This is a genomic window from Sphingopyxis sp. YF1, from assembly GCF_022701295.1.
Taxonomy (GTDB): Bacteria; Pseudomonadota; Alphaproteobacteria; order Sphingomonadales; family Sphingomonadaceae; genus Sphingopyxis.
Genome location: NZ_CP033204.1, coordinates 1,577,762 through 1,632,804, shown reverse-complemented (window position 1 = coordinate 1,632,804; position 55,043 = coordinate 1,577,762). Strand labels below are relative to the sequence as shown.

Annotated in this window: 55 protein-coding genes and 3 tRNA genes (2 of these 58 running past the window's edge); 18 read left to right on the top strand and 40 right to left on the bottom strand. The window is 66.4% G+C overall.

What is annotated here, in order from left to right:
* The 10 genes in view from nuoG to EAO27_RS07915 are tightly spaced (at most 49 nt apart) and all read right to left on the bottom strand, a layout consistent with a single transcriptional unit that may run on beyond the window.
* Positions 1-1,288: the 5' portion of an NADH-quinone oxidoreductase subunit NuoG gene (nuoG, locus tag EAO27_RS07960; RefSeq protein WP_242779300.1), read on the bottom strand. Its footprint begins 725 nt before the window's first position; only the first 1,288 of its 2,013 coding nucleotides appear in the window; it begins with the start codon at positions 1,286-1,288; the stop codon falls past the left edge of the window.
* 1 nt (position 1,289) lies between these two features.
* The gene (locus EAO27_RS07955; RefSeq protein ID WP_242779298.1) at positions 1,290-1,943 is read right to left on the bottom strand and encodes a hypothetical protein; all 654 of its coding nucleotides are present in this window, start codon (positions 1,941-1,943) and stop codon (positions 1,290-1,292) included.
* A gap of 49 nt (positions 1,944-1,992) precedes the next feature.
* A complete protein-coding gene (locus EAO27_RS07950) occupies positions 1,993-2,175 on the bottom strand; it encodes a hypothetical protein (protein WP_242779295.1) in 183 nt (60 codons plus the stop codon).
* Complete coding sequence (gene nuoF, locus EAO27_RS07945; RefSeq protein WP_242779292.1) at positions 2,172-3,461, bottom strand: NADH-quinone oxidoreductase subunit NuoF; 1,290 nt, start codon at positions 3,459-3,461, stop codon at positions 2,172-2,174. The genes EAO27_RS07950 and nuoF overlap by 4 nt, the downstream gene beginning before the upstream one ends.
* The gene (locus EAO27_RS07940; RefSeq protein ID WP_242779289.1) at positions 3,461-3,622 is read right to left on the bottom strand and encodes a hypothetical protein; all 162 of its coding nucleotides are present in this window, start codon (positions 3,620-3,622) and stop codon (positions 3,461-3,463) included. Before EAO27_RS07940 ends, nuoF begins: the two co-directional genes overlap by 1 nt.
* A complete protein-coding gene (locus EAO27_RS07935) occupies positions 3,622-4,290 on the bottom strand; it encodes an NAD(P)H-dependent oxidoreductase subunit E (protein ID WP_242779286.1) in 669 nt (222 codons plus the stop codon). The genes EAO27_RS07940 and EAO27_RS07935 overlap by 1 nt, the downstream gene beginning before the upstream one ends.
* A complete protein-coding gene (locus EAO27_RS07930; RefSeq protein ID WP_242780505.1) occupies positions 4,290-5,507 on the bottom strand; it encodes an NADH-quinone oxidoreductase subunit D in 1,218 nt (405 codons plus the stop codon). The genes EAO27_RS07935 and EAO27_RS07930 overlap by 1 nt, the downstream gene beginning before the upstream one ends.
* A gap of 35 nt (positions 5,508-5,542) precedes the next feature.
* Positions 5,543-6,448 carry an NADH-quinone oxidoreductase subunit C gene (locus EAO27_RS07925; RefSeq protein ID WP_242779283.1) on the bottom strand — a complete coding sequence of 302 codons (906 nt, stop codon included), beginning with the start codon at positions 6,446-6,448 and terminating at the stop codon, positions 5,543-5,545.
* A complete protein-coding gene (locus EAO27_RS07920; RefSeq protein WP_278190139.1) occupies positions 6,448-7,002 on the bottom strand; it encodes an NADH-quinone oxidoreductase subunit B in 555 nt (184 codons plus the stop codon). Before EAO27_RS07920 ends, EAO27_RS07925 begins: the two co-directional genes overlap by 1 nt.
* Positions 6,999-7,373 (bottom strand): NADH-quinone oxidoreductase subunit A, encoded by a 375-nt coding sequence (locus EAO27_RS07915; protein WP_242779279.1) that lies wholly within the window; start codon positions 7,371-7,373, stop codon positions 6,999-7,001. Before EAO27_RS07915 ends, EAO27_RS07920 begins: the two co-directional genes overlap by 4 nt.
* A 220-nt stretch (positions 7,374-7,593) precedes the next feature.
* Between EAO27_RS07915 and EAO27_RS07910 the strand changes: the two genes are divergently transcribed.
* Positions 7,594-8,091, top strand: coding sequence for a YbjN domain-containing protein (locus EAO27_RS07910; RefSeq protein WP_242779276.1), 498 nt, complete (start codon positions 7,594-7,596; stop codon positions 8,089-8,091).
* A 1-nt stretch (position 8,092) separates the two neighbouring features.
* Here EAO27_RS07910 and EAO27_RS07905 read toward each other — a convergent pair whose 3' ends face one another.
* From EAO27_RS07905 to EAO27_RS07895, 3 genes are all read right to left on the bottom strand, one after another.
* On the bottom strand, positions 8,093-8,911 hold the full coding sequence (locus EAO27_RS07905) for an inositol monophosphatase family protein (protein ID WP_242779273.1): 819 nt from the start codon (positions 8,909-8,911) through the stop codon (positions 8,093-8,095).
* A gap of 96 nt (positions 8,912-9,007) precedes the next feature.
* Entirely contained in the window at positions 9,008-9,571 is a 564-nt protein-coding gene (efp, locus tag EAO27_RS07900) for an elongation factor P (protein ID WP_037553878.1), read from the bottom strand.
* A gap of 102 nt (positions 9,572-9,673) precedes the next feature.
* The gene (locus EAO27_RS07895; protein ID WP_242779270.1) at positions 9,674-11,638 is read right to left on the bottom strand and encodes an oligopeptide transporter, OPT family; all 1,965 of its coding nucleotides are present in this window, start codon (positions 11,636-11,638) and stop codon (positions 9,674-9,676) included.
* Between the two features lie 144 nt (positions 11,639-11,782).
* On the opposite strand from EAO27_RS07895, the gene EAO27_RS07890 reads away from it, so the two are divergent.
* Complete coding sequence (locus tag EAO27_RS07890) at positions 11,783-11,950, top strand: hypothetical protein (RefSeq protein ID WP_242779267.1); 168 nt, start codon at positions 11,783-11,785, stop codon at positions 11,948-11,950.
* 117 nt (positions 11,951-12,067) lie between these two features.
* Here EAO27_RS07890 and EAO27_RS07885 read toward each other — a convergent pair whose 3' ends face one another.
* From EAO27_RS07885 to thiE, 3 genes are read right to left on the bottom strand one after another with little or no spacing between them, the layout of a single operon-like run.
* Positions 12,068-12,679, bottom strand: a complete 612-nt coding sequence (locus EAO27_RS07885; protein WP_242779264.1) for a M23 family metallopeptidase — start codon at positions 12,677-12,679, stop codon at positions 12,068-12,070.
* On the bottom strand, positions 12,679-13,794 hold the full coding sequence (locus EAO27_RS07880) for a L,D-transpeptidase family protein (RefSeq protein ID WP_242779261.1): 1,116 nt from the start codon (positions 13,792-13,794) through the stop codon (positions 12,679-12,681). Before EAO27_RS07880 ends, EAO27_RS07885 begins: the two co-directional genes overlap by 1 nt.
* A 53-nt stretch (positions 13,795-13,847) precedes the next feature.
* Positions 13,848-14,483 (bottom strand): thiamine phosphate synthase, encoded by a 636-nt coding sequence (thiE, locus tag EAO27_RS07875; protein ID WP_242779259.1) that lies wholly within the window; start codon positions 14,481-14,483, stop codon positions 13,848-13,850.
* 35 nt (positions 14,484-14,518) lie between these two features.
* On the opposite strand from thiE, the gene EAO27_RS07870 reads away from it, so the two are divergent.
* Positions 14,519-14,920: a hypothetical protein gene (locus EAO27_RS07870; RefSeq protein ID WP_242779256.1), complete on the top strand. Its 402-nt coding sequence runs from the start codon at positions 14,519-14,521 to the stop codon at positions 14,918-14,920.
* A gap of 22 nt (positions 14,921-14,942) precedes the next feature.
* On the opposite strand, the gene EAO27_RS07865 is transcribed toward EAO27_RS07870, so the two are convergent.
* The 6 genes from EAO27_RS07865 to tkt form a co-directional block, all read right to left on the bottom strand.
* Positions 14,943-15,596, bottom strand: a complete 654-nt coding sequence (locus EAO27_RS07865; RefSeq protein ID WP_242779253.1) for an O-methyltransferase — start codon at positions 15,594-15,596, stop codon at positions 14,943-14,945.
* 4 nt (positions 15,597-15,600) lie between these two features.
* Complete coding sequence (locus EAO27_RS07860; protein WP_242780501.1) at positions 15,601-16,470, bottom strand: fructose bisphosphate aldolase; 870 nt, start codon at positions 16,468-16,470, stop codon at positions 15,601-15,603.
* Between the two features lie 147 nt (positions 16,471-16,617).
* Positions 16,618-17,259, bottom strand: coding sequence for a TIGR02466 family protein (locus EAO27_RS07855; protein WP_242779250.1), 642 nt, complete (start codon positions 17,257-17,259; stop codon positions 16,618-16,620).
* 170 nt (positions 17,260-17,429) lie between these two features.
* Positions 17,430-18,626 carry a phosphoglycerate kinase gene (locus tag EAO27_RS07850; RefSeq protein ID WP_242779247.1) on the bottom strand — a complete coding sequence of 399 codons (1,197 nt, stop codon included), beginning with the start codon at positions 18,624-18,626 and terminating at the stop codon, positions 17,430-17,432.
* Positions 18,627-18,751: 125 nt separating this feature from the next.
* A complete protein-coding gene (gene gap, locus EAO27_RS07845) occupies positions 18,752-19,759 on the bottom strand; it encodes a type I glyceraldehyde-3-phosphate dehydrogenase (protein ID WP_242779244.1) in 1,008 nt (335 codons plus the stop codon).
* A gap of 36 nt (positions 19,760-19,795) precedes the next feature.
* Positions 19,796-21,763 (bottom strand): transketolase, encoded by a 1,968-nt coding sequence (gene tkt / locus EAO27_RS07840; RefSeq protein WP_242779241.1) that lies wholly within the window; start codon positions 21,761-21,763, stop codon positions 19,796-19,798.
* A 137-nt stretch (positions 21,764-21,900) separates the two neighbouring features.
* On the opposite strand from tkt, the gene EAO27_RS07835 reads away from it, so the two are divergent.
* From EAO27_RS07835 to EAO27_RS07820, 4 genes are all read left to right on the top strand, one after another.
* Entirely contained in the window at positions 21,901-22,104 is a 204-nt protein-coding gene (locus EAO27_RS07835) for a hypothetical protein (RefSeq protein WP_242779238.1), read from the top strand.
* Positions 22,097-22,558: a cell division protein ZapA gene (locus EAO27_RS07830; RefSeq protein WP_242779235.1), complete on the top strand. Its 462-nt coding sequence runs from the start codon at positions 22,097-22,099 to the stop codon at positions 22,556-22,558. Before EAO27_RS07835 ends, EAO27_RS07830 begins: the two co-directional genes overlap by 8 nt.
* A gap of 221 nt (positions 22,559-22,779) precedes the next feature.
* A complete protein-coding gene (locus EAO27_RS07825; RefSeq protein WP_242779233.1) occupies positions 22,780-23,352 on the top strand; it encodes a 5-formyltetrahydrofolate cyclo-ligase in 573 nt (190 codons plus the stop codon).
* On the top strand, positions 23,349-23,564 hold the full coding sequence (locus EAO27_RS07820) for a DUF2842 domain-containing protein (protein WP_278190137.1): 216 nt from the start codon (positions 23,349-23,351) through the stop codon (positions 23,562-23,564). Before EAO27_RS07825 ends, EAO27_RS07820 begins: the two co-directional genes overlap by 4 nt.
* 114 nt (positions 23,565-23,678) lie before the next feature.
* Here the strand turns inward: EAO27_RS07820 and EAO27_RS07815 are convergent.
* Both EAO27_RS07815 and EAO27_RS07810 read right to left on the bottom strand, forming a co-directional pair.
* Positions 23,679-23,755: transfer RNA gene (locus EAO27_RS07815), tRNA-Asp, on the bottom strand.
* Positions 23,756-23,798: 43 nt separating this feature from the next.
* Positions 23,799-25,007: an AI-2E family transporter gene (locus EAO27_RS07810; protein ID WP_242779230.1), complete on the bottom strand. Its 1,209-nt coding sequence runs from the start codon at positions 25,005-25,007 to the stop codon at positions 23,799-23,801.
* Between the two features lie 168 nt (positions 25,008-25,175).
* Here EAO27_RS07810 and EAO27_RS07805 point away from each other — a divergent pair, with 168 nt between their 5' ends.
* The 4 genes from EAO27_RS07805 (at position 25,176) to EAO27_RS07790 (ending at position 32,962) form a co-directional block, all read left to right on the top strand.
* Entirely contained in the window at positions 25,176-26,180 is a 1,005-nt protein-coding gene (locus EAO27_RS07805; RefSeq protein WP_242779227.1) for a hypothetical protein, read from the top strand.
* Positions 26,181-26,191: 11 nt separating this feature from the next.
* The gene (locus EAO27_RS07800) at positions 26,192-26,656 is read left to right on the top strand and encodes a hypothetical protein (protein ID WP_242779225.1); all 465 of its coding nucleotides are present in this window, start codon (positions 26,192-26,194) and stop codon (positions 26,654-26,656) included.
* Positions 26,657-26,729: 73 nt separating this feature from the next.
* Positions 26,730-27,812 (top strand): hypothetical protein, encoded by a 1,083-nt coding sequence (locus tag EAO27_RS07795; RefSeq protein ID WP_242779222.1) that lies wholly within the window; start codon positions 26,730-26,732, stop codon positions 27,810-27,812.
* A gap of 68 nt (positions 27,813-27,880) precedes the next feature.
* Positions 27,881-32,962, top strand: coding sequence for a hypothetical protein (locus tag EAO27_RS07790; RefSeq protein WP_242779219.1), 5,082 nt, complete (start codon positions 27,881-27,883; stop codon positions 32,960-32,962).
* A 146-nt stretch (positions 32,963-33,108) separates the two neighbouring features.
* On the opposite strand, the gene EAO27_RS07785 is transcribed toward EAO27_RS07790, so the two are convergent.
* The 4 genes from EAO27_RS07785 to thyA form a co-directional block, all read right to left on the bottom strand.
* On the bottom strand, positions 33,109-34,422 hold the full coding sequence (locus EAO27_RS07785) for a dihydrolipoamide acetyltransferase family protein (protein ID WP_242779217.1): 1,314 nt from the start codon (positions 34,420-34,422) through the stop codon (positions 33,109-33,111).
* 5 nt (positions 34,423-34,427) lie between these two features.
* Positions 34,428-35,432 (bottom strand): alpha-ketoacid dehydrogenase subunit beta, encoded by a 1,005-nt coding sequence (locus tag EAO27_RS07780; protein ID WP_242779214.1) that lies wholly within the window; start codon positions 35,430-35,432, stop codon positions 34,428-34,430.
* Between the two features lie 32 nt (positions 35,433-35,464).
* Positions 35,465-36,775, bottom strand: coding sequence for a 3-methyl-2-oxobutanoate dehydrogenase (2-methylpropanoyl-transferring) subunit alpha (locus EAO27_RS07775; protein WP_242779210.1), 1,311 nt, complete (start codon positions 36,773-36,775; stop codon positions 35,465-35,467).
* Between the two features lie 97 nt (positions 36,776-36,872).
* Positions 36,873-37,811, bottom strand: coding sequence for a thymidylate synthase (gene thyA / locus EAO27_RS07770; RefSeq protein WP_278190159.1), 939 nt, complete (start codon positions 37,809-37,811; stop codon positions 36,873-36,875).
* A 264-nt stretch (positions 37,812-38,075) separates the two neighbouring features.
* On the opposite strand from thyA, the gene EAO27_RS07765 reads away from it, so the two are divergent.
* A tRNA-Pro gene (locus tag EAO27_RS07765) sits at positions 38,076-38,152 on the top strand.
* A gap of 168 nt (positions 38,153-38,320) precedes the next feature.
* Here EAO27_RS07765 and EAO27_RS07760 read toward each other — a convergent pair.
* Complete coding sequence (locus tag EAO27_RS07760; protein WP_242779207.1) at positions 38,321-39,196, bottom strand: N-formylglutamate amidohydrolase; 876 nt, start codon at positions 39,194-39,196, stop codon at positions 38,321-38,323.
* 139 nt (positions 39,197-39,335) lie between these two features.
* On the opposite strand from EAO27_RS07760, the gene EAO27_RS07755 reads away from it, so the two are divergent.
* Together EAO27_RS07755 and EAO27_RS07750 are read left to right on the top strand one after the other, a co-directional pair.
* Positions 39,336-39,713, top strand: coding sequence for a response regulator (locus EAO27_RS07755; protein WP_242779204.1), 378 nt, complete (start codon positions 39,336-39,338; stop codon positions 39,711-39,713).
* Positions 39,714-39,784: 71 nt separating this feature from the next.
* Positions 39,785-39,859 (top strand) — tRNA-Val (locus EAO27_RS07750).
* Between the two features lie 69 nt (positions 39,860-39,928).
* On the opposite strand, the gene EAO27_RS07745 is transcribed toward EAO27_RS07750, so the two are convergent.
* The 4 genes from EAO27_RS07745 to EAO27_RS07730 are packed head-to-tail and all read right to left on the bottom strand — an operon-like array spanning position 39,929 to position 43,275.
* Positions 39,929-40,648: an anti-sigma factor gene (locus EAO27_RS07745; protein ID WP_242780495.1), complete on the bottom strand. Its 720-nt coding sequence runs from the start codon at positions 40,646-40,648 to the stop codon at positions 39,929-39,931.
* Positions 40,632-41,192, bottom strand: a complete 561-nt coding sequence (locus tag EAO27_RS07740; protein WP_242779201.1) for a sigma-70 family RNA polymerase sigma factor — start codon at positions 41,190-41,192, stop codon at positions 40,632-40,634. The genes EAO27_RS07745 and EAO27_RS07740 overlap by 17 nt, the downstream gene beginning before the upstream one ends.
* Positions 41,192-42,430, bottom strand: a complete 1,239-nt coding sequence (locus EAO27_RS07735) for a glycosyltransferase family 1 protein (protein ID WP_242780493.1) — start codon at positions 42,428-42,430, stop codon at positions 41,192-41,194. Before EAO27_RS07735 ends, EAO27_RS07740 begins: the two co-directional genes overlap by 1 nt.
* Before the next feature lie 50 nt (positions 42,431-42,480).
* A complete protein-coding gene (locus EAO27_RS07730) occupies positions 42,481-43,275 on the bottom strand; it encodes an SDR family oxidoreductase (protein WP_242779198.1) in 795 nt (264 codons plus the stop codon).
* A gap of 103 nt (positions 43,276-43,378) precedes the next feature.
* Here EAO27_RS07730 and EAO27_RS07725 point away from each other — a divergent pair, with 103 nt between their 5' ends.
* The 4 genes from EAO27_RS07725 (at position 43,379) to EAO27_RS07710 (ending at position 48,337) form a co-directional block, all read left to right on the top strand.
* On the top strand, positions 43,379-44,245 hold the full coding sequence (locus EAO27_RS07725; RefSeq protein WP_242779195.1) for an alpha/beta hydrolase: 867 nt from the start codon (positions 43,379-43,381) through the stop codon (positions 44,243-44,245).
* A gap of 83 nt (positions 44,246-44,328) precedes the next feature.
* Positions 44,329-45,012 carry an energy transducer TonB gene (locus tag EAO27_RS07720; protein ID WP_242779192.1) on the top strand — a complete coding sequence of 228 codons (684 nt, stop codon included), beginning with the start codon at positions 44,329-44,331 and terminating at the stop codon, positions 45,010-45,012.
* A 127-nt stretch (positions 45,013-45,139) separates the two neighbouring features.
* Entirely contained in the window at positions 45,140-47,593 is a 2,454-nt protein-coding gene (locus EAO27_RS07715; RefSeq protein WP_242779189.1) for a TonB-dependent receptor, read from the top strand.
* Between the two features lie 60 nt (positions 47,594-47,653).
* Positions 47,654-48,337 carry a Fe2+-dependent dioxygenase gene (locus EAO27_RS07710; protein WP_242779186.1) on the top strand — a complete coding sequence of 228 codons (684 nt, stop codon included), beginning with the start codon at positions 47,654-47,656 and terminating at the stop codon, positions 48,335-48,337.
* A gap of 30 nt (positions 48,338-48,367) precedes the next feature.
* Here the strand turns inward: EAO27_RS07710 and EAO27_RS07705 are convergent, their stop codons facing one another.
* From EAO27_RS07705 to hutH, 7 genes are all read right to left on the bottom strand, one after another.
* Positions 48,368-49,237: an FAD:protein FMN transferase gene (locus tag EAO27_RS07705; RefSeq protein WP_242779182.1), complete on the bottom strand. Its 870-nt coding sequence runs from the start codon at positions 49,235-49,237 to the stop codon at positions 48,368-48,370.
* 92 nt (positions 49,238-49,329) lie between these two features.
* Entirely contained in the window at positions 49,330-50,169 is an 840-nt protein-coding gene (locus tag EAO27_RS07700; protein WP_242779177.1) for a DUF4198 domain-containing protein, read from the bottom strand.
* A gap of 20 nt (positions 50,170-50,189) precedes the next feature.
* The gene (locus EAO27_RS07695; protein ID WP_242779174.1) at positions 50,190-50,714 is read right to left on the bottom strand and encodes a DUF2271 domain-containing protein; all 525 of its coding nucleotides are present in this window, start codon (positions 50,712-50,714) and stop codon (positions 50,190-50,192) included.
* Positions 50,715-50,723: 9 nt separating this feature from the next.
* Positions 50,724-51,374, bottom strand: a complete 651-nt coding sequence (locus EAO27_RS07690) for a PepSY-associated TM helix domain-containing protein (protein ID WP_242779171.1) — start codon at positions 51,372-51,374, stop codon at positions 50,724-50,726.
* 111 nt (positions 51,375-51,485) lie between these two features.
* Positions 51,486-53,150: a urocanate hydratase gene (hutU, locus tag EAO27_RS07685; RefSeq protein ID WP_242779168.1), complete on the bottom strand. Its 1,665-nt coding sequence runs from the start codon at positions 53,148-53,150 to the stop codon at positions 51,486-51,488.
* On the bottom strand, positions 53,147-53,950 hold the full coding sequence (gene hutG / locus EAO27_RS07680; RefSeq protein ID WP_242779165.1) for an N-formylglutamate deformylase: 804 nt from the start codon (positions 53,948-53,950) through the stop codon (positions 53,147-53,149). Before hutG ends, hutU begins: the two co-directional genes overlap by 4 nt.
* Positions 53,947-55,043 carry the 3' portion of a histidine ammonia-lyase gene (hutH, locus tag EAO27_RS07675; protein ID WP_242779162.1) on the bottom strand. It continues 424 nt past the right edge of the window, so 1,097 of the gene's 1,521 nt are visible here — the last part of the coding sequence; its start codon lies off the right edge, out of view; the stop codon is at positions 53,947-53,949. Before hutH ends, hutG begins: the two co-directional genes overlap by 4 nt.

The window sequence follows — 55,043 nt, the reverse complement described above, 5'->3', positions numbered from 1 at the left end:
CCTTCAGCGCGTCCGTCACATGCTTCGGCAGCTTCGTCACCAGCGAGGCATCGTCGCCGAGCCATTCGACCTTGTAGGTCAGGTCGGTTTCGGGGCCGATCGCGAAGACCTTCGCGCCCTTCTTCCACACCGCCTTGCGGACGCGCGTGTTGATCAGCGGCGCTTCCCAGCGCAGGTTGGTGCCGACGAGCAGGATCACATCGGCATTTTCGGCCTCGGCGATCGTGGTGTTGAAATTGACCGCCGACAGGCTGGTGACGTCATAGTCGAGCCCGGTCTGGCGCCCTTCGAGCAGCGTGCCGCCGAGCGCATTGACCAGCGCCTTTGCGGCAAACATCGTCTCGCAGTCGGCCATGTCGCCCGCGATCGCGGCGACCGACGATCCGGCATTGACCGCGTTGATCGCCGCGAAAGCCTCGGCCCAGCTCGCCTCGACGAGCTGGCCGTCCTTGCGCACGAAGGGCCGGTCGAGGCGGCGGCGGGTCAGGCCATCGACATGGTGGCGCGTCTTGTCGCTGGCCCATTCCTCGTTCACGTCATCGTTGACGCGCGGCAGCACGCGCAGCACCTGGCGCCCGCGCGCGTCGATGCGCACATTGGTGCCGACAGCGTCCATCATGTCGATGCCGAGCGTCTTGGTCAGTTCCCATGGTCGCGCTTCGAACGCATACGGCTTACTGGTTAGCGCGCCGACGGGGCAGAGGTCGACGACATTGCCCGACAGCTCGCTCGCGACAGCGCGCTCAAGATAAGAGGTGATCTGCATATTCTCGCCGCGATAGATCGCGCCGATGTCCTCGACACCGGCGACTTCCTCCGCAAAGCGGACGCAACGCGTGCACTGGATGCAGCGGGTCATCACCGTCTTGACGATCGGACCCATATATTTCTCGGTGACGGCGCGCTTGTTCTCATCGTAGCGCGTCGCGCCGCGGCCATAGGCGACCGACTGGTCCTGCAGATCGCATTCGCCGCCCTGGTCGCAAATTGGGCAGTCGAGCGGGTGGTTGATGAGGAGGAACTCCATCACCCCTTCACGCGCCTTCCTGACCATCGGACTGTCGGTCTTGATCACCTGCCCTTCGGCGGTCGGCAGCGCGCACGACGCCTGCGGCTTCGGCGGCCCCGGCGACACTTCGACAAGGCACATGCGGCAATTTCCGGCGATCGACAGGCGTTCATGGTAGCAGAAGCGCGGGATTTCCTTCCCCGCCATCTCGCACGCCTGCAGGACGGTCGCGCCCTGCGGAACGTCGAGTTCTACACCATCTACGATAACTTTAGGCATATCAGCTTTCCTGTGCCGCCAGCAGGCGGAAGCTTGCGGTGGCAATGATCGAGCGCAGGCCGGCGACGCTGGTTTCGACCTTGGCGCCCTGCCCGCACAGATTGACGACAGGCAGCAATTTGTCCGCCACCTGCTTTTCGCTGTCGGATCCAACCTCGGTAGCGAACAGTCCCGCGACCTCATCGGGGGTGGACCGTGCGACGCACATTGCCACCTTGTCCGACGGAGCGAAGGTTGCCGCTTCCTTGCCGCTCGCGGCCTTCGCCAACCGCACCTTGAGCGGCGTGGCTTCGCGGGCCATCATCGCTTCGGCAAGGGCTGCTGCAAAAGGCAGATTCTGCCCGCGCAGCCGCTCGCCGCGTGTCCCCACCTGTCGCGCGCAGCCTTCGTTGGCGCGCACAAGGTTGCGCAGGCCGTTACCATAAGAAGTCTCGCGAAAATCCTGGGTCAACAGGTCGGTGACCTTGTCGGGGCTCCTCGCGGCGATGCACGCCGCGTAGCGCGCGAGCGTCTGACGCGCTTCGGGATCGGCCTTGCTGATCGCACCGCCCTGCTCGCGCTCCGGATCGGGCCAAGGTGTCGGCGTATTGTCCATGCGGGGGGCCTGTTCGGGCGCCTGCGCGGCGGCAAGAAGAGCCAATGCAAGCGTGATCATTGCGCGCGCCCCGCTTCGACAATCAGTTGAAACTGTTCAAGGAAGCGCATCAGTCGCCCTCCCCCCAATGCTGGTCGTCGAACCCGCCACCCGAGGTCTTCGGCGGCGCCTTGCGCCATCCGTTCTTCGCCGACGGCTTCGGCTCTGACGAGCCCCAAAGGGCGCGCACGCTGAACGCCAGCATCGCCGCGACGACGATCAGCAACAGTCCAAGGCGCTCAGCCTCGCTCACTCAGCCGCCTCCAGCGCGCCGCCGTTTTCGCGGATACGGCGCTCGAGTTCGGGGCGGAAATGCTTGATCAGGCCCTGAATCGGCCACGCCGCGGCGTCGCCGAGTGCGCAGATGGTGTGGCCCTCGACCTGCTTCGTAACATCGAACAGCGTGTCGATTTCCTCGATCGCGGCGTCGCCGGTGCGCAACCGCTCCATCACGCGCCACATCCAGCCGGTGCCCTCGCGGCAGGGGGTGCACTGGCCGCAGCTTTCATGCTTGTAGAAATAACTGATGCGGCTGATCGCCTGGACGACATCAGTCGACTTGTCCATCACGATCGCGGCAGCGGTACCGAGGCCCGAGCCGACGGCCTTCAGCCCGTCGAAGTCCATCGGCGCATCCATGATCTCGGCCGCGGGAACCAGCGGAACTGACGAACCGCCGGGGATGACCGCGAGCAGATTGTCCCAGCCGCCGCGGATGCCGCCGCAGTGCTTGTCGATCAGCTCGCGGAAGGTGATGCCCATCTCTTCCTCGACGACGCACGGCGTGTTGACGTGGCCGCTGATCTGGAAAAGCTTCGTGCCCTTGTTGTTCTCGCGCCCGAAGGAAGCGAACCACGGCGCGCCGCGGCGCAGGATCGTCGGGACGACCGCGATGCTCTCGACATTGTTGACCGTCGTCGGACAGCCGTAAAGGCCCGCGCCCGCCGGGAACGGCGGTTTGAGGCGCGGCTGGCCCTTCTTGCCCTCGAGACTTTCGATCATCGCGGTTTCTTCGCCGCAGATATAGGCGCCGGCGCCGCGGTGGACGAAAACGTCGAAGTCATAGCCCGACTTGGCGGCATTCTTGCCGAGCAGGCCGGCGTCATACGCCTCCTGCACCGCCGCGAACAATGTCTCGGCCTCGCGGATGAACTCGCCGCGGATATAGATGTACGCTGCGCGCGCGCGCATCGCAAAACCCGCGATCAGCGCGCCTTCGATCAGCTTGTGCGGATCGTGGCGGATGATTTCGCGGTCCTTGCACGACCCCGGCTCCGATTCGTCGGCGTTGATGACGAGGAAGCTCGGGCGGTCGGCGCGCGGCTCCTTCGGCATGAACGACCATTTGAGCCCCGTCGGGAAACCCGCGCCGCCGCGGCCGCGCAGGCCCGACGCCTTGATCTCCTCGATGATCGCGTCCTGGCCGCGCTTCATCAAATCCTTGGTCTTGTCCCAATCGCCGCGCATCTGCGCGGATTTGAGGTTCCACGGCTGAAAACCGTAGAGATTGGTGAAGATACGATCCTTGTCGGCGAGCATCAGCGGCTCCCACCCTTGTTCTGCAACGCACGATAGATGAAATAGCCGACGGCGATCAGCAGGATCGGGCCAAGCAGCGCAAAGGTCACGCGCAGCACCAAACCGAGCACGACCAGCGCGCCGATGACGGCCAGGATCAGGATGATATCCTTCTGGGTCATCACCAGTCCTTCCGGTAATCGTGATTGGTCTCGACCATGTCCTTCAGCGTCGTCGGACCGCCTTCGGGGTCGCTCGTGTGGCGCTTCGCATTCTGCGTTCCCGCCTTGGGCGCCTTGCCCGCGGCAAGCTCGTCGAGGATGCGCGACATGCTGTCGAAATCCAGATCCTCGAAATTATCGTCGTTGATCTGGACCATCGGCGCATTGGTGCAGGTGCCCATGCACTCGACCTCGGTCAGCGTGAACAGCCCGTCGGGCGTCGTCTTGCCCTTGACCATCCCGCGGTTCTTGCACGCCGCCATGACGTCGTCCGACCCGCGCAGCAGGCACGGCGTCGTCCCGCACACCTGCACATGATAGCGGCCGACGGGGACGAGGTTGTACATGGTGTAGAAGGTCGCGACCTCATAGGCGCGGATGAAGGGCATATCGAGCTGCGCCGCGACATATTCGATCACCGGCACGGGCAGCCAGCCCTGCGTCTGCGTTTCGGCGCCGACCTGACGCTGCGCGAGGTCGAGCAACGGCATCACCGCCGACCGCTGGCGCCCCGCGGGATAGCGCGCGATCACGGTCTTCGCCTTATCGGCGTTCTCGGCAGTCCAGACAAACGCGCCCCAGCGCGCACGGACTTCGGCCTCATTGGGAATTTGCGGTGCGTCGGCCATTAGCGGTCACACTCTCCGAAAACGACGTCAATGGCGCCGATGATTGCAGTGGTGTCGGCGAGCATGTGCCCCTTGCACATCATGTCCATCGCCTGAAGATGGCTGAATGCCGTCGGGCGGATCTTGCAGCGGTACGGCTTGTTGGTGCCGTCGCTGACCAAGTAAACGCCGAACTCCCCCTTGGGGCTTTCGGTCGCGACATAAACTTCGCCTGCCGGGACGTGGAAGCCCTCGGTATAGAGCTTGAAGTGATGGATCAGCGATTCCATCGACTGCTTCATCTCGCCGCGCTTTGGCGGCACGACCTTGCGGTCGAGGCTCGCCACCGGACCCGACGGCATGTCGCGCAGGCACTGTAGGATGATGCGCGCCGACTGATAGACCTCCTGGACGCGGACCATGAAGCGGTCGTAGCAATCGCCGCGCGTGCCGACCGGAATATCGAAGTCCATCTGCGCATAAGCATCATAGGGCTGCGACTTGCGCAGATCCCATGCGATGCCGCTGCCACGGATCAACGGCCCCGAGAAGCCCCACGCCAGCGCATCTTCTTTGCTTACCGTGGCGATATCGACGTTGCGCTGCTTGAAGATCCGATTGTCGATGACAAGACTCATCGCGTCGCCGAACAGCTTCGGCAGACGTTTTTCGCACCATTCGCCGATGTCGTAGAGCAGCCGCTCGGGCACGTCCTGATGAACGCCGCCGGGACGGAAATAGGCGCTGTGCATCCGTGCGCCCGACGCGCGCTCGAAGAAGTTCAGGCAATCCTCGCGTAGCTCGAACACCCACAGGTTCGGGGTCATCGCGCCAACGTCCATGACGTGCGACCCGATGTTGAGCATGTGATTGCAGATGCGCGTCAGCTCGGCGAACAGCGTGCGCAGATATTGCGCGCGCGCAGGCACCTCAAGATCGAGCAATTTCTCGATCGCGAGCACATAGCTGTGCTCCATGCCGAGCGGCGAGCAATAATCGAGCCGGTCGAAATAGGGTAAAGCCTGCAGATAGGTCTTGTACTCGATCAGCTTTTCGGTGCCGCGATGGAGCAGCCCGACGTGCGGATCGACGCGCTCGATGATCTCGCCGTCGAGTTCGAGCACCATGCGCAGCACGCCGTGCGCCGCCGGATGCTGCGGGCCGAAGTTGATCGTGTAGTTGGTAACAGCCTGATCGCCCGCAGTGTTCGCGGTGTCGACCGGATAGCCTTCGAACATGTCGCTGCCATGATGCCGGACCTGAGGAGCGTCGGTCATGCGTCACCTCCTGCTTTGGGCTTGCGCGGTGCGCGCGGCTTGGCCGGCGCCTTTTCGGCCTTACCGGTGGCAGGCGTTTTCGCCGGCTTGGTTGCGGGCTTCGCCTTGGCACCGTCACGGCTCGTCTTCGAGGCCGCCGTATTGACCTTTGCCCCCGCTCCGGTCTGCGCTGGCTTGTCGGTCGTCTTGGGGGTCGGCGGAGGTGGCGTCTTTGCCGCCGTGTCGCCGGCCTTTTTGACCTCTTCGGCCTTCAGCGGCGTCGGCGCGCCCTTGCCCGGCGCTTCGTGCGTACCGCCGGCTTTTTCGTCGCCCGGCAGGACATAGTCGGCGCCCTCCCATGGCGACAGGAAGTCGAAATTGCGGAAATCCTGCGCGAGCCGCACCGGCTCGTACACGACGCGCTTGTCCTCTTCGCTGTAACGCAGTTCGGTATAGCCGGTGAGCGGGAAATCCTTGCGCTGCGGATGCCCTTCGAAACCATAGTCGGTCAGGATACGGCGCAGGTCGGGGTTGCCGCTGAACAACACCCCGTACATGTCGAACACCTCGCGCTCGAGCCAGCCGGCATTCGGCCATACAGGCACGATTGTCGGCACCGGAGTCGCCTCGTCGGTGGTCACGCGGACGCGCAGGCGGTGATTGCGTGTCACGCTGAGCAGATGATAGACAACCTCGAAACGCTCCGCGCGCTCGGGATAATCGACCCCGGCGATCTCCATCATCTGCTGATAGTCGAGATTGTCGCGCAGCGCGATCATCACCCCGGCGATCGCGTCGCGATCCACCGTGATGCTGTCCTCGCCGACAAGAAAGTCGTGCGCGAGCAGGTCGGTGCCGAGCAGCGCTTTCAGCGCGTCAGCCAGCCCCTCGCGGGGCGATACGAGCGGAGCAGGACTGGACATCAGCGTTCAATCGTTCCGGTGCGGCGGATTTTCCGCTGCAGCTGCATCACGCCATAGAGCAAGGCCTCGGCGGTCGGCGGGCAGCCGGGGACATAGATGTCGACAGGTACGATGCGATCGCAACCACGCACCACCGAATAGCTGTAATGATAATAGCCCCCGCCGTTGGCGCAGCTGCCCATCGAAATGACGTATTTGGGGTTCGACATCTGGTCGTAAACGCGGCGCAGCGCCGGAGCCATCTTGTTGCAGAGTGTGCCCGCGACGATCATCACGTCCGACTGGCGCGGTGACGCGCGCGGCGCGGCGCCGAAGCGCTCCATGTCATAGCGCGGCATATTGACGTGGATCATCTCGACCGCGCAGCAGGCGAGCCCGAAGGTCATCCACCAAAGCGAGCCGGTACGCGCCCAGTTGAACAGATCCTCGGTCGAGGTGACGAGAAAACCCTTGTCGCCAACCTCGGCGTTGAGGTCGTCGAAAAAGGCCATGTCGGGATTGGTCCCGGGGGCCACCGGCATCTGGCCGGGCATCAGGATGCTCGAATTGCTCATTCCCAATCCAGCGCCCCTTTCTTCCATGCATAGACAAGGCCGAGGGTGAGTTCGGCGAGGAAAATCATCATCGTTGCCCACCCGGCCCAACCGATCTCGCCCAGGCTCACCGCCCAGGGAAATAGGAAGGCGGCTTCAAGGTCGAAGATGATGAAGAGGATCGCGACGAGATAGAAGCGCACGTCGAACTGGCTGCGCGCATCCTCGAAGGCCGGGAAGCCGCATTCATATTCGGTGAGCTTCGCTGGATCGGGCTGATGCGCCCCCGTCAGGCGCGCAACGCCCATCGGAAGGAACACGAATGCGGCCGACAGGCCGACAGCCACGAACAGGAAGATCAGGATCGGCAGATATTGCGTCAGGTCGACCATCAGAGCTCGCAGTCCGGTTGTTCATATTCGAGTGTCTGGGCACCCTTTGATGGGCGCGCTTTAGGCCAGCAGGGCGCGCGCCGCAAGCGCTGCGGACAGGAAAATAACCCTTCTCCGCCCCCATTGCGTCCAGCGACGCTGGCGGCCGCGCGCCCGGCTGTGTTACGCGCGCTTCCAGCCACGCCATCGCCGCATCGAAGCGGCAGTCAAGGGAGATGGAATGACACAGATTCGACGCTGGATCATGATGCTGGCGGCCGCCCCCGGGCTCGCTGCGGCGACTCCCGCGGGCGCGCAGATGATCGACGCCCGGACCCCGGAGAGGATCGAGGCGCTGCTCGCCGCGGACGGGTGGACAACCGCCCTTACCGCCGAGGCGGGGCGCGATCCCTATATCTGGGCTGAACGCCGGGGGCTCCGGTTCGTCGTTGCCTTCAACAACTGTACCGACGGCCGCCGGTGCCGGACGCTGCAATTTTTGCTCGGCGTCGAAGGGGCTAGGACGCTCACGCTGGACAAGCTCAACGAATGGAACCGCGACCAGCGATTCGCGCGCGCCTATCGCGACGAGGCCGGCGACCCCGTGCTCGCGATGGACCTCGACCTCGACTTCAAGGGGCTGCCCCGCGCCAATGTCGAGGAAACGATCCGCACGTGGACCGGGCTCGTCGACAGCTTCTATCGCTTCATCGTCGCGGCGGGCGCCGCGGGGCGCTAACTCAGGCGTTGCGCAGCGCGCCCGCGACCAGTTTCTGCAGCTTCGAATGCACCGCAGCGCTGCCCGCGATGAACTCGCTGCGCTCGATCGCGCGGTCGCCGCCGCGGAAATCGCTGACGAAACCGCCCGCCTCGCGGACCAGCAGCATGCCGGCGGCAACATCCCAAATGTTGAGCTGGCTTTCCCAGAAGCCATCAAAACGCCCCGCGGCGACCCATGCGAGGTCGAGGCTGGCAGCGCCAAAGCGGCGGATGCCGGCAACTTCGGGCGCGACCGCACCGAAAATGCGACTCCACTGCGCCATGTCGCCATGCCCCATGAAGGGGATGCCGGTGGCGATCAGGCATTCGTTGAGGTGGCGACGCGATGCGACGCGCAGGCGGCGGTCGTGCAGCCACGCCCCGCGGCCACGCTCGGCCCAATAGCTCTCGTCGGTCACCGGCTGATAGATGAGTGCCGCCGTGACGTCGCCCCAGCCGCCGCCAAGCTTGGGCTCCTGCACCGCGATCGAGATCGCGAACTGCGGGATCGCGTGGAGGAAGTTCGACGTGCCATCGAGCGGATCGATGATGAAGCGCGGTTTGCCGTGGTCGCCCTCGATCTCGCCGGCTTCCTCCATCAGGAAGCCCCAGCCCGGACGCGCGTGGCTCAATTCGTCATAAAGCGTGCGCTCGGCGGCCTGATCGGCCTTCGACACGAAGTCGGCGGGCCCCTTTTGCGAGACCTGCAGATGCTCGATCTCGCCGAAGTCGCGGCGCAGCTTCGTCCCCGCCTTGCGGGCGGCGCGTTCCATAACGGTGATGATGCCGGATACGGCCATGTCAATTCCTCCGTAGCCGTCATCCCAGCGAAAGCTGGGATCGCTATCGGCAAATAAGAACGTTAGCGGCCCCAGCTTTCGCTGGGGCGACGAGTGTTAGTCGGCGCGGCGGACATATTCGCGGTCGTACACATGCACGACGATGCGGGTGCCGCTGGTGATGTGCGGCGGCACCATCACGCGCACGCCATTGTCGAGGATCGCGGGCTTGTACGACGAGGATGCAGTTTGACCTTTGACCACCGCGTCGGCCTCGACGATCGTCGCTTCGATCGTTTCGGGCAGTTCGACCGAGATCGGACGCTCTTCCCAAAGCTCGAGAACGACGTCCATGCCGTCCTGCAGGAATTCATGCGCTTCGCCGACAACGTCTTTCGAGATGTTGATCTGTTCGAAGCTGTCCTTGTCCATGAACACCAGATCGTCGCCCTCGGCATAGAGGAACTGGAAATCCTTGGTGTCGAGGCGGACCTTTTCGACCGTGTCGGCGCTGCGGAAACGGTTGTTGAGCTTGCGCCCGTCGATCAGGTTCTTGGCTTCGACCTGCATATAGGCGCCGCCCTTGCCCGGCTGGGTGTGCTGAATCTTGGTGACCTTCCAGATCCCGCCTTCATATTCGATAATATTGCCGGGACGGATTTCAACGCCGGTGATCTTCATCGCGCACACTCACTTGGACAAGGATGGAAAGAGCCGCCGGCACATCGCAGCACCGGTACAGGAGCGCGCCTTTAGCGGCGCGCGCGGCGAAGGGCAAGCGGCCTATCCTTCGGCCGCGACGACCGCCCGGCGCGTGCGGGCATAGCTGAGCCACAGGAGCGTGGCGAACAGCCCGATCCCGACGAATATCGACGGCAGCGCAAAACCGTCGCCGACCACCGCAAGCGGGGCGTCGTTGTCGGTCAGATAGACCGTCCCGGCATAGAAGACGCCGAACAGGCTTTCGCCGACGATCATCCCCGTCGCGGTCAGCACGCCCATGCGGTGCGCAAAACCGGGGTTGGCACGCCGCGTCGCCCAGCGATCATAATACCAGCCGCCGATCGCGCCGAGCACGACGGGCAGGATCACCGCCATCGGCAGGTAGATGCCGATGCCGATCGCGAGCGGCGGCAATCGGAGTTTGCCAAGGCGCCCGAGCAGTTCGTCCACCAGAATGAAGCCGATCCCGGCGAGCACACCATAACCCAGCATCGTCCAGTTGAGATCACCCCCGAGCACGCCCTTGGCGAGCGACGAGATCAGCCCCGCCTGCGGCGCGGCGAGTGCGTTGGGGCCGGCTCCCGGGACACCGACGAAGCCGACGGTTTCATTGAGCACGTTGAGCACGGGAGGAACGACAAGCGAGCCGAAGATCACACCGATGATCAGCGCGACCTGCTGTTTCCACGGCGTAGCGCCGACGAGCTGGCCGGTCTTTAGATCCTGGAGATTGTCGTTCGAGATCGTCGCGATGCCGAAGACGATGCCGGTGACGATCAGGGCATAGGCGACCATCGCCGCGCTCGCTTCGTCACCGCCGCCGCGACCGAGCAGCCCGACGAGGAGCAGCGACGAGGCGATGATCGCGAGGATGCCGATTCCCGAGACGGGTGAATTCGATGCACCGATCAGCCCCGCCATATAGCCGGTGACCGACGCGATCATCAGCCCGACGATGATCACGAACAGCAGCGCGCCACCGACCAGAACGACGCTCGATCCGGCGAGCGGACCGCCCGCGAGGACCGACCACAGCAGCCAGGCGATGGGCAGCAGGATCAGCAGCGAACCGCCGAACACCCAGCCGATCGAAATATCCTGTTCCTCGACGGCAAGCGCGGTCCCGGCGTGGCGCGCCTTGCTCGCCGCCATCGCCGAACGAATGCCCCCGATCACCGGACGCGCAATCTTGATCAGCGTCCAGATCGCCGCGACCGCGATCACCCCCGCGCCAAAGAAACGGACGTCATTGCGAAAAACCGCGTTGGCGATCGTTTCGGCGTCGGGGCCGGCGACACCCTGCGTCAGGATGGGCAGCAGCACCCACCAGCCGGTGACCAGCCCGACAAGCTGCGCCATACCGACCGACAGGCCGACGAGGTGACCGACACCGAACAAGGCGAAGGCAAGCCCGCCGCCGATGCCGGTCGCTCCCGCACCGACCGCGAACCAGCGCGAAACCTCGCCCGCGGCCAGCTTCATCTGGGTCAGCAGCGTGAACCCCGCCGCGATCAGGCTGTTCCACAGCAGCGCCGACAGCCCCGCCTTGTTCTCGACCGCACCTTCGGCGCTCGCCGCGCCGACCTGCAGCACTTCGGCAGCAGCACGCCCTTCGGGATAGGGAAGATCTGCATCGACCACCAGCGCGCGGCGCAGCGGGACCGAGAAGAGCACGCCGAGGACGCCGCCGAGCATGGTGATTGCGGTGGTCTCCAGCAGCGGGAAACCCTGCCAATATCCCACCATGACGAGTCCCGGCAGCACGAAGATGATCGCCGCGAGCGTGCCCGCAGCACTCGCGATCGTCTGTACGATATTATTTTCGAGGATCGTCGCGCCCGCCATATAGCGCAGCAAGGCCATCGAGATCACCGCAGCGGGGATCGAGGTCGCAAAGGTCAGCCCGACCTTCAAACCCAGATAAACGTTCGCCGCGGTGAACATCAGCGTCAGCAGCCCGCCGAGCAGGATCGCGCGCAGCGTCAGTTCGCGGACGCTGGTTCGGGACGTGGTGGTTTCGGTCATATCGGTCTCCCCATGCGCGGTCTTGCTCCCGACCGCGCGTTAGGCAAGGCAAAACGCGATGAAACGAAGCCGTTTTTGACGCATCGATCCAATTCTGACGCATCGATCCAATATGGATGCGTCCGAATCTGCGATTCCACGGGCATGACACCGATCCATCTTGCCGACAGAAATTCGCCGCGCGCTCCGCGCAAGGCCCCCCTGCCCGCCCGCCTCACCCCCGCGGCCGGCCTCTTCGGCTGGCGACGGCAGGACGAGAAAATCAGCCCGGACAAGAAGCCCGCGCCCGGCCGAGACTATCCCGTCAAGTGATGCCCGCCCCGCGGAAGAAACCGCCGCGGTCCCGGAACGAGGAAACCGCTGACCGACGGAAGAACGGCAATTGCTTCTGCCGATAATCCCCACTCGCCGCCCGGCAAACACCCCGCCCTATCGAACGCGGCCCCTGCCCGCGAGCAGCGGATAGGGATTGATCGGTGCACCGGCCCTCCAGTCGGCGCCGGGTGTTGTCTTGAGCATCTGGAAATGCAGGTGCGGAAAGGCCGGGTCGGCATTGCCGCTGGTTCCCACGGTCGCGATCACCTGCCCGCGGTGGACTACATCCCCCTCGGCCAAGCCGCGCCGATAGCCCTGAAGATGCGCGTAGTAGAGCATCAGCCGCCCTTCGGCCGCGCGCTGGTAGATCGTATGGCCGCCGCGGTCGGACGTGAACAGTTTCTCGATCCGCCCGTCCATCGCCGCCACGACCGGCGTCCCGGCGGGAGCCGCGATATCGATCGCACGATGCAGCCGCCCCTGGGCTCGGCTCCGGTCCCAACTGTCAATCAGATCGGACGCCCGGATCCCCTGCACCGGAATTGCAATGGCGATCATGTCGCCAACGGCCGGCGACGCGGCCAGGGGATCGCCCGACCGCGTCACCGGGATCGCGGATGCGGCAGGACGGAGCGGGCGTTGCTCTGCCGCTTGCTCCGGCGAGGTCAGAGCCCCAGCGACGGCCACCGTTCCAGACACCAGTCCGAAAACGGCGAGCGTGCGCATCAGGCGATGAAATCCACACGGGTGCCCACCGACACCATCTGCGCCACCCTCGCCGCGTCCCAATTGGTCAGCCGCACGCAGCCGTTGCTCTCGCTGCGCCCGATCGCCTGCGGCTCGGGGGTGCCGTGCAGGCCATAATGCTCCTTGTCGAGATCGATCCAAACCACGCCAACGGGATTGTTGGGGCCCGGCGGCAGGCGATGCTTGCCCTCGCTCGCGGGTACATCGCGCAGCAGAGCGGGATCAAAGGCATAGTCGGGATTGCGCCCGACCCCGCGCACCTTCCACTTGCCGAGCGGGAGCGGGTCATGCGCCGAGCCGGTGGTAACGGTGAAAAGCGCGATGAGCGTGCCGCCCGCATCGAATAGCTTCATCGTCCCCGCCTTCTTCGACACCTCGATCCGCCCTGCTTCGGGTTGATCGCTGCCCACTCCGAGCGAGGCCAGGGTCGCAAGCCACTCCTTGTTCTGGATATCCGCCGCAACGATCCGGTCTGCACCGACATTTGGAACACGCAGCGGCATGCTCGCGGTGATCGCCGGCGCACCTTCAGATCCGTCGCCGGTCGTCACCGGCAGCAGCGAGGGGTTCAGATCCAGCAAAACCTCGGGCGTCGTGTGAAATCGCTCAGCGAGCTTTTCCAGCAGCGATTCATAGCCCATCGCCGACAGCTTGGCGCGCGCGCCAGCCTTTGCGGGCAACGGCGCGAAACCCGCCGCGGTGTAGCTTTCGGGAACCGCCACGACCCGTGTTGCCGGAATCGCACCCCATTGCGCCAGCGCCGCTTTCGTCGCGGCGTCCCATTCGCCTGTGACGGCCAGTCCCCTGGCTTCCTGAAATCCTTTCAGGGCATTGGTGGTCGACATTCCCATCCTGCCATCGATCACGCCTGACGAGAAACCGAGCCGGTCGAGCACGACCTGCAACTGCATCCCCGGCCGCGCCACGTCGTCGGGTTCGGCCGCATCGTCGCGCGACGTCATGCCGTCGCCGGTCCATTCGGCGGAATTCGCAGCGTTTTTCGCATCGGCAACAGGCGGCGATCTGTCGGCACCGTCGCTGCAGGCAGCGAGCGCAAGCAGCGCGGCGGCACAGAGAAGCGGGGCATGTTTCATCGGTATCTCCGGTGGTTGAACCTGCCGGTCCAACGTCCGGAACTGCCCGGAGTTCACCCTGCGAGCAGCTTTTCAAACCGCCTGACCGCAGCCGCCGCGCCTTCGGGATCGTTCCACACGCCCCCCGACACCGCGAGGAAATCGGCCCCGGCCTCGACGAGCATCGCGGCATTGTCGGGCGTGATGCCGCCGATCGCGACGCAGGGAAGCTCGAACATCGACTGCCACCAGGTCAGGATTTCGGGGTCGGCGCGATGCTCGACCGTCTTGGTAGTCGTCGGATAGAAGGCGCCGAAGGCGACATAGTCAGCTCCCGCCTCACCGGCCTCCATCGCAAGGTGACGGCTGCCGTGGCAGGTCACCCCGATCTGCGCGTCAGGACCGAGGATACGGCGCGCCTCCTTCGGATCGCCGTCGCCCTGCCCGAGATGCACGCCATCCGCCGCGAGGCGCCTGGCCAGCGCGACGTCGTCGTTGACGATGAAGGCGGTGTCGTGCGTCGCGCAAATCGCCTGCAGCGGCGCGGCGAGCCGCGCAGCTTCATGCTGGTCGATGCCCTTGACGCGAAACTGGAAGGCCGCGACGGGGCCGGCGCCGAGTGCCGCCTCAAGCTGCGCGGGGAAATCGCCGCCGACGTCGAGTGGCGAGATGAGATAAAGCTGGCAAGGGGCGCGGGTCTCTTGGGTCATGGCGGGTTCATAGCGATGCGAATAGGGACCCGCAAATGCAGAAGATGCCTCCGCTCACCGCCATCCTGTCGGTCGCCGCCCTTTCGCTTTCGGCGTGCGCAACGACCGCGCGGGAAACGCCACTTTCCGACAGCCGCGACGTCGGGCTTGGCGAGCGAGCCTTTGTCGACGGCCCGATCGTCCAGCCCGTCGAAGTGCTGGAAGACAGCCGCTGCCCGGCGAACGCCCGCTGCATCTGGGCGGGCCGGGTGCGGGTGAAGATGCTGTGGTTGCGCCCGACGGGCGAGAAGCAGCCGTTCGAGGTCACGCTCGGCGAAACGACGCCGCTCGCCGACGGCGCGATCCGGCTGGAGGCGGTGCGGCCGGAGAAGGCGACCGGATCGACGATCAAGCCCGGCGACTATCGCTTTTCACTGCGTTTCGACGGCGGTTATTGACGCAACCGGAGTCTGCGGTGCCTCAGCGCACCCTTGCCAGCACGAACCCGTCCCATTTCTTGGCGCCCACGGTCTGTACCGCGGTCGCATCGAGCCGCTGGTCGGCGGCGAGCATCTCGAACAGCGCGCGCGTGCCGATGATGCGTTCGTCGTCGCTGTCCGCGTCGAGCACGCCGCCCTCGCGCACGACATTGTCGACGATGATCGTCGTACCGCTGCGACCGAGGCGGATCGCTTCGGCGACATAATGGGCATTGCCCTCCTTGTCGGCGTCGATGAAGACGAAATCGAACGGTGCACCGGCCAGAGCGGCGAGGCTCTGCGCAGCGGGGCCGATGCGGATGTCGACCTTGTCCGAAACCCCGGCGCGCTCCAGATTTTCACGCGCGACCGCGGCGTGATGCGGATCGAGTTCGAGCGTCACCAGTTCGCCGTCGGCGGGCAGCGCACGCGCCAGCCAGATCGTCGAGTAACCGCCGAGGGTGCCGATTTCGAGGATATGTTTCGCGCCCGCCAGCTGCGCGAGCAGGAAGAGCATCTTGCCCTGCGCCGCAGAGACGTCGATCGGCGGCAGGCCGTTGGCGCGGTTGTTGGCGAGGGTGGCGGCAAGCGCGTCGTCGGTGCCGAGCAGATGGTCGACGATATAGTCGTCGACGGCTTGCCACCCCTCTCCCATCACCTCAGGCCACGGAGGCCGCGTGAATTTCGTCGATTGCGCCGCCGAGCGAGGCGTTGAATTCATCATCGCTCATCTGGTGGCGGAGGTCTTCCAGCAGCGCGCGGCTGAAGCTCGCGATGATGCCCGGGTTCTTCGCCAGTTCGACGCAGGCTTCGGGGCGCGCGAAGCCGCCCGAAAGCGCCACGACGCGCAGCACCTTGGGGTGATCGACCAGCGGCTGGAACAGCCCGGCCTCGGTCGGCAGCGAGAGCTTGAGCATGACGGGCGCGCCGTCCCACGCGTCGAGCGCGGCGAGCGTCGCAGCAAGCAGCAACCGGTCGGCGGCGTCGCGTTCGCTGCTCTTGATGTTCACTTCGGGCTCGATGATCGGCACCAGCCCGTGCGCGGCGATGCGCTTCGCTTCGGCGAACTGCTGCTCGACGATCGCCTTGACCCCCGCTTCGTTGGCGAGGTTGATCACGCTGCGCATCTTGGTGCCGAACACACCCTTCGCCACCGCACGCGCGCACAGCGCGTCGAGGTCGGGGTTGGCCTTCATCAGTTGCACGCCGTCGGCTTCGTCCTCGAGTCCCTTGTCGACCTTGAGGAACGGCACAACGCCGCGGTCCCAGAGCAGCGCCGGAACCGGTTTGCCACCGGCATCGCCATCCATCGTGCGCTCGAACAGGATCGCCCCAATCACCTTGTCGCCGTTGAAGCAGGGCGCGGTGACGATGCGGCTGCGCATGTCGTGGATCAGGCCGAACATTTCCTCATCGTTCGAAAAAGCGTCAGCTTCGATGCCGTAACCTTTCAATGCCTTGGGCGTCGAACCGCCGCTCTGGTCGAGCGCGGCGATGAACCCCTGACCCGATTTGATCTGTTCGAGCATGGCGGCGTTGGCGGTTGTCATAACATCTCCGGTTGGTTGCATACGTATGTCGCGGGTCCGCATAGCGACCCGCCCGCCCGGATGCAATCCACGCTGCCGCCCCCCGCACAGCACGGCGCGCGCACCGACGCTGGCCCGTACGCCGCGTCAGGCCGGATTGAGAGGCACCGCCAGAAGGTTGATCGCGATCGAGATGCGCTCGCGCGTTCCGCGGTGGGGCACCACGCCGTGGCTGAGCCACGACGGAAACATGATGATCCGTCCGGTCCGCACCCGCATCTTGAGTTGCGGCTCGTGCACCCCGCCATTGGCCCCGCGCAACCGCAGGTTGGGCATCGTCATCAATATCATCGGCATGCGCGGGTCTTCGATGACCAGTTCGCCGCCCTGCCCGCCGTCGTTCGTATCCGATGCATCGTCGACATAATAGACCGCCGACCAATAGGCGCCGGGATGCGTATGCATCTGGTTCGATGCATGCGGCGGCGACACGTTGACCCATATGTCGTTCGCCCAGCGATGCCGGGCCGCCCCCGGCGAGACGACATCGACGCAATGCGCATCGGCAAGCGCGGTGACATGGCTCAGCAGATGCCGGATCGCTTCGCCCCCCCAGTCCGCAACGTCATGGTCCGACTGCCATCCGCCGATGTTCGAAAGCGTCACGCCGTCGCTTTGCGAGCGCCGCGCAAGGATCAACGGCTTGAGTGCGGCATTGACTGCGGCGGCGTCCGGCAGTTCGTCGACGACGATGGGCGTGTCGAACAAACCGACCAGTTGCGCACTCATGACGCGTACGGTCCCGAATGCTGCGGCTGACCACACAGCGTTGCAGTTTCGAGCGGGACGACGGAGGTAGCAATCATCGCCAAGGGCATAGCGAGCCGGTCAGGTCGATGCAACGCGCGGGCACCCGTGCGCAAGCCGGACCGGTCCGACGCTTCCTTCACGCGAAACGATCAATTCCGCAGCGCGTCGACTCCCGGCAGCGGCTTGCCTTCCATCCATTCGAGGAAGGCCCCGCCCGCGGTCGATACGAAGGTGAAATCGGCAGCAACCTCCGCGTGGTTGAGCGCTGCGACAGTGTCGCCGCCACCGGCGACCGACACCAGCGACCCTTCGCGGGTCAATGCGGCAGCGGTCCTTGCGAGTGCAACGGTTGCGGTGTCGAACGGCGGCGTTTCGAACGCACCGAGCGGGCCGTTCCACACGAGCGTGCGGCAGTTCTTGAGCACGTCGGCGAGCGCCTCGACCGCCGCTGGCCCGACGTCGAGAATCATCTCGTCGTCGGCGACCTCGTGCACATTTACCGTGCGCGTCGGCGGATTGGCGGCAAACTGCGTCGCCACCACGACGTCATAGGGCAAATGGATGGTGCAGCCCGCCGCGTCGGCGCTGTCGAAGATCGCGTTGGCCGTCTCGACCAGATCATGCTCGCACAGTGACTTGCCGACATCGACCCCGCGCGCGGCGAGGAAGGTGTTCGCCATGCCCCCGCCGATAATCAGATGATCGACCTTGCCGACCAGGTTGCGCAGCACGTCGATCTTGCTCGACACCTTGGCGCCGCCAACGACCGCAGCGACCGGATGCGACGGATTGCCGAGCGCGGCGTCGAGCGCCTTGAGCTCCGCCTCCATCGCGCGGCCCGCGTAGGCGGGAAGCCGCCGGGCGATACCCTCGGTCGAACCATGCGCGCGGTGTGCCGCCGAAAAGGCGTCGTTGACGTAAAGGTCGCCGATTTCGGCCAGCGCGTCGGCGAAGGCGGGGTCGTTCTTCTCTTCCCCGGGATGGAAGCGGGTGTTTTCCATCACCGCGACGTCGCCGGAGGCAAGCACGGTCAACCCGGCCTTCGCTCCCTCGCCGATGCAGTCCGGGATGAACATCACCGAATGGCCCAGCACGTCGGCCACCGCATCGATGACGAGGCTGAGCGACTGGGTCGGGTTCTTCGCACCCTTGGGCCGCCCGAAATGGGCGAGCAGCAGCACGATCGCGCCCTTGTCAGACAGTTCGCGGATCGTCGGCATGGCCGCACGGATTCGCGTATCGTCAGTTACAGCACCGTCGAACATCGGCACATTCAGGTCAACGCGCACAAGTACGCGCTTGCCGGCGACGTCACCGATATCGTCGAGGGTCTTGAAAGTCGTCATTTCTCACTCCGCTCGCCTGAGCCTGTGGAAGCTTGCCCCTTCGGCCGAAATCTCGGCCGAAGGGAACCGTTCTTTCCTTCAAGAAGGACAGGACTTCGACAAGCTCAGTCCGAACGGGCCGGAAATCAAAGCAGTTTCGCGATCACGCCTGCGGTGTCGATCATGCGGTTCGAGAAACCCCATTCATTGTCGTACCAGCTGAGCACGCGCACCAGCTTGCCGTCGATGACCGCGGTTTCGAGACTGTCGATGGTCGAGCTCGCCGCATTATGGTTGAAGTCGATCGAGACCAGCGGCTCTTCGGTATAACCGAGCACGCCCTTCAGCGGGCCTTCGGCTGCGGCCTTGAGCACCGCGTTGACTTCTTCCTTTGTCGTGTCGCGCGATGGCGTGAAGGTCAGGTCGACGACCGAGACATTCGGGGTCGGGACGCGGATCGACGAACCGTCGAGCTTGCCCTTGAGTTCGGGCAGAACCAGGCCGACGGCTACCGCGGCGCCGGTCGAGGTCGGAATCATCGACATCGCGGCGGCGCGCGCGCGACGCGGATCGTCATGGATCTGGTCGAGGATCTTCTGGTCGTTGGTGTAAGCGTGGATCGTGGTCATCAGCCCGCGCTCGATACCGATCGCCTCGTGCAGCACCTTGGCGAAGGGCGCGAGGCAGTTGGTGGTGCACGACGCGTTCGAGATGATCAGGTGATCGGCGGTGATCTGGTCGTCGTTGACGCCATAGACGACGGTCAGGTCGACTTCCTTGGCAGGGGCCGAGATCAACACACGCTTCGCGCCGGCGTCGAGATGCTTCTGGCCACCGGCCTTGTTGGTGAAGAAGCCCGTGCATTCCATCACGATGTCGATGCCGTTGGCGGCATGCGGCAGCGCCGCCGGATCGCGCTCGGCAGTCACCTGGATGCGCTTGCCGTTGATGATCAGGTCGCTGCCGTCGACTTCGACGGTACCGTTGAAAGCGCCGTGAACCGAGTCATTGCGAAGCAGGCGGGCATTCGCCTTGGCATCGCCCAGGTCGTTGATCGACACGAGTTCGAGATCGTGGTCGGTACGCTCCAGAATCGCGCGCGCCACGTTGCGGCCGATGCGTCCGAACCCGTTGATTGCAACCTTCACTGCCATCTCGAAAAATCCTTTCTGAAGAGAGTTTCGGTCGGCCTAGACGCCGAGCCGTGCCAAGATCTGGGGGGTGATCTTCCCGGCTGTCAGGCCGAAGTGATCGTAAAGATCGTCGATCGGTGCCGAAGCGCCGAAGCTGTCGATACCGAAACGCAGGCCGTCGCGGCCGGTGTAGCGTTCCCAGCCAAAGGTCGTCCCTGCCTCGATCGAGACGATCAGCGCGTCGCCGGGCAGAATATCGGCCTGGTAGGCGGCGTCCTGTTCGTCGAAGAGCTCGGTCGAGACCATCGAGACGACGTCGGCGCCATGACCCGCGGCCTCGAGCTTGTCGGCAACGTCGAGCGCCAGAGAGACTTCGGAGCCGGTGGCAACGAGCACCACCTTGCGCGCCGCCGATGCGCCGCGAAGGCGGTAACCGCCCTTCAGGCATAGATTTTCGCTGACGTCATGACGCAGGGCGGGCAGATTCTGGCGCGTGAGCGCGAGCAGCGACGGACGATCCTTCTGCGCCAGCGCAAGCGCCCAGCATTCGGCGGTTTCGACCGCGTCGGCGGGGCGCATCACGAGCAGGTTCGGCATCGCGCGCAGCGATTGCAGATGCTCGATCGGCTGGTGCGTCGGGCCATCCTCGCCGAGCCCGATGCTGTCGTGTGTCATGACATAGACGACGCGCTGCTGCTGGAGCGCCGACAGGCGGATCGCGGCGCGGCAATAGTCGGCAAAGACGAGGAAAGTGCCGCCATAGGGGATGATGCCGCCGTGCAACGCCATGCCGTTCATTGCCGCCGACATGCCGAATTCGCGGATGCCATAATAGAGATAACGGCCGGAATAATCATCTTTTGTCAGAGCATTAGTCGATGACGTTTTGGTATTGTTCGAACCGGTAAGGTCAGCGCTGCCGCCGACCAGCGACGCGATGTCCGCCGTCAGCGCGGTCAGGGTATTTTCCGACGCCTTGCGCGTCGCCACCTTCGGCGGCTCGGCAACGAGTCCATCGAGATAGGCCTTGAAGGCGTCGCCGGGAACAACATCGCCGCTCAGTCGAGCGTCAAATTCGCTTTTCTTTTCGTTGCTTGCAAGTCGATCACTCCATTCCGCGTGAAGCTTCTTGCCTGCTTCACCGAATGCGGCCCACGCTGCGGCAATGTCCGCAGGAATTTCGAAGGGAGCCGCGGTCCAGCCGAGATTCGCCCGCGTCGCGGCGATTTCGTCAGCCCCGAGCGGCGAGCCATGCGTTGCCGAGGTGCCCTGCTTGTTGGGGGCGCCGAAACCGATCAGCGTGCGGCAGGCGATCAGCGAGGGGCGATTGTCGGCAATCGCGCCATCGAGCGCGCGACGAATGTCGGCGGGATCGTGCCCGTCGCAGCTGTCGACGTGCCAGCCGGTAGCGGCGTAACGCGCCTTGACATCCTCGCTCGTCGACAGATCGGTCGACCCGTCGATCGTGATCTTGTTGTCGTCCCACAGCACGATGAGCCGGCCAAGTTGCAAGTGACCCGCCAGACCGATGGCCTCGTGGTTGATGCCCTCCATCAGGCAGCCGTCCCCGGCGATGACATAGGTGCGATGGTCGACCAGATCGTCACCGTAGAGCGCGTTGAGATGACGCTCGGCGATCGCCATGCCGACCGCGGTCGCCAAGCCCTGCCCCAGCGGTCCCGTCGTCGTCTCGATACCCTCAAGCTCGAAATTCTCGGGATGCCCCGCGCACGGGCTGTGCAGCTGACGGAAATTGCGGATGTCGTCGATCGTCGGACGCGCATAACCGGCAAGGTGCAGCGTCGCATAGGCGAGCATCGATCCATGCCCCGCCGACAGGACGAATCGATCACGGTCAGGCCACTTCGGATCGGCCGGGTCAAATTTCAGATAGTTCGCATAAAGGACGGTGGCGACGTCGGCCATGCCCATCGGCATTCCCGGGTGGCCGCTGTTCGCGGTCTGTACGGCGTCCATCGCAAGCGCGCGGACCGCGTTGGCGAGCTGACGTTCGGGCAGTGTCATAATTCCCCCGGAAAAGGTTGGGCAGGTGGCGGGATTCGGTGGGGACAGCCCTTTGCGGGGGGAGGCCGCGAAGTCAACCGCTGGCGGCAAGAAATGCGCGCTTGAGGGCGCAATTCACCGCTGCTACGCCTAGACGCATGGAACTCGACGACGCCAGCCTCGCCATCGGCCGCATCGAACGGGCGATCAGCCGGATGGAAAAGGCGCTGACCGAGCGCGCCACCCGCCCCGTCCAGTCCGCCACCGCGCTACCCCCTGCCGAACAATCGGCGCTGAAAGCCGAAGTGGCTGCGGTAATTGGCGAATTGGACCGGTTGATCGCGGAGGCGAAACATGGCTGACGTCAAGCTCACCATAGCCGGACGGCCCTATGACGTGCATTGCGCCGACGGGCAGGAAGCACAGTTGATGCAGCTGGCCGCGATCGTCGATGCCAAGGCGCGTACGATCCAGGGTGGCACCGAGGTACGCCAGCTGCTCTTTGCGGCGCTGATGCTCGCCGACGAGGGTCAAGAGGCGGCGAGCAAGGCCGGCCATGCCGAACCCCAGCTCGATTCGCTGCGCGCCGCGGTCGCACTCGCCGAGAGCCGCGAAGCGTCGACACGGGAGGAATTACGAAGCGCACGCGCCGAGGTCAGAACGGCGACCGAGCGCGCGCAGGCGGCACTCGCGGAACTGGAGCAGTTCCGCCAGCGTCCGCCGGCCGCGGTCGCCGCACCGGCCTACGGCCGCGCGCTCGAGCAGATCGCCGACCGGATCGAGGCGCTCGCGTCGAAGGTCGAGCAAATGCCTTGAGCCGGGCGCCTGGCATCCCTACATAGGCGATGGCGGGCACTGCCCGGCACGAGCCGCTGCGAATATCCCTGAGGCGATACATCATCCAAGGGAGCTGTCCCTGCCCGGACCCTGGTCCGACGTACATGGCCCCCACCTGACGTTACTGGCGTCAGAGGATTTTCCGGCAAACGACCCCATGGTGGTCCCGCCACCCACCCTTTGAGCGGGCTGAAGAGGCAATGACCGATCCGGCCCGCAGTAAGGCGCATCTGCGCGAAAGACTTCGCTTTCGTCGCCGCCACTTCGTCGCCAGCCTTGACGGCATGGCGCGGCTCGCGGCATTCCGAACCCTCCCCTCCCCGCTGGCCGAGGCTGCCGCGGCGCATGCGCCCGTCGCCGGCTATGCGCCATGGGGCGACGAGCCCGATATCCTGGCGATGCTCGAACCGCTCGGGACGATCACCCTGCCCCGTCATGCCGCGCGCGTCGCCGCGATGGATTTCTGTCGCTGGCATTCCGGCGATGCACTGACAAAAGGACCATGGGGCGCCATGCAACCCGCCCCGGATGCCGAACCCGTCGTTCCCGGCCTGATTCTCTGCCCGCTCGTCGGGTTCGACCGTCGCGGCGGCCGAATCGGTCAGGGCGGCGGGCATTATGATCGCTGGTTCGCGGCGCATCCCGACACCTTGCGCGTGGGAATCGGCTGGTCGGTGCAGGAAGTCGACACCGTCCCCACCGAACCGACCGACATCGCGCTCGACGCGATCCTGACCGAACAGGAATTCATCCTTTGCGGAGACCGAATGTGAATCCTCAACCCAGCTGGCGCAAACCCGCCGGCATCTTCCTTATCCTGATGCTGATCATCCTGTGGGCGGCGATCATCGTCAGCCTGTCGACCTGGGTCGGCGACTGGCCAGTGCTACTCCAGGCGATCTTCTACCTCGCCGCAGGAATCGTCTGGATCCTGCCGCTCAAGCCGCTGCTGCGCTGGATGGAACTGGGGCACTGGCGCGACTGAGGCGCGGCGCGCCGGAGGGCGGTGGCGCGGCTAAAAAGCCGCGCCAATCCGTACAATCCCGCTTCTGAAAGCATCCCAAGCTGCGGTGGCCATTCCGTCCCGAGAGACAAGGAATGGCGCGAGTGACGGGGCTCGAACCCGCGACCTCCGGCGTGACAGGCCGGCACTCTAACCAACTGAGCTACACCCGCGTGTGCTTGGGTGCCGCGCCAATATGCGCCCCACCGGTGCCTGTCAACCGCCACCTTCGGTTGGCGCACGATTTAATCGATCGCGAACCTCGTCGGTCGTCGTCAGCGTGCCCCGTTCGAACAGAAAACCGCCGAGATCGGGCGTCCCTGTCGATTGCAGCACAGTTTGCAGAATAAGTAGCAGCGGAACGGCGAGCAACGCTCCGGGCGCCCCCCAGATCCACCCCCAGAAGCTCAACGACACGAGAATCAGCAGCGGATTGATCGTCAGCCGCTTGCCGAGCACGAGCGGCGTGACCAGATTCGCCTCGACCGTGTGTACGCCGATGAAGATCAGCGCCGGCAGCAAGGCGATTCCCACCGCGTCGAAAGTCATCAGCCCGCCGAGCCCGAGCAGCGTCGCAGCCACGATCGGCCCGAGATAGGGGACGAAATTGCAAAGCGACACGATCCCGCCCCACATGAAAGGCGACGGCATGCCCAGCGCCCACAGCAACACCGCCACGAGCAGGCCGAGGATTGCGTTGATCATCGTGATCGTCGCCAGATAGTCGGCGGTCGCATCGACGACATTCTGGATCACACGCGCGGTCTGCATCGCGCCATCGAAGCTGCCGCGGCGCCGAATCGTTCCCCGGCGCAGCCGCGTCCAGCCGGCGAGGAAGAAGAAGATCACCAGCACGGCAAAGAAGAGCTGGATCGCCGCGGCAGGCGCGGACGAGATGAAATAGTCGATCACCGACGACGGCGCCTGCGCCGCGACCGCCTGCGCCGTGGCCTCGGTCCCGGTCGCGACCGAGGTCAGGGTACGGTCGACGAATTTCTGGAGGGTCGAATAAAAGTCGATCAGCGGCGCGAGGTTGCTCTGGATGCGCGGGATCGATTCGGGAAGCCGCGCGAACCAGCCGGTCGCCGGCACGACGATGATCGCAAGCGCGGCATTGACCAGCGCAAGAAAGGCCGCGAGCGCAAGAAAGGCGGCCAGCGCCGAGGGCACGCCGCGCCGTTCGAGCCATTCGAGAAGCGGGACCAGGGCGATCGCGATGACGATCGCCGCGGTCAGCGGCAGGAAAAACTCGGCGCCCGCCTGCAGCGCAAAGGGCAGTCCGAGACAGAAAGCCGCACCGAGGATCAGCGTCAGCGCCGCGAGCAACCGGTCACGGCGAAAATCGTCGATCTCGATCTGGCGCAGGGGATTGTCGGCCGCCGGTCGCCTGTTTCTGTCCCCCCGATCCTCGGCCACGCGGCGCATCTCCCTCGCTGATCGCCATACCTTATGCGACCTTGCTGCGCCGCGCCAGACAGCACACCCCTGTCCAGTTTCGGGACAATATCTCTCTTGGTGACCCGGCTCTTAACCAGAAATTTCCGTTTCGGGCCGATGAACGGCTCCACGGACCAGCCATTGGAGTTACTAACGATGATGAAAGCGCCTGTGGGGGGCGCGCCGCATCGGTATCGCATCCCTGCCATTTCCATATTCGCCCTTGCAACCGCGCTCGCCCTGCCGATGCAGGCCCAGGCCGCGGGCACCCGTGCGGGCTCGACGATCAGCAACACCGCGAGCGCCAGCTATGATGCTGGCGGCGGTACGCAGACGATCGATTCGAACAAGGTCGACCTGCGCGTCGACGAACTGCTCGACGTCACGGTCGATTCGAGCGATCCCGCCGATGTTCCGACGACGCCGGGCTCTACGCAGCAACGGCTCACCTTCGCGGTCACCAACAACGGCAATGGCGAAGAAGCCTTTGCGCTCTCGACCGTCGCGAACGGCGGCGGCGACGATTATGATCCCGCGGTCACGCAGATCTACGTCGACAACGGCGACGGCATCTTCGACGCCGGAACAGACACCCTCTACACACCGGGCGCCAACGACCCAGTGCTCGCCCCCGACCAAAGCGTCGCCGTTTTCGTGCTTTCGACGACCCCCGGCGGCGTCGCTGACGGCGACCGCGGCATCGTGAGCCTCGTTGCCACGGCAAAGACCGGGACGGGCACCCCCGGGACAAGCTTCGCCGGCCAGGGCGAAGGCGGCGGCGATGCCGTCGTCGGCTCGACCGGTGCCGACGGGCAGGATAGCGGCGCCTATGCCGTGTCGGCGGCGACCGTGTCACTCGTCAAGTCGGCGGTCGTTCTCGACCCCTTCGGCGGCAGCGAACCCGTTCCGGGCGCGACGATCACCTATACGATCGTGGCCACTGTCGCAGGCAGCGGATCGGTGAACGGGCTCGCCATCGTCGATAATATTCCCGCCGATACCGCCTATGTCGCTGGATCGATCACGCTCGGCGGATCGAGCCTGACCGACACCGTCGATGGCGATGTCGGCGATTATAACGGCACGCGGATCAACGTCGCGCTCGGCACCGTCGCCGGCGGCCAGACCCGCACCGTCACCTTCAAGACCACGATCGACTGATGGAGTATCGCATGCGAATCCTGCCCCTTCTCTTCGCCGCGGCACTCCTGCCCGGCCAGGCTCTGGCGGCCAATCAGGTCGCCCTCGACAACAGTGTCTTCGTCGAACGGCTTTCGACCGACGCGGCGGGCAAGCAGCGCGTACTGCTTGAGGAACCGAAGGTCGTCGTTCCCGGCGACCGTCTCGTCTTTGTGCTGGCCTATCGCAACGCCAGCGCGCAGCCGGCGGACAAATTCGTGATCACCAACCCGCTGCCCGCCGCGGTGCGCTTCGCCGACGCCGGCGATACGCGTCCGCTGGTGTCGGTCGACGGTGGCAAGGCGTGGGGCCTGCTGTCCGACCTGACCGTCCGCCAGTCCGACGGAACGTTGCGCTCGGCACAGCCGAGCGACGTCACGCACATCCGCTGGGCGTTCCAGAAACCGATTCCAGCCGGCGCTTCGGGCAAGCTGATGTTCCGGGGAATCGTAAAGTAGACGAATAGCTTAAACCGCCTGACGGTCGCCGGCGGTGGGGAAAGGCGACCAACCAGAACCCGGGAGCTCAGCTATGACCAGGCTGATCAACATGGGTACCTTGGGTGTGGCGGCAATTGCCTGTTTCGCCTCCGCGCCGGCGTTCGCCGCCGGCACGACCGCGGGTACCTCGATTACCAATACCGCAACCGTCGATTTTCAGGTCGGCGGTGTCAGCCAGACGCAGCAGAGCGCGTCGGACATCTTTGTCGTCGATCGCAAGATCAACCTGCTCGTCGAAGAAGTGGGTACAGTGACAACCGAAGTCGTCCCCGGCCAGGCCAATGCCGTCACGACGTTCCAGCTTACCAACAGCTCGAACGAGGGGCTCGACTTCCTGCTCGCCGCGACGCAGATCAGCGGCGGCACGGCGGCGCACGGCGGCACCGACAGCTTCAATGCGGCCAATATCCGCATCTATCGCGACAATCCCACGACCGGCACGGTGGGAAGCTGGGACGCCGGCGATGCGCTGGTGACCTATATCGACGAACTCGCCGCCGACACCACGGCGCGCATCTTTGTCCTCGCCGACATTCCGGGAGGGCTCGCCAACGGCTCGGTCGCCGGCGTCCAGCTGCGCGCGACCGCGCGCGAAGGCGGCACGGCGGGTTCGCAGGGCGCAGTCATCACCCAGACCGCCGGCGCCAACACCGCGGGCAAGGACACGGTCTTTGCCGACGGCATCGGCGTCAACGACGGCAGCCGCGATGGCGCGCACAGCGCCGCCGACGATTATACCGTCAAGACGGCGACGCTGACGGTCACGAAAACCAGCCGCGTGATCTGGGATCCGTTCAACACGACGACGAACCCCAAGCTGATTCCCGGCGCGGTGGTCGAATATTGCATCGCGATCGCCAATTCGGGCGGCGCCGATGCCACGACGGTGGCCATTACCGACTCTGTTCCGGGCCAGCTGACCTATTTGGGTTCGGGCAACCCGAACAGCCTGCCCAATGGACCGATCGCGCTGGGCGGGTCCGTCACCGCCGGCGTCTGCAACGCCGATGGCGCGGCGGGCGGCAGCTACGCCGCCCCCGTCGTGTCGGGGACGCTTCCCACGGTGGCCGCGGGCGCGACGCGCACGCTGGTCTTCCGCGCCACCGTCAACTGATCGCGGAAAAAGGAAAGGGCAGCGACGCCGGTCAATTCCGGCGGCGCTCCCCCCTTGCCCGAACGCTCATGAGCTTCCTCCCGAAATGCCTGGCCCTTGCCACCGCGCTGGTTGCGGCAGCCACGCTGCCCGCAGCGCGCGCCGATGCGCAGGTCATTTCCAATACCGCGTCGGCCGAATGGACCGCGAGCGGACGTCCGGCGCAGACGTTCTCGAACCGCGTCGACGTCATAGCGACGCCGCGGCCGCCCGAGCGTCCGACGATCAGCACCTATCGGCTGACCAGCAACCTCGGCTCCAAGTCGGCGCCGGTCGTCCCGACCCGCTGTCAGGGCAGCGGCGGGACCAGCCTGATCGAACCCGGCGGCGTTTTCGCCTCGCTGCCGACCGACCCCGCCTCGCTGCAGCCCACCGGACGCTTTCATGCCGGCGAAGTGCTGGTGGTCGGCGTGACGCTCGCCGGCGCCAACAGCGATCCCGCGGCGCGCGACACGCTCGACGTGGCGCTCGAGCTCGAAAACGGCGATCGCGAACGCATCACCCTGTCGGAAACCGCGGCAAACAGCGGCGAGTTCGTCGGCATCATCAACAGCATCGGCATGCCGCCGCCGCTGGTCGCGGGCGACTGCCGCCTGTCGGTCTCGCCCGGATCGACGGTGACGATGCGGGTCAGCGATGACGCGCATGCCGAACTCGTCGCCACCGCGGAAATCAGCTTCCTCGTCGATCCGTTCGGCATCGTCTTCGACAGCGGCGACGGCGCGCCGGTCGCGGGCAGCCGCGTCACCATCATCGATACCGCGACGGGCCGACCGGCCCCGGTCTTCGGCGACGACGGCGTCTCGACATACCCGTCGAGCGTCGTCACCGGCCAAAGCGTCACCGACAGCGGCGGGACCGTCTACACCTTCCCGCCCGGGGACTATCGTTTCCCCTTCGTGGCGCCCGGCACCTATCGCCTGCTGGTCGAGCCGCCCGCGCCCTTCACCGCCCCTTCGACCGCAGATCCCGGCGCGCTCGCGGGTTTCCGCCGTCCCGACGACGGCCTGCCATATACGATCAACGCGGCAAGCTATGGCGCCGTCTTCACGCTGAACGACCCGGCACCGGTGCGGATCGACATCCCGGTCGACCGACCGGGCGGCGAGCTGGCCCTGCACAAGACGACTTCGACGCAGGTCGCGGTGCCCGGCGACGTGATCCAGTACCGGATCGAGGTGTCGAATCGCGACGCGCGCCGCGGCAGCGGCGTGGTGACGCTGCGCGATGCCCTGCCCGCCGGCATGCGGCTGCGCCTCGACACGGTACGTGCCGACGGCGTGCGGATCGATCCGGTCGTCGAAGCGAACGGCCGCGATTTCAGCGTCGCCTTGCCCGCCCTCGCGCCCGGACAGCGCGTGCTGCTCACCTATCTCGCCGAAGTCGCTGTATCGGCCCAACCCGGCAACGCGCTCAATCGCGCCACGGCGACCGACAATCGCGGCGCGACGAGCAACGTGTCCGAGGCGACGGTATCGATCAAGCGCGACCGGCTCGGCGACCGGATGACGATCATCGGTCGCATCACCGACGGCGGCTGCGCCGTCGATCCGGGCAAGGCCGCGGGGATCGGCGGCGTGCGCGTCATGCTGCGGGACGGCAGCTACGCCGTCACCGACCAGGACGGCCGCTATCATTTCGAAGGCGTTCGTCCCGGGCTGCATGTCGTGCAGATCGATCCGTCGACGCTGCCGCTCGACCGCGAACCCGTCGACTGCGCGCGATCGGCGCAGAGCGCGGGCAGCGCAATCTCGCGTTTCGTCGAGGGGCGCGGCGGCGCACTCAAGCGCGCCGATTTCCGCGCCGTCGCAGGTGCCCTGCGCACGGCGCATGCCATCGCCAGGGTCGAAGCGCCGGTGGTGCCCGGCGATCCCGAAGCCGCGGGCGCGGGGCGCGACTGGCTGGCCGGCGAAGCACCGGGCATCGGCTGGCTCTTCCCCGCCCCCGACCATAATCCGCGATCAAAGGCGGTTCGTGCCGCGATCAAGCATGCACCGGGCCAGACGGTGACGCTGACGATCAACGGCAAGCCCGTCGATCCGCTCGCCTATGAAGGCGCGCGCAAGTCCGCCGACGGCCGGGTCGCGGTCAGCGTGTGGCGCGGGATCGAGATCCGCGAGGGCGAGAACCGCCTCGTCGCCACCGTGAAGGACGCGAACGGCGTCACGGTCGAAACGCTCGAACGCAACGTCCACTATTCGATCACCCCGATGCACGCCGCGCTGATCCGTGAAAAGTCGGTGCTGGTCGCCGACGGCGTGACGCGGCCGGTGCTGGCGGTGCGGCTGACCGACCGCGACGGCAAGCCCATCCGCAGCGGCCTGACCGGCGATTTCAGCGTCCCCGCTCCCTATCATCCCGCGGTCGAAGCCGATGCGCAGCAGGCGCGCCAGCTGTCGGGGCTCGAGCGCGCGCGGCCGGTGTGGAAGATCGCGGGCGACGACGGCATCGCCTATATCGAGCTCGAGCCCACGACGGCGTCGGGCACGCTGACGATCGACTTCGCCTTCCGCGACGACAAGGTGACGCGGGGCCAGACGATCGAAACCTGGCTCGATCCGGGCGATCGGCCGTGGACCGTCGTCGGCTTCGCCGCGGGCACGATCGGCTACAACACGCTCGACGACCGCATGGAACCGGTGGCCGAGACGATCGACGATCTCAACGGCGACGCGCGCCTCGCGCTCTATGCGAAGGGCCGGGTGCGCGGCAAATGGCTGATGACGCTGGCTTACGACAGCGACAAGGACAAGGATGACGCGCGCTTCGGCGGCGTGATCGATCCGCGCGCCTATTACACCATCTACGCCGACCACAACGAAACGCGCTACGACGCCGCGTCGGTGCGCAAGCTCTATCTGCGGCTCGAACGCCCGCAATTCTATGCGATGTTCGGCGATGTCGAGACCGGCATTTCGGAACCCCAGCTCGCCCGCTACCAGCGCGCACTCAACGGCGGAAAGGCCGAGTATCGCGGCAAGACTATCGCCGCGACCGCCTTCGCCGCCGACACGCCGTACCGCTTCCGCCGCGACGAGATCCAGGGCAATGGCCTGACGGGGCCGTACCAGCTCGGCGCGAAGGACATTTTGCCGAACAGCGAGCGGATCGTCATCGAGACGCGCGACCGGCTGCACAGCGAGCGCATCATCGAGACGCGCAGCCTGACGCGCCATATCGATTACGACATCGACTATTTCGCGGGCACGCTGCGCTTCCGCGAACCGGTGCTCAGCCGCTCGTCGGGACTCGATCCGCAGTTCATCGTCGCCGAATATGAGGTCGACGGCATCGGCGAGCGCGTGCTCAACGCCGGTGGCCGCGTCAGTTACCAGTCGGACGACGAGCAGCTCCGCGTCGGCGCGACGATGATCCACGACGAGAGCAGCGACGCCAAAACCAATCTCGGCGGCGTCGATGCGCGCTATCGCCCGAATGTCGACACCGAAATCCGCGCCGAAATCGCGGTCAGCGATGCCTCGTCAAAGCCGGGCAGCAGTGTCGCCGCCCCGGGCCGTGCGACCGCGTGGCTGGTCGAAGCCGAGCACCACAGCCGGACGGTCGACGTGCTCGCCTATGTCCGCGAGCGCCAGACCGGCTTCGGCGCGGGCCAGCTCAACCGCGGCGAGGACGGCACGCGCAAATTCGGTCTCGATGCGCGGCTGCGCGCGACGCGCACGCTGTCGCTGACCGGCAGCGCGTGGCAGGAGGATTATCTCGATGTCGGATCGCGCCGCCGCGCCGCGCGCGCGCTGGCCGAATATGACAATGGCACCACCGTCGCGCGCGCCGGCATCACCCACGCCGACGACCGGCTGGCGGACGGCACGCGCAATGTGTCGAACATCGTCCAGTTCGGCGCGACGCAGCGCCTGTTCGAAAAGCGCCTCGAACTCGACGCGCAGACCGAATTCGCGCTGGGCGGCAAGGATGCGAGCGTCGATTTCCCGACGCGCCGCCGCCTCGGCGCGCACTTCGCGATCACGCGCGACGTCAACCTGGTCGGCAGCTACGAGATCGCCGATGGCGACAGCATCAAGGCACGCACCGCGCGGCTGGGCTTCGACCTTGCGCCCTGGGCCGGCGCGCGGCTGCTCGCGACCGCGAACCAGCAGGATATCGGCGAATATGGTCCGCGCAGCTTTGCCGCCTACGGCCTGTCGCAGACGCTGCGGCTCGGCAAGAAGCTGACGGTCGACCTGTCGGTCGACGGCAACCGCACGCTCGGCGGCATCCGCGCGGGCGACGTACTCAATATCGAGCAGCCGGTGGCATCGGGCGGTTTCCTGGGTGGGAACGGCACGCTGACCGAGGATTTCCTCGCGATCAGCACCGGCGCGACGTACCGCACCGAGCGCTGGACGCTGGCCGGGCGTGCCGAATATCGCGACGGGGAGCTTGCCAACCGTTACGGGCTGACGCTCGGCACGCTGCGCCAGCTCGGCGAAGGCCGCGCGCTCGGTGCGCTCTTCACCTACGCCAGGGCGAGCGGCAGCGGCACGGTGCCGACGACCGAAGTGATGAGCTTCGAGATGAGCTGGGCGCACCGCCCCGCCGAATCGCGCGTGCAATGGCTCAACAAGAGTGAGTTCCGCTCGGACAAGGTGCGGGGCGCGATCGCCGGCCAGCCGGGGCCGATCGGCGGCGGCGCGCTGACGATCGACGGCGACGCGACGAGCCGCCGCGCGCTCAACAGCCTGTCGCTCAACTGGACGCCGATGGGCGACCGCGGCGAAAACGGCATGTGGTACGAACGCGCCGAAATCGGCCTCTTCTGGGGCACGCGCTATAATTTCGACCGGTTCGGCGCCGACGATGTGAAGGGCTGGTCGAACCTGCTCGGCGCCGATTTCCGCTTCAGTCTCGGCGAGCATGTCGACGTCGGGGCGTCGGGCACGGTGCGCGTCGGGACCGGCGGCGACACGCTGAGCTGGGCGGGCGGGCCGACGATCACGCTGGCGCCGATGAAAAATGCCAATGTGACGCTCGGCTATAATTTCGCAGGGTTTCACGACCGCGATTTCGAGGACAGCCGTTTTGCGCGTTCAGGGGCCTATGTGACCTTCAAGCTGAAGTTCGACCAGACGAGCTTTCAGGGACTGGGGTTATAAGTCGATCCTCCCTGTGGCGAAGCCATGGGGAGGTGGCAGCGCGAAGCGCTGACGGAGGGGCCGTAACGCGACGTTCCCAGCCCCTCCACCACTCGCTTCGCGAGCGGTCCCCCTCCCCACCGCTTCGCGGCAGGGAGGATTTGGTTTCAATCCGCGAACAGCAGGACCGGGGTCTCGATCAGCTTCTTGAGCGCCTGCACATAGCTCGCGGCATCCCAGCCATCGACGACGCGGTGGTCGCAGCTGATCGACAGGTTCATCAGCTTGGCGCGGCGGATCTCGTCGCCGTCGAAGACCGGACGCTCGACGATCTTGTTCGGGCCGATGATCGCGACCTCGGGCCGGTTGATCACCGGGGTCGTCGCGATGCCGCCGAGCGGGCCGAGCGAGGTGACGGTGAGCGTGCCGCCGGTCAGCTCCTCGACCTTCGCCTTGCCGGTGCGCGCGGCTTCGGCGAGGCGGCTGATTTCGCTCGCGAGCTGCCAGACATTCTTGTCCTGCGCGTCGCGGATCACCGGGACCATCAACCCCGCGTCGGTCTGCGTCGCCATGCCCAGATGCACCGCGCCGTAGCGCGTGACCACGCCGCCCTCGTCGTCGTAGCGCGCGTTGATCATCGGGAACTGCGGGATGGTGCGGCAGATCGCAACGATCAGGAAGGGCAGCATGGTCAGCTTGGGCCGTCCGCCGCGGTTGGCGTTGAGGTCGGCGCGCATATCCTCGAGCGCGGTGACGTCCATTTCCTCGACATAGGTGAAGTGCGGAATCGCGCGCTTCGACGCCGCCATATTCTCGGCGATCTTGCGGCGCATGCCGATGACCTTGATCGGTTCGTCGGCGCGCGCGCGGCTGGCGCCGGGGGCGTGATAGCCCTGCCCGCCGCTGTAGCGCAGGAAGGCGTCGAGGTCGGCGTGGCGGATGCGGTCGCCTTCGGCGTGGACCTGACCGAGGTCGACGCCGAGATCCCTGGCGCGGGCGCGGACGGCGGGGGATGCGAGGACAGTCTTCCCATGCTCCGCTCGGGCTGAGCTTGTCGAAGCCCCGTCCTTCTGTTCAACGGTCGAAGACAAGGACGGCCCTTCGACAGGCTCAGGGCGAACGGGTTGGGGTGTCGGCGCGGCGGCGTCGGCCACCGAAACTTCCTCGGCGCCCGGGGTTTCCGCGACGATGTCTTCTTCGACCGGCGTATCGGCCGGCGGCGCTTCGACCTCGCCGTCGCCGTCGGTCTCGATCACCGCGAGCGTCGAGCCGATCGGGATCAGGTCGCCGACCTCGCCCGCGAGTTCGACGACGATCCCCGACACGGGCGATTCCATTTCGACGGTCGCCTTGTCGGTCATCATGTCGGCAAGCTGCGCATCTTCCTCGACGCGCTCGCCGATCTTGACATGCCAGGCGACGATTTCGGCCTCAGCGATGCCTTCGCCGATGTCGGGCAGACGGAATGAATAGCGGGCCATTTGCGTCAGTCCTTCAAGATTTTGGTGAGCGCGGTCGCGATGCGCACCGGGCCGGGGAAATAGGCCCATTCGAGGCTGTGCGGGTACGGAGTGTCGAAGCCGGTGACGCGTTCGACGGGCGCCTCGAGATGGTAGAAGCAGCGCTCCTGCACGAGCGCCGCGAGTTCGGCGCCGAAGCCCGAGGTGCGCGTCGCTTCGTGGATGATCAGGCAGCGGCCGGTCTTTTTCACCGACGCCTCGATCGCGTCCATGTCGAGCGGCAGCAGGGTGCGCAGGTCGATGATCTCGGCGTCGATGCCCATTTCCTCGACGATCGTCCGCGTGACGTGGACCATCGTGCCATAGGCGAGGATCGTCAGCGCCTCGCCCTCGCGCACGGTCGCGGCCTTGCCGAGGTCGATGCGGTAATAGCCCTCGGGCACCGCACTCGCGTCATGCTTCGACCAGGGCTCGACCGGGCGGTCGTAATAGCCGCTGAAGGGGCCGTTGTAGATGCGCTTGGGTTCGAGGAAGACGACGGGGTCATTGTCCTCGATCGCCGCGATCAGCAGCCCCTTGGCGTCATAGGGGTTCGACGGGATCACCGTCTTCACGCCGCAGATGTGCGTCATGATGCTTTCGGGTGACTGGCTGTGCGTCTGGCCGCCGAAGATGCCGCCGCCGAAGGGCGTGCGCACCGTCATCGGGCAGATATAGTCGTTTGCCGAACGGTAACGCAGCCGCGCGGCTTCGCTGACGAGTTGGTCGAGCCCCGGATAGATATAGTCGGCGAACTGGATTTCTGGGACCGGGCGCAGGCCATAGGCGCCCATGCCGACCGCGACGCCGATGATGCCGCATTCGTTGATCGGGGTGTCGAACACCCGGGTCTTGCCATGCTTTTTCTGGAGGCCCGCGGTCGCGCGGAACACGCCGCCGAAAAAGCCGACGTCCTCGCCCATCACCACCGTGTTGAGGTCGCGTTCGAGCATGACGTCCATGGCGCTGTTGATCGCCTCGATCATGTTCATGGTTTTCGTGGCGGTTTGGGTCTCAACGCTCATCATTCGGGCTTCCAGTTGGGGCCGAACTTGGCCTCTTGCTCGGCGAGCATCTGTGCGCACTGTTCCTTGAGGTGCCAGGGCATCTCCTCGAACACGTCCTGGAACATCGTCTCGAACGGCTGGTGCATGCCGTGCCCGAGAATACCGAGCTTTTCCGATTGCTTCTGGGTCGCCTTGACCAGATCGTCGAGCTCCCTGGCCTGCGCGGCGTGGCGTTCTTCGTCCCACTCGCCGAGCGCGACCAGATGCTGCTTCAACCGTGCGATCGGATCGCCGAACGGCCATGCGGTCGCCTCGTCCGCGGCGCGATAGGCGCTCGGGTCGTCCGACGTGCTGTGCCCTTCGCTGCGATAGGTGAAATGCTCGATCAAGGTCGGGCCGTTGTTCGTGCGCGCGCGATCGGCCGCCCACGCAGTCGCGGCATAGACCGCGAGCGGATCATTGCCGTCGACGCGCAGCCCGGCGATGCCATAGCCCACGGCGCGCGCCGCAAAGGTCGTACGCTCGCCGCCGGCAAAGCCCGAGAAGCTGGAGATCGCCCACTGGTTGTTGACGACGTTGAAGATCACCGGCGCGTTGTAGACGGTGGCAAAGGTCAGCGCCGAGTGGAAGTCGCCTTCGGCTGACGACCCCTCGCCGCACCAGACGGTCGCGATGCGGCTGTCGCCCTTCGATGCCGAGGCCATCGCCCAGCCCACCGCCTGCGGATATTGCGTCGCGAGGTTGCCCGACACGCTGAAGAAGCCATGTTCGGGCGCCGAATACATGATCGGCAGCTGACGCCCGAGCAGATGGTCGCCGCGGTTCGAATAGATCTGGTTCATCATCTGGATCAGCGGATAGTCGCGCGCGATCAGGATGCCCTGCTGACGATAGCTGGGGAAGCACATGTCCGACCGGTCGATCGCCATCGTCGAAGCGACCGAGGTCGCCTCCTCGCCGGTGCATTTCATGTAGAAGCTGGTCTTGCCCTGCCGCTGGGCCCGGAACATGCGATCGTCGAACGCGCGTACCAGCATCATCGTGCGCAACATCGTCCGCAACCGCTCGGCGCTCAGCTTCGGGTCCCACGGCCCCTTCGCCACCCCGTCGAAATCGAGCACGCGGACGAGACCGTAGCACATGTCGCGCATCGCATCGGGCCGGGTATCCTCGCTCGGACGCGGCGTCGCGTCGACCGCGGGGACATCGATGTCTCCGAAATCGGGGGTGTCCCCGGGGCGGTAGCGCGGTTCGGGAATATGGAGCGACAACGGCGGCAGATTGCTCGCCGGGCGCCCCGGATTCGCCTTGGGGGGCGTCTCGGGCATATCTTCATCCCTTCGGGCGCGAATCGTCGCGCCGTTTAGTTATATTTCAACGTGGCGACATATTATTACAGTCGCCAAGGCAATGCAACGCCGGGCTTCAGACCGCTACGGGCGCCGCGATATGCGTCTGCGGCGCGTAGGCCTCGACCGCGAAATCCTCGAACCGATAGTCGAAAATGCTCGCGGGACGGCGCAGGATGCGCAGCTTCGGCGCACCCGCCGGAATGCGCGCCAGCTGCTGTTCGACCAGGTCGGCGTGGTTCAGGTAGAGATGGACATCGCCGCCGGTCCACACGACCTCGTGCGCGTGCAGCCCCGTCTGCTCGGCGAGCATGCGCGTCAGCAGCGCCGCCTCGAAGATGTTGAAGGCAAAGCCGAGCCCGAGGTCGCACGACCGCTGGAACAAAAGGCACGACAGGCCGCCGTCGCTGCGGACGTGGAACTGGTAGGTCATGTGGCACGGCGGCAGCGCCATGCGGTCGAGATCGGCGACGTTCCAGCCGGTGAAGATATGGCGCCGCGATCCGGGGTTGTTCTTCAGCGAGTCGACCAGCGCGGCAATCTGGTTGTGCCCCTGCGCGGCACGGCGAAACAACCCCTCGCCCGCCGGCTCGTAGCGCGGCCAGTTGACCCACTGATGGCCGTAGACGGGACCCAGATCGCCCCATTTCGCCGCGAAATCATCGTCGGCGATGATTCGTGCCTCGAAATCCTCGGCGCTGATATCGTCGCCCGTCGCCTTGCGATATTTTTCGAGCGGCCAGTCGGTCCAGATTCGCACCCCCTGCGACACCAGCGAGCGGATGTTGGTGTCGCCGGTTAGAAACCACAGCATCTCGCGCAGCGCGGTTTTCCAGTAGACGCGCTTGGTGGTCAGCAACGGGATCGCATCGTCCCCGAGCGAGAATCGCATCGTCTCGCCGAACAGCGAACGGGTGCCGACTCCGGTGCGGTCGATGCGCTCGTCGCCCTCGACCCAGATGCGGCGCATCAGGTCGAGATACTGGAGTTCATAGTGGATGGACTCAGGCAAGATTCGCTCCCGTCGCTCGGTTCATATTGCTAGGCCGCGCACAACGGCGCGGCAAGGTGAGTCGCGCCCTGCCGGGCGTCGAGCGCTCGCGAACCACGATCCGGCTGCGACGCACACGGCAGAACATTTCGCTGTCCCGAGTGCCGGATTGCTCCGGAATCGGCAATGTTGCGGGCTGTGCCGATTGGCGCTTGATGTTCGCCGAATGCGCGTCTAGAGGACCGCCCTGCCTTCGCGGCGCCCCTCGGGTCGCTCGCAAAGATCGGTCGGGGAGTAGCTCAGCCTGGTAGAGCACTGTCTTCGGGAGGCAGGGGCCGGAGGTTCGAATCCTCTCTCCCCGACCAGTTTCTTTTGCAATCAACACCCCTTGTAAGCCGCGCGCGGAACACCTAGATTGGTGTCACGCCGCTGTGGTTTTCCCCCTTTCCATTGCGGCGAGTGCCCTGCCGAGAGGCGTGGGCGCGTCCTCCCTGGACCCTGGCCACCTCGTACTTCGGTACGGGGTGGTTTTTTTATTCGGCGGCTTCGGCCTGCGCCGCACCGGGCCACGCCGTCGCGAGATCGGCCAGCAGGGCGCGGAACCATTCGGCGAGCGGCGCGATTCGCGGGAGGTCGGGCGACCGGTCACGCCGCAGATACAGACTGCGATCGATCTCGATCTGAACCGCATGCACCCCTTGTTCGGGGCGACCGTGCGTCCGCACGATATGGCCGCCGGCATAGGGCTGGTTAAGCGACACGGGAACGCCCAGCGCTTCGGCCGCGGCAACGACGCGGTCGACCAGCCAGGCGTCGGCGGTGTCGCCGAATCGGTCGCCGATGACGACGCGCGCGCCATGCCCCGCCTGCCCGACGGGAATCGACGGCATGCTGTGCAGATCGATCAGGATCGCGTGCCCGAAGCGTCTCCGCGCCGATTCGAGCGCCTGCGCCAGCGCCTCGTGAAAAGGCCGGTGCAGCGAATCGAGGCGCCAGGCGAGCGCAGCGCGATCGACCGGTTTTTTCCACAAGGGGCCGACGTCGGCGAGCCGCGTCGGCACGACCCCCAGACCGGCGCGTTCCTTGCGCCCCGGCGCCGAAAATTGCGCCCGCAGCGCGGGGGCGACCTCGCCGGGTGCCATCTGCCCCTCGCCGCGGTTGCAGTCGGCGACGGCGCGCGCCCACAGCGCCTGCACCCGCGTTGCGCCCGCTTCGCCCGCGCGCGCGGCGATCAGGTCGGACCAGCTGTCTTCGAGGCGTTCGAGATCCGCTGGAGCCGCGCGGGCGGCCGCCAGGATTTCGGGTGGATAGATACGTCCGGCATGCGCGAGCGAAACCACCAGCGGCGACGCCGCGACGGCGGGCCGGTCGACGGCAATAGCGGCGGAAAAGTTACTGTTGCGCGGCATCGGCAAGGGGTGGCAAAATTCGGGCAGAGAATCCAGCGCGGCCTGAATTTGTTAAGTTTGTCGCGCTATGAGACGGTTTCGATACGATGCGCGGGGCCGAGAGCCAAGGCTGCCGCGGGACCAGGGGGCTGTACCAGGCATGATTCGCATATTGCTGGCCGAAGACGATGATGTGATGCGCGAGTATCTTGCGCGCGCGCTCACCAGCGCGGGCTATCACGTCACGTCGGTCGATCGCGGCACCGCGGCGGTGCCGCTGATCGATTCGGGAACCTTCGACCTGCTATTGTCGGACATCGTCATGCCCGAGATGGACGGGATCGAACTCGCCCAGCACACCGCGCGGGTCGCGCCGCAGACGCAGGTGATGTTCATCACCGGCTTCGCCGCGGTATCGCTGCGCGCCGAGGAAAATGTACCGCAGGCCAAGCTGCTGTCGAAGCCCTTTCACCTCAAGGATCTGGTGCGCGAGGTCGACAGCCTGTTCGGCCGCGCCGACCGGTCGAACCAACAATAAAGCCCCCGATCGACGCGAAGGGCTTGCCAAGCCGCGCGGAGGTGATTAGGGGCCGCGTCACCCCAAGGGATGGGCGTGTAGCTCAGTGGTAGAGCACTGTGTTGACATCGCAGGGGTCGCAAGTTCAATCCTTGCCACGCCCACCATTCAAAAGCCCCGGGAACCGACAGGTCCCCGGGGCTTTTTGCATCGCGGCGCCCGGTGGCCCGCCCCCGTCAGGACCAGCTGCGCACCAGCGCCTCGGCCGTCGCGTCGATCGCCCCCGGCTCGGCATCGCCGACCAGCGCGTAGGACATGTCGCCGCGCCGCCAGTAGGCAACCGACTGCGCCCCCTCGCGGATCGCGTCGGGGCGCTCGGGAGCGCCGGTCCGGTCACGCAGCGCGAAGAGCGACAGCGAATCGCCGCCGCGCGTCCGGACCGCGACCAGCAGTGCGGGTCCCTTCCCCGTCGGAAAAAGCTGGACGTCGGTGATTCGCCAGCCGCTGGGCACGCTGGGCAGCGCGATCGCCGTGCTCGCCTCGATCTCGCGCGCGTCGAATTGCGGCATTTCGACCTGTGACGCCATGGTCGCACGCATCTGCGCAACGCGATGCGAGGTCAGCGCATAATCGACATAGCCCGGCGGCTCGCGCATATCGACGACCAGCACGCCCGCCAGCATCGCCGCCGCCGCCATTCCACCGGCGGGCATCCAGCGCCGCCAGCGCGGCTTGCGCGGCTGCAACCGCTGCATCAGCCTCGCCTGCTCCCCGGGCACCGCTCGCTTGTCGCGGGCGAGCAGGCGCAGCGCATTCCGCACGCCGAGGTCGCCCATCACCCGCGCGGCAAGTTCGGGATGGCCGCGAAGATAATCCTCGACGGCGAATCGCCCCTCGAGATCGAGCTGTCCGTCGACATAGGCGTCGATTTCCATCTCGCTAGGCACTCTCGTCATCATATCCTCCCACCAGGCGCAGCGGCGGTGCGGCCGCGCCTTCATCTCTCGCCCGCCGCAGCGCCGCACGCGCGCGCGCCACCCGCGACATCACCGTTCCGACGGGCACGTCGAGCAAGGTCGCGCATTCCTGATAGCTGAAGCCCTCGACGGCGGTCAGATGAAGCGCCGTGCGATGATGGTCGGGCAAGGCGGCAAAGCCGCGCACAATCTCGCCCAGCCGCACATGATGCTCCTGCGGCGCGTCGGCCTGCTCGACCAGCGTTTCGGCGAAGCGGTCGTTGCGGCGCATTTCGGCTGCCTTGCGCCGCGTTCCCGATATGAAGACATTGTGGACGATCGCGAGCAGCCAGTGCCGCCGGCTGCGTTCGGGCCGAAAAGTCTCCTGCCGCTCGATGGCCCGGAGCAGCGCGTCCTGCACGACATCGTCGGCGTCCTGCACATCGCGCGCCAGTGCGCGCGCATAGCGGCGCATCGCGGCGAGATCGTCCGCCATGTCCCGGTCGTCGGGGCGCCGGGAATCCGTGTCGCGGTCACCGTCCATCAGGCGACTTTAGCGAGTTCTGCCGGCCTGTCGCCCGTGTGCAGGCGATCGTAGACCGTCGCCACCGCATCCAGCACCGCGCCCCAGTCGTAACGAAGCGCCGCGGCACGCGCGGCGTGGCCGAGCCGCACCCGTGCCGCGGGGCGATCGCTCAGCGCCCGCGCGGCGGCGGCAAAGGCGCGAATATCGCCCGGGGGCACGAGCATGCCGGTTTTTCCGTCCGCGATCAGCGACGCGGCGCTGGGGACATCGGCCGACAGGACGGCGAGCCCGGCGGCCATCGCCTCCAGATTGACGTTGCCGAACGCCTCGGTGACGCTGGGGTTGATCAGGAGGTCGGCGCTCGCGACGGCGCGGCCGAGTTCGGCGCCCTCGAGCAGCCCGAGGAAGGTCACATTGGGCAGCCGCCGCGCCAGCCAGTCGCGCGCGGGGCCGTCGCCGACGACCATCGGCCGCACGGCGTGGCCGCTATCGCGCAGCGCCGCGATCGTGTCGGCAAAGACCGCGAGCCCCTTTTCGAGCACCAGCCGCCCGAAAAACAGCGGCACGATATCGTCGGGGGCATAACCGAGGCTCGCGCGGAAGGCGTCGTCGCGGCGCGCGGGATCGAAGGCGCGATGGTCCACCCCCCGCGACCAGAGCGACACCCTGCCGTCGCCATGACGCCCCGCCATCTCCGCCACGATCGGCGGCGTCGGGGCGAGGATATGGTCGCTGTCGCCATAGAAGCGGTCGAGATAGGCCTCCACCGGCGCGCGGAGAAAACCCAGCCGGTAATAGTCGAGGTAGGTTTCGAAGCGGGTGTGCAGGCTGGCGACCACGGGGATGCCCGCCTGCCGCGCGGCCTTCTGCGCCTGTCGCCCCAGAATGTCGGGCGCCGAGAGGTGGACGATGTCGGGCGCGAAGGCCGCCATGTCGCGCTGCGCGGTACGGGTGAAGCCGAGCGCCAGCCGGTATTCGGGGCGGCCGGGAATGGCGGCCGAGCGCACCGAATGCACGTCGCCCACCGATGCGAAGGCCTTTTGCGGCGCCGTCGGCGAATAGATGCGCACCTCGGCGCCCACCCGCTCGAGCAGGTGGCCGACAAGCCGGTTCAGCGCGCGATTGGCGCCGTCGCGCACGCAGTCGTAATTGCCCGAAAAGAGCGCGACGCGCAGCGGGCGCGCCCGGCCGGGCCGGCGGGCGGCGGGAAAGGGCGCGAGATTGGAGGGGGAGAGAAAGGTCGTCATGCCCCGCATACGCGGCACGACGCCTGTCTATTCCCTCCCGCGCCTCAATTCCGTCGGTGTCAGGCCATCCCGCGCGCCAGATCGCCGCGCGAGGCGTCGCCGATCTGGCTGCCGCCGTCGCAGTCGAGGATCGTGCCGGTGATATAGCCCGCCGCGGGCGAGCACAGGAACACCGCCGATTCGGCGACCTCGCCGATCTCGCCCCAGCGCTTCATCGCGATGCGGTCGAAATGCGCCTGGCGCGTCGCGGCGTCGGGTGCGAGGCGCGCCATGCCCTCGGTGCCCGCGATCGGGCCGGGCGAGATGCCGTTGACGCGCACCTCGGGGCCCCATTCGAGCGCGAGCACGCGGACCAGCTGGTTGATCCCGGCCTTCGCCGCGCAGGCGTGCGCCTGCAGCGCCGAGGCGTTGATCGCCTGCCCCGCGGTGATCGCGATCAGCGACGCGCCGGGGCGGTTGAGCAGGTTGTGGCAGCCGCGAAAGACGTTGAAGGTGCCGTTGAGGTCGATGTCGACAACGGTGCGGAACGCGTTCGCCGACATGCCGAGCACCGGCGCGAGGAAATTACCCGCGGCGCCCGAGACGACGATGTCCATCGGGCCGAACCGGTCGGCGACCGTCTCCATCACCCCGCGAATCGCGGCATAGTCGCGCACGTCGCCCGACAGGCCGATCGCGTCGTGGCCGATCTCGGCGGCGGCGCGCTGCGCCTTGTCGGGGTCGCGCCCGGCGACGGCGACCTTCGCACCCAGTTCGGCAAAACGCCTGGCGATCCCGAGGTTGATGCCGCTGGTCCCCCCGGCAACGAAAGCGGTCTTGCCCGCCAGCAAATTGTCGCGAAACGCACTCGTCATAGTCTTCTCCCTCCGGGCTTTCTTGGTTCCGCCTCCGCGCACGGGGTTGACGGAATGGAATCGGTGGCCTTTTGAAACGCGACAAGACAGCAAGGATCAGGACATGGCAAGCGGCCCCACCTCGAACAGCTTCATCTCGCAGCGCCTGAAGCTCCACTATGCCGATTGGGGCAACGCCGATGCCCCGCCGCTTTTGCTGGTCCACGGCGGGCGCGATCACTGCCGCAGCTGGGACTGGGTCGCCGAACGGCTGGCCGACCGCTACCATATCATCGCCCCCGACCTGCGCGGCCACGGCGACAGCGCCTGGTCGCCCGACGGCAATTACGAGATGGGTGCCTTCGTCTACGATCTCGCGCAGCTCGTCCACCAGCTCGACCTCGCGCCGGTCACGATCGTTTCGCATTCGATGGGCGGCAATATCTCGACGCGCTACACCGGCCTGTTCCCCGACAAGGTGAAGAAGCTGGTGTCGATCGAGGGGCTGGGCCCCTCGCCCGCGGTGCAGGAAGAACGCAGCGCGACCCCGTTCGACGAACGCATGCGCCAGTGGATCGCCGACAAGCGCCAGGCTGCGGGGCGCCAGCCAAAGCGCTATGCGACGCTCGATGATGCGCTCGCGCGTATGGTCGCGGAAAACAGCTATCTGACCCCCGAGCAGGCCCGCCACCTGACGACCCACGGCATCAACCGCAACGAGGATGGCAGCTGGAGCTGGAAGTTCGACAATTATCTGAACATCTGGACCATCTTCGACATGCCGCAGGACGAGCTGCACAAATTATGGTCGAGCATCACCTGCCCGACGCTCTTGCTCTACGGCGCCGACAGCTGGGCCTCGAACCCCGAAAAGGACGGACGCATCCGCCATTTCAGCAATGCGCAGGTGATCGAGTTTGAAAATGCCGGTCACTGGCTGCACCACGACCAGTTCGAGCGGTTCATGTCCACGCTAGAGAATTTCCTCTAGACCGGTCGCCGGTGGCGCGCTGCGGCGCGCGGTGAGGCGGCGGCATGGGATATTCAGGGCGACTACCAGCAGGGCAACGCGCGATGGCGGGCACCGCCGCGCTGGTCGTGGCGCTGGCGGTCGGCATCGGGCTGGTCAACGGACTCGACCTCGCGGTGGTGCGCAAGGCCGGCGAAGCGATCAGCGCCTTTGCCCTGCCCGCCCCGCCGCCCGAACCGCAGGTCGTCGCGGAAAACAAGCCTTCGCAAGCAGCCACCGGCCGCGCATCGGCCGCCAACCGGCGCGCCAGCCCCGCCCCCGTCGAAGCCCCCAAACCCCTCGTCCCTCCCGTGAAACCGCCGCCGGTTGCAGCCGCGCCCAAGGCCGGAAGCGGCAGCGACGCGTCGGCGGGCGCCGCGCCGGTCGCGGGACCGGGGACCGGCGCGGGCGGGCGCGGCGACGGTTTCGGTGCGGGCGGCACGGGAAGCGGAACCGGCGGCGGCACCCGCCCCGTCTGGCGCAGCGGCGCAATCGCCGATCGCGATTATCCGAAGGCCGCCAGCCGCGCGAAGATCGGGGGCGACGTCGAGGTACGTTTCCGGATCGAAGCGACGGGACGCGTCACCCGTTGCCGCGTGACCCGGTCGAGCGGCGACACCGCGCTCGATGCGACGACTTGCCGCCTGATCGAGGAGCGCTTCCGCTTCAAGCCCGCGACCAACGCCGGAGGCGAGGCGATCGCCAGCGACTATGGCTGGCGCCAGAGCTGGTGGCTCGAACGCCGCTGACCGCCGTACCGCGATGGCGAATTGTAACAGCGGGCGGTGACAATATGCGAATGATTATCAATATGCATTGACAGTGCGAACGACTCTCAATAGCGGCGCGATCAACCAAACCAGATAGGGGGTTATCGTGAAACCATCGACGTCCGCTTCGTTCCTCGCACTCTCCTGCGTCGGTAGCCTGATCAGCGCCCCGGCGCTCGCCGCCGAAGCCGATGCCGCACAGGACGCCCCCGGCGGTCGCGCCGACATCGTCGTGTCGGGCACCCTCGCGACCGAGGTCGAATCGCCCAAATCGACCGCCCCGATCGTCGATACGCCGCAGACCGTCACCGTGGTGTCGCAGGAACGAATCCGCCAGCAGAACCTGCTCACGCTGCGCGACGCGCTCTCGACGATCCCGGGCATCACCTTTGGCGCCGGCGAAGGCGGCGGCGGCTATGGCGATTCGATCAACCTGCGCGGCTATTCCGCCAACAACGACCTGACCGTCGACGGGGTGCGCGACAGCGCGCAGTACAGCCGCACCGACCCCTTCAACCTGCAGCAGATCGAAGTCTACAACGGCGCAAATTCGGTCTTCAACGGATCGGGCAGCGTCGGCGGCACGATCAACCTCGTCAGCAAGATCCCCTTCGCGCGCAACGCGACGACGGTGCAGGCAGCGATCGGCACCGACAATTATTACCGCGGCTCGATCGACAGCAACTGGCGCGTCAGCGACCTGATCGCGGTGCGCCTCAACGCGATGTACCATGAAAACGACGTCCCCGGCCGCGACGTCGAATCCTACCAGCGCTGGGGCGTCGCGCCGTCGATCACGATCGGCGTCGACAGCGACACCAGCCTGACGCTCGCCTATATCCACCAGAGCGACGACAACACCCCGATCTATGGCGTGCCCTTCTTCCTCAGCGGCGCGAACGACGGTCCGTTGCCCGGCGTCGACGACAGCGACTATTTCGGCATCGTCAACCTCGACAAGCAGAAGACCAGGGTCGACCGCCTGACCGCGACCTTCCGTCACGCCTTCAGCGACAATGTGTCGATCCGCAACCTGACCCGCTGGCAGCGCGTCGGCCAGTACAGCCAGACGAGCGCGCCGCAGGGCGCCTTCTGCCTCGCCAACGGACTGCAGCCGGTCGGCGCACTCCCGGATTCGACCACCGGCAAGCCCTGCGAACCGGGCATGAACACCCCGGGCTTCTATTATCCTTCCGGTCCGCGCGGGCTCGTCCGCGATCAAGTCAACGACCTGCTCCACAACCAGACCGACCTGACGATCCTGAGCGGCAGCAAGGGCGGCCTTTTCAACACGCTGGTCATCGGCGCTTCGGCGACGCAGGAAGATTATTCGATCGAGAATGCCCAGTTGCTGCGCAACCCCGGCGGCGCATTGCCGAACCCGGCGCAGCCGCCGATCAGCCTATCGAACCCGGACACCGTCTGGACCGGCCCGGTCAATTATGTGCGCACCGGGAACAGCTATGGCGACACCCGCAACCTCGCCATCTATGCGTTCGACACGCTCGAAATCTCGCCGATGTTCGAAGTGAACGCCGGGGTCCGTTATGAAAATGTGCGCACCGTCTTCCGCGCCGACACGGTGACGACACCTGCGGCAGGCGCGACTTACGCCCGCGGCGCCGAGCAGATCAGCGACGAGAATCTCTTTTCCTATCGCTTTGGCGCGGTGTTCCACCCCGTGGAGAATGTCAGCCTCTATGCCGCCTATGGCAATGCAAAGACGCCGACTTCGGCCACGGTCCGCGCGGGTTGCGGTCTTCCCGCTGCAGCGCCGGGTGCGGCCGACCCGTGTGCGGTCGCGCCCGAAAAGGCCCGCACCTTCGAAGTCGGTGCCAAGGCGGAGTTGATGAACAAGAAGCTGCTGCTGACCGCCGCGCTGTTCCGCAACGAGCGAACCAATTTCCGTACCCCGTCGAACGATCCGGCGGCACCCAACTCGCTGCAGGTCCTCGACGGCAAGTCGCGCGTCGATGGACTCGCGCTCGGCATCACCGGCAATGTGACCCCCGAATGGGCTATCTTCGCCAACTACACCTATCTCGACAGCGAGGTGCGCCAGAGCGTTTCCGACTTCTGTCTCGCGAACCCCGGGCCGATCCTGCCGACGCCACCGGCGACCGCGATCACCAATCCCTGCGCGAACAGCGTCGCGATCCCCGATCCGCAACGCGGCGACCGGTTGATCCAGACCCCGAAGCATTCGGGTAGCCTGTTCACCACCTATGTCTTCCCGTTCGGGCTGCAGATCGGCTACGGCCTGACCTATCAGGGCAAGTTCGCAACCAACCAGCGCAACCTGCTGCAGCGCACGCAGTTCATGGTCGACGATTATCTGATCCACCGCGCCTTCGTGTCGTACGACTTCAAAAACGGCCTGGTGGCCCAGCTCAACGTCAGCAACCTGACGAACGAGGATTATTACACCGGCGTGCGCAACAACGTGGGCGCCGCAACCACGGCAGCGAACGGCACCGTCTCGGGCGGCGCCGTCACCGGCGGCTGGGCCACCCCGGGCGACGCGCGCTCGGCGGTGTTCAGCCTCTTCTACAACTTCTGATCGGCAAAGGGCGGGCGCGGCGCATTGCCGTTCCCGCCCTATTCGTCCTAGAAGCACCGCATGATCCGCATCATCCCCGACGTGCTCGACGCCGACGGCGTCGCGAAACTGCGTGCCGTCCTCGACGCCGCGTCGTGGGTCGACGGCAACGAGACGTCGGGCCCGCAGGCCGCGCTCGCCAAGCGCAACGAACAGCTTCCCGAATTCGGCGATGCCGCCGCCGAGGCGGGGCGGATGGTGCTCGACGCGCTGGGCCGTATCCCGCTGTTCATGGCCGCCGCGCTGCCGCTCAAAATCTATCCGCCCTATTTCAACCGCTACGCCGGGGGCAGCCATTTCGGCGATCATATCGACAATGCGATCCGCATGCGCCGCGGCGGCGACTTTCGCATGCGCAGCGACCTGTCGGCGACGCTCTTCCTGTCCGATCCGGGCAGCTACGAAGGCGGCGGGCTGGTCATCGAGGGCATGTCCGAAGCCCCCGGCATCAAGCTGCCCGCCGGGCACCTGATCCTCTATCCCTCGACCACCGTCCATCGCGTCGAGCCGGTCACTGCGGGCGTCCGCGTTGCCAGCTTCATGTGGATCCAGTCGATGGTGCGCGATCAGGGGCAGCGCGACCTGCTGTTCGACCTCGACATGGGGGTTCAGGGCACCGCGGCGCGGCTCGGACAGGGCGACCCGGCGGTCGTGCGCCTGACCGGGGTCTATCACAATCTGCTGCGACGCTGGGCCGACGCCTAAGCCTGCACCCTGAAAACCGTAGCCCTGAGATCAATCGAGCATCGCCGACCACGCGCGCGACACATGTTCGCGGCCATTCGCCAGCACGCACGCCGCAAGGTCGCGTTCGTCGGCCAGCGCGATCCCCGCTTCCGCTCCCAGCACCGTCAGCGCGGTCGCCCAGCCGTCGGCCAGCATGCACTGGCGATGCAGCACGGTCACCGAGCGCACGCCATTGGCGATCGGGTGCCCCGTGCGCGGGTCGAAACTGTGCGAATAATGCCGGTCGCCGACGGTCATACCGCGGCGATAATCACCCGAAGTCGCGACCGACAGATCGTGGAGCGCAACGCGCCACGGCGCGCCGGGCCACGACGGCGGCACTTCGACATCGACCCACCAGGGCTGGCCGTCGGGGCGGATGCCTTCGCCGCGGAGTTCGCCGCCGACTTCGATCAGGAAGTGGCGCACGCCGCTCGCGAGCAGCCGTTCGGCCGCCAGATCGACGCCATAGCCCTTGGCGATGCCCGAGAGGTCGAGCAGCGCGTCCGAAGTGCGGCGGATGCGCGCGGCGGTGGGATCATATTCGATGGCCCGGTTTCCCGCTCCCTTCGCGGGCGCCGCGGGAAGCATCGGGACCGGACCGGCGCTGCCGAAGCCCCACGCCTCGGTCGCGGCACCGAGACAGGGGTCGAAGGCCCCTCCGCTGGCAGCCGCGATGTCGAGCGCGGCCGCGACGACGGCGGCGAATTCGGGCGGGATGGCGTGCCATGCGCCCACCGGCGCACGGTTAAAGCGCGACAGGTCGGACGCGGCCTCCCACTGGCTCATCTGAGCCACGACGCGGTCGAGCGCTGCCTGGACGCGCGCGGCGGTCCCCGGCGGCGGCGCCACCGCGTGCAGGGACCAACTGGTCCCCATCGTTTCCCCGGTAAAGCTCTCGACGATCGCCCCGGCGTCGCGCCCCGCAAATGCGGCGGGCGTAAGCGCGCGGGGGATCAGGATACGGTCGGTCAGGGCGCCAGCACTTCCAGCGTCGTGACATAGCTCGCGCGGCGGCGCGGCGGGGCGTCGGCGGGCGGCGGACCTTCGCCCTCGCCCTCGACCTGCGGCGTCGTGACGTTCAGCCAGTACATGCCGGCTTCGGGCAAGGTCAGCTCGACCTTGCCGTCGACACCGGTCCGGGTGTCGATCTGGCCGAGCTGGTCGCGATAGCGGATGCCGCCGGGAATGACGGTGATCGGCAGGTCGGCGGTCGGCTTGCCGTCGAGCAGGAACTGGAAGGTGATCGTCTCGCCCGCGAACAGGTCGTTCGGATGCGTCACCGGGACCAGCTCGATGCCCTTGCCGGTCGGCTTGAACAGCGTGTCGGTCGGCTCGCCCACGGTCACGAAAATCTCGTTGCGATTGTTCGATTCGGCGGTCCGCACATTGGTCGCGCCCGCCGGAATGCGCTCGGCGAGGTTGGCGGTCGTCGTCCCGCGCGGCAGGCGCTCGGTCTTGCCACCCAGATCATAGCTGCCCATCACGCCGTCGACCGCCGAGGCGATCTTCCACGTGCCCTTCTGCGTCAGGTGGACGTCGAAGGTGCTGCGATAGCGCCCGGTCGCCTTGTTCTCGATCGGCGCTTCGCTGCCGTCGGGCGCCCACGCCTTCACCGCGTCGAGGCGCAGCGGCTGGTGTTCGAAATAGAAGAGATCGTTCGACACCGCGGCATCGACCGTCACCCAGACGTCGTCGCCCGACAGCACGGTCGACGACGGCAGCATCCACTGCCGGTGCGCGCTGGCCGGAACCGCGACCATCGCCGCGAGGACGGCCGTTGCCGCGAGACCCCAAAATTGCTTCTTCATCGCCCTGCCCTTTCTGTGCGTCAGCGGAACGAGACCGAGACGGCCCCGAGTTCGGTCTTGCCCGCGGCCTTGCCGCCGGCGCCGGCCCTCGCGGGCCAGCTGAAGGGAATGCGGAGCAGTTCGCGTCCGCCGACTTCGCGCGACGCCTCGATCACCAGCACATATTCGCCGGGCGCCGTCGCGCCGAGCTGCGCGCGCGAGAAGCTGATCCTGTGCGTGCCCGGCGCGCGCGTCGCGCCGGTGATGCCGTTCGCGGGAAAGGTCAGCGTCCGCCCCGAAACGCGCCACCACTGGCGCACGTCGCGCAGCCATTTGGTGCCCTCGTTCGCCTTCATGTCATGGTCGTACCAGACCGCGACGGTTTTCGGCTTCGCCCCCGCCTTTTCGACCCAGAAGGCGACGTAGGGCTTGTGATATTCGGCGACCTTGAGGCGCGGAATATTGACCGTGACGTCCATCGTCGCGGGCGCGGCAGCGAGCACCGGAACGGCAAGCGCCGCGCCGATCGAAGTGCCGATCGCGAGCGTGCGAATGGGAGCCTGCATGAAAACCTCCTAGTGGATGAAGACGATGGCGATGGCCGCCGGGATCGCGAGCCCCGCACCGACGAGCGGCCAGGTGCTCTTGCGCTTGGCCGCGTGCAGCCACAGCAGGAACAGCCCGGTGACCGCGAAGATCAGGCAGGCGAAGGAAAAGACGTCGATGAACAGGCTCCACTCGCCGCCCGAGTTGCGGCCCTTGTGGAGATCGTTGAGGTAGGATATCCAGCCGCGGTCGGTGATTTCGGCGCTCGCCGCGCCGGTCGCGCGATCGATCGCGACCCACGCATCGCCGCCGGGGCGCGCCGCGGGCAGATAGACTTCATCGGCCGACCATTCGGCCTCGGCGCGGGCGCGCACGGGGAAATTCGCCTCGACCCATTCGGCGACCGGGGGCGGCAGCACCGCCTTGCCGTTGGCGGGCTCGGCCCCGGCGAGCTGACCGAGCAGCGCGGGCGACATCTGCGCCGTTTTCTCGCTGACGACGGGCGAGCCCTCGATATCCGCGGCGTGGTTGAGCGTGAAGCCGGTGATCGCGAAGAGCACGAGCCCGATCAGGCTGATCGCCGAGCTCATCCAGTGCCACATGTGCAACTGCTTGAGCCAAAAGGCCTTGCGGCTCTTCTTCTTGCTGGCGACCGGGCGGGGAGACGTGGGTGCGTGCATCGAGACGTTCTGACTGGAGGACTGACGCCGCCACTATCGAGAACGATTCTCAATTACAACAATTAATCCCGCATTTCCGTTCGCCCGCTCACGCTTTGTTACAATCGCGCCTCACAGGCTCGGCAGGTCGAGCCCCTTTTCGCGCGCGCAGTCGATCGCGATGTCGTAGCCCGCGTCGGCGTGGCGCATGACGCCGGTGCCGGGGTCGTTCCACAGCACACGTTCGAGCCGCTTCGCCGCTTCGGGCGTGCCGTCGGCGACGATCACCATGCCGCTGTGCTGCGAATAGCCCATGCCGACGCCGCCGCCGTGATGGAGCGACACCCACGTCGCGCCGCTCGCGGTGTTGAGCAGGGCGTTGAGCAGCGGCCAGTCGGACACCGCGTCGGAGCCGTCGCGCATCGCTTCGGTCTCGCGGTTCGGACTCGCGACCGAACCCGAATCGAGATGGTCGCGGCCGATCACGACGGGCGCCTTGAGCTCGCCCGAGGCGACCATTTCATTGAACGCGAGGCCCAGCCGGTGGCGATCGCCGAGCCCGACCCAGCAGATGCGCGCGGGCAGGCCCTGAAACTTGATCTTCTCGCGCGCCATGTCGAGCCAGTTGTGAAGATGCGCATTGTCGGGGAGCAACTCCTTCACCTTGGCATCGGTCTTGTAGATGTCCTCGGGATCGCCCGACAGTGCCGCCCAGCGGAACGGCCCGATGCCGCGGCAGAAGAGCGGGCGGACATAGGCGGGGACGAAACCGGGGAAGTCGAAAGCATTCTCGACCCCCTCGTCCTTCGCCATCTGGCGGATGTTGTTGCCATAGTCGGTCGTCGGCACGCCCGCCGCCTGCAGGTCGAGCATCGCCTGAACATGCACCGCCATCGACGCCTTGGCCGCCTTGGCAACCGCCGCAGGATCGCTCTCGCGCTTCGCGAACCATTCGTCGAGGGTCCAGCCGGCGGGGAGATAGCCATTGACCGGGTCATGCGCCGAGGTCTGGTCGGTGAGCAGATCGGGGCGGATGCCGCGACGCACCATCTCGGGCAGGATTTCGGCGGCATTGCCGAGCAGACCGACCGAAATCGCCCTGCCATCGGCATGGCTGGCCTCGATCATCGCGATCGCCTCGTCGATGCTTCCCGCCTGCTTGTCGAGATAGCCGGTGCGCAGGCGCATTTCGATGCGGCTCGGCTGGCACTCGATCGCAAGGCAGCTCGCGCCCGCCATCACCGCGGCGAGCGGCTGCGCGCCGCCCATGCCGCCGAGGCCGGCGGTGAGCAGCCAGCGGCCCGACAGGTCGCCGCCATAATGCTGGCGCCCCATCTCAACGAAGGTTTCGTAGGTGCCCTGAACGATGCCCTGGCTGCCGATGTAGATCCAGCTGCCCGCGGTCATCTGACCGTACATCATCAGGCCCTTTTTATCGAGCTCGTGGAAATGCTCCCAATTCGCCCATTCGGGAACGAGGTTCGAATTGGCGAGCAACACGCGCGGAGCATTTTCGTGGGTGCGGAAGACGCCGACGGGCTTGCCCGACTGGATGAGCAGGGTTTCGTCGCCCTCGAGCCGTTTCAGCGTCTCGACGATCCGGTCATAGCTTTCCCAGTCGCGTGCGGCGCGGCCGATGCCGCCATAGACGACCAGCTCGTGCGGCGCCTCGGCGACATCGGGATGGAGGTTGTTCATCAGCATCCGCATCGGCGCTTCGGTCAGCCAGCTTTTCGCGCTGATCTCGGGGCCGGTCGCCGGGCGGATCACGCGGCTGTTGTCGAGGCGGGTGGTCATGAGTGTCCTTTCGCAAAATCGAGCGTCGCGGCGATCAGCTGTTCGAGGACAGGCCGGATCGCGGGGTCGGGGTCGAGGGGGGATGGCCAGCTGGCGGGGGTGATCGCGCCCGGCTCGGCCATATAGCCGCGCTGTGCCAGTTCCATCTGGATCGCGTGAAAGCCATCGTCGGGACGGCCATAATGGCGCGTGGTCCAGCCGCCCTTGAAGCGACCGTTGACGGCATGGCTGTGGCCGCTCGCGGCGCAGATGTTCGCGATCACGGTTTCGAGTTCCGGGGCCGAGGTCGTGCCGCCGTTGGTGCCGATATTGAACTGCGGCAGTTCACCGTCGAACAGCCGCGGCACGTGGCTGCGGATCGAGTGCGCGTCGTAGAGCACCACCCGGCCATGCATGGCTTTCAGCCGGTCGAGTTCGGCCGCCAGCGCCTCGTGATAGGGACGGTGATAGAGGTTGAGCCGCTGTGTGATCGATGCCTCGTCGGGCTCGCCAAAGCGATAGAGCGGCTCACCATCGAAGGTGGTCGTCGGGCAGAGTTCGGTCGTCGCCTGCCCCGGATAGAGCGACGCGCCGGAGGGATCGCGGTTCATGTCGATGACGCTGCGCGAAATGTCGGTCGCGACCAACGTCGCGCCAAGACCGGCCGCGAAGGCGTAGAGATCGGCGATCCACCAGTCGGTATCGATCTGCGCGTGCCAGGGCGAGACGAACTGGTCGCCAAACCCCGCCAGATCGGTTCCCCCGTGCGGAAAGGCGATGACGAGCGGCGCATCGCCGCGCTCGACGCGCAGCCAGCTCATGCCGCAAGGCCGGGCAGGTCCCCGACGAGATCGACCAGTTTTCCGGTGCGGACCATCGCCTGCGCCGCCGCGATATCGGGCGCCATGTGGCGATCCTCGTCGAGCGTCGGCACCTCGGCGCGCAACATCGCGCGGACGCGTTCGACCGCTTCGCTCGACTTGAGCCCGGCGTGGAAGTCACACCCCTGCCCCGCCGCGAGCAATTCGATCGCCAACACCGCGTCGACGTTCGCCGCCATCTCGGCCAGACGCCGTGCGCCATGCGCCGCCATCGACACATGGTCCTCCTGGTTCGCCGAGGTCGGGATCGAATCGACGCTGGCGGGATAGGCGCGCTGCTTGTTCTCCGACACCAAGGCCGCGGCGGTGACCTGCGGGATCATGAAGCCCGAGTTGAGCCCCGGCTTCGCAACGAGGAAGGCGGGCAAACCCGACAGCGCCGGATCGACGAGCATCGCGGTGCGGCGTTCGGACAGGCTGCCGATCTCGCACAGCGCCATGGCGATCATGTCGGCGGCGAAAGCTACGGGTTCGGCGTGGAAATTGCCGCCCGACAGCGCTTCGTCGGTGTCAGGGAAGATCAGCGGATTGTCCGAGACGCCATTGGCCTCGACCAGCAGCGTCGCCGCCGCCTGCCGCAACAGGTCGAGCGCGGCGCCCATCACCTGCGGCTGGCAGCGCAGGCAATAGGGGTCCTGCACGCGCACGTCGCCGAGGATGTGGCTCGCGCGGATTTCGGACCCCGTCATCAGCTTTGCGAGCGCGGCGGCGGTCTCGATCTGCCCCTTGTGCCCGCGCAGCGCGTGGATGCGCGGATCGAAGGGCGTATCGGACCCCTTGGCCGCCTCGGTCGAGAGGATGCCGGTGACGAGCGCGCTGCGGTGGAGGCGTTCGGCTTCGAAAAGTCCGGCGAGCGCATAGGCGGTCGAGAATTGCGTGCCGTTGAGCAGCGCCAGACCTTCCTTCGGCCCGAGGGTCAGTGGCGCGAGCCCCGCATCGGCCAGCGCCCGTGCCGCGGCCACGCGCTCACCCGCGACCCAGATCTCGCCGACGCCGATCATCGCCGCCGCCATGTGCGACAGCGGCGCGAGGT

Excerpts from the sequence above, each read along its gene's own strand:
- EAO27_RS07955 (WP_242779298.1), bottom strand. The coding sequence starts at position 1,943 with ATGATCACGCTTGCATTGGCTCTTCTTGCCGCCGCGCAGGCGCCCGAA.
- nuoF (WP_242779292.1), bottom strand. The coding sequence starts at position 3,461 with ATGCTCGCCGACAAGGATCGTATCTTCACCAATCTCTACGGTTTTCAG.
- EAO27_RS07940 (WP_242779289.1), bottom strand. The coding sequence starts at position 3,622 with ATGACCCAGAAGGATATCATCCTGATCCTGGCCGTCATCGGCGCGCTG.
- EAO27_RS07935 (WP_242779286.1), bottom strand. The coding sequence starts at position 4,290 with ATGGCCGACGCACCGCAAATTCCCAATGAGGCCGAAGTCCGTGCGCGC.
- EAO27_RS07930 (WP_242780505.1), bottom strand. The coding sequence starts at position 5,507 with ATGTTCGAAGGCTATCCGGTCGACACCGCGAACACTGCGGGCGATCAG.
- EAO27_RS07925 (WP_242779283.1), bottom strand. The coding sequence starts at position 6,448 with ATGTCCAGTCCTGCTCCGCTCGTATCGCCCCGCGAGGGGCTGGCTGAC.
- EAO27_RS07920 (WP_278190139.1), bottom strand. The coding sequence starts at position 7,002 with ATGAGCAATTCGAGCATCCTGATGCCCGGCCAGATGCCGGTGGCCCCC.
- EAO27_RS07915 (WP_242779279.1), bottom strand. The coding sequence starts at position 7,373 with ATGGTCGACCTGACGCAATATCTGCCGATCCTGATCTTCCTGTTCGTG.
- EAO27_RS07910 (WP_242779276.1), top strand. The coding sequence starts at position 7,594 with ATGACACAGATTCGACGCTGGATCATGATGCTGGCGGCCGCCCCCGGG.
- EAO27_RS07905 (WP_242779273.1), bottom strand. The coding sequence starts at position 8,911 with ATGGCCGTATCCGGCATCATCACCGTTATGGAACGCGCCGCCCGCAAG.
- efp (WP_037553878.1), bottom strand. The coding sequence starts at position 9,571 with ATGAAGATCACCGGCGTTGAAATCCGTCCCGGCAATATTATCGAATAT.
- EAO27_RS07895 (WP_242779270.1), bottom strand. The coding sequence starts at position 11,638 with ATGACCGAAACCACCACGTCCCGAACCAGCGTCCGCGAACTGACGCTG.
- EAO27_RS07890 (WP_242779267.1), top strand. The coding sequence starts at position 11,783 with ATGACACCGATCCATCTTGCCGACAGAAATTCGCCGCGCGCTCCGCGC.
- EAO27_RS07885 (WP_242779264.1), bottom strand. The coding sequence starts at position 12,679 with ATGCGCACGCTCGCCGTTTTCGGACTGGTGTCTGGAACGGTGGCCGTC.
- EAO27_RS07880 (WP_242779261.1), bottom strand. The coding sequence starts at position 13,794 with ATGAAACATGCCCCGCTTCTCTGTGCCGCCGCGCTGCTTGCGCTCGCT.
- thiE (WP_242779259.1), bottom strand. The coding sequence starts at position 14,483 with ATGACCCAAGAGACCCGCGCCCCTTGCCAGCTTTATCTCATCTCGCCA.
- EAO27_RS07870 (WP_242779256.1), top strand. The coding sequence starts at position 14,519 with ATGCAGAAGATGCCTCCGCTCACCGCCATCCTGTCGGTCGCCGCCCTT.
- EAO27_RS07865 (WP_242779253.1), bottom strand. The coding sequence starts at position 15,596 with ATGGGAGAGGGGTGGCAAGCCGTCGACGACTATATCGTCGACCATCTG.
- EAO27_RS07860 (WP_242780501.1), bottom strand. The coding sequence starts at position 16,470 with ATGCTCGAACAGATCAAATCGGGTCAGGGGTTCATCGCCGCGCTCGAC.
- EAO27_RS07855 (WP_242779250.1), bottom strand. The coding sequence starts at position 17,259 with ATGAGTGCGCAACTGGTCGGTTTGTTCGACACGCCCATCGTCGTCGAC.
- EAO27_RS07850 (WP_242779247.1), bottom strand. The coding sequence starts at position 18,626 with ATGACGACTTTCAAGACCCTCGACGATATCGGTGACGTCGCCGGCAAG.
- gap (WP_242779244.1), bottom strand. The coding sequence starts at position 19,759 with ATGGCAGTGAAGGTTGCAATCAACGGGTTCGGACGCATCGGCCGCAAC.
- tkt (WP_242779241.1), bottom strand. The coding sequence starts at position 21,763 with ATGACACTGCCCGAACGTCAGCTCGCCAACGCGGTCCGCGCGCTTGCG.
- EAO27_RS07835 (WP_242779238.1), top strand. The coding sequence starts at position 21,901 with ATGGAACTCGACGACGCCAGCCTCGCCATCGGCCGCATCGAACGGGCG.
- EAO27_RS07830 (WP_242779235.1), top strand. The coding sequence starts at position 22,097 with ATGGCTGACGTCAAGCTCACCATAGCCGGACGGCCCTATGACGTGCAT.
- EAO27_RS07825 (WP_242779233.1), top strand. The coding sequence starts at position 22,780 with ATGACCGATCCGGCCCGCAGTAAGGCGCATCTGCGCGAAAGACTTCGC.
- EAO27_RS07810 (WP_242779230.1), bottom strand. The coding sequence starts at position 25,007 with ATGCGCCGCGTGGCCGAGGATCGGGGGGACAGAAACAGGCGACCGGCG.
- EAO27_RS07805 (WP_242779227.1), top strand. The coding sequence starts at position 25,176 with ATGATGAAAGCGCCTGTGGGGGGCGCGCCGCATCGGTATCGCATCCCT.
- EAO27_RS07800 (WP_242779225.1), top strand. The coding sequence starts at position 26,192 with ATGCGAATCCTGCCCCTTCTCTTCGCCGCGGCACTCCTGCCCGGCCAG.
- EAO27_RS07795 (WP_242779222.1), top strand. The coding sequence starts at position 26,730 with ATGACCAGGCTGATCAACATGGGTACCTTGGGTGTGGCGGCAATTGCC.
- EAO27_RS07790 (WP_242779219.1), top strand. The coding sequence starts at position 27,881 with ATGAGCTTCCTCCCGAAATGCCTGGCCCTTGCCACCGCGCTGGTTGCG.
- EAO27_RS07785 (WP_242779217.1), bottom strand. The coding sequence starts at position 34,422 with ATGGCCCGCTATTCATTCCGTCTGCCCGACATCGGCGAAGGCATCGCT.
- EAO27_RS07780 (WP_242779214.1), bottom strand. The coding sequence starts at position 35,432 with ATGAACATGATCGAGGCGATCAACAGCGCCATGGACGTCATGCTCGAA.
- EAO27_RS07775 (WP_242779210.1), bottom strand. The coding sequence starts at position 36,775 with ATGCCCGAGACGCCCCCCAAGGCGAATCCGGGGCGCCCGGCGAGCAAT.
- EAO27_RS07760 (WP_242779207.1), bottom strand. The coding sequence starts at position 39,196 with ATGCCGCGCAACAGTAACTTTTCCGCCGCTATTGCCGTCGACCGGCCC.
- EAO27_RS07755 (WP_242779204.1), top strand. The coding sequence starts at position 39,336 with ATGATTCGCATATTGCTGGCCGAAGACGATGATGTGATGCGCGAGTAT.
- EAO27_RS07745 (WP_242780495.1), bottom strand. The coding sequence starts at position 40,648 with ATGACGAGAGTGCCTAGCGAGATGGAAATCGACGCCTATGTCGACGGA.
- EAO27_RS07740 (WP_242779201.1), bottom strand. The coding sequence starts at position 41,192 with ATGGACGGTGACCGCGACACGGATTCCCGGCGCCCCGACGACCGGGAC.
- EAO27_RS07735 (WP_242780493.1), bottom strand. The coding sequence starts at position 42,430 with ATGCGGGGCATGACGACCTTTCTCTCCCCCTCCAATCTCGCGCCCTTT.
- EAO27_RS07730 (WP_242779198.1), bottom strand. The coding sequence starts at position 43,275 with ATGACGAGTGCGTTTCGCGACAATTTGCTGGCGGGCAAGACCGCTTTC.
- EAO27_RS07725 (WP_242779195.1), top strand. The coding sequence starts at position 43,379 with ATGGCAAGCGGCCCCACCTCGAACAGCTTCATCTCGCAGCGCCTGAAG.
- EAO27_RS07720 (WP_242779192.1), top strand. The coding sequence starts at position 44,329 with ATGGCGGGCACCGCCGCGCTGGTCGTGGCGCTGGCGGTCGGCATCGGG.
- EAO27_RS07710 (WP_242779186.1), top strand. The coding sequence starts at position 47,654 with ATGATCCGCATCATCCCCGACGTGCTCGACGCCGACGGCGTCGCGAAA.
- EAO27_RS07705 (WP_242779182.1), bottom strand. The coding sequence starts at position 49,237 with ATGGGGACCAGTTGGTCCCTGCACGCGGTGGCGCCGCCGCCGGGGACC.
- EAO27_RS07700 (WP_242779177.1), bottom strand. The coding sequence starts at position 50,169 with ATGAAGAAGCAATTTTGGGGTCTCGCGGCAACGGCCGTCCTCGCGGCG.
- EAO27_RS07695 (WP_242779174.1), bottom strand. The coding sequence starts at position 50,714 with ATGCAGGCTCCCATTCGCACGCTCGCGATCGGCACTTCGATCGGCGCG.
- EAO27_RS07690 (WP_242779171.1), bottom strand. The coding sequence starts at position 51,374 with ATGCACGCACCCACGTCTCCCCGCCCGGTCGCCAGCAAGAAGAAGAGC.
- hutU (WP_242779168.1), bottom strand. The coding sequence starts at position 53,150 with ATGACCACCCGCCTCGACAACAGCCGCGTGATCCGCCCGGCGACCGGC.
- hutG (WP_242779165.1), bottom strand. The coding sequence starts at position 53,950 with ATGAGCTGGCTGCGCGTCGAGCGCGGCGATGCGCCGCTCGTCATCGCC.